The 57,221-nt window shown below is 69.5% G+C and carries 49 protein-coding genes and 1 tRNA gene (1 of these 50 running past the window's edge); 18 read left to right on the top strand and 32 right to left on the bottom strand.

Features of this window, described 5'->3' with window-relative positions:
- The 8 genes from AB4Z01_RS17445 to tpiA all read right to left on the bottom strand — a co-directional run.
- Positions 1-3,134 carry the 5' portion of a hypothetical protein gene (locus AB4Z01_RS17445; RefSeq protein WP_441695812.1) on the bottom strand. It extends 3,076 nt beyond the left edge of the window, so 3,134 of the gene's 6,210 nt are visible here — the first part of the coding sequence; it begins with the start codon at positions 3,132-3,134; the stop codon falls past the left edge of the window.
- Positions 3,135-3,166: 32 nt separating this feature from the next.
- A complete protein-coding gene (locus AB4Z01_RS17440) occupies positions 3,167-4,780 on the bottom strand; it encodes a D-alanyl-D-alanine carboxypeptidase/D-alanyl-D-alanine-endopeptidase (RefSeq protein ID WP_441695811.1) in 1,614 nt (537 codons plus the stop codon).
- Positions 4,781-4,801: 21 nt separating this feature from the next.
- Positions 4,802-6,400, bottom strand: a complete 1,599-nt coding sequence (gene dacB, locus AB4Z01_RS17435; protein ID WP_441695810.1) for a D-alanyl-D-alanine carboxypeptidase/D-alanyl-D-alanine endopeptidase — start codon at positions 6,398-6,400, stop codon at positions 4,802-4,804.
- 22 nt (positions 6,401-6,422) lie between these two features.
- Complete coding sequence (locus AB4Z01_RS17430) at positions 6,423-8,075, bottom strand: ShlB/FhaC/HecB family hemolysin secretion/activation protein (protein WP_441695809.1); 1,653 nt, start codon at positions 8,073-8,075, stop codon at positions 6,423-6,425.
- Between the two features lie 683 nt (positions 8,076-8,758).
- Entirely contained in the window at positions 8,759-9,391 is a 633-nt protein-coding gene (locus tag AB4Z01_RS17425; RefSeq protein WP_441695808.1) for a 2-dehydro-3-deoxy-6-phosphogalactonate aldolase, read from the bottom strand.
- 1 nt (position 9,392) lies between these two features.
- Positions 9,393-10,316, bottom strand: a complete 924-nt coding sequence (locus tag AB4Z01_RS17420; protein WP_441695807.1) for a 2-dehydro-3-deoxygalactonokinase — start codon at positions 10,314-10,316, stop codon at positions 9,393-9,395.
- A 21-nt stretch (positions 10,317-10,337) separates the two neighbouring features.
- Positions 10,338-10,414 (bottom strand) — tRNA-Pro (locus AB4Z01_RS17415).
- Between the two features lie 95 nt (positions 10,415-10,509).
- On the bottom strand, positions 10,510-11,265 hold the full coding sequence (tpiA, locus tag AB4Z01_RS17410) for a triose-phosphate isomerase (RefSeq protein WP_441695806.1): 756 nt from the start codon (positions 11,263-11,265) through the stop codon (positions 10,510-10,512).
- A gap of 165 nt (positions 11,266-11,430) precedes the next feature.
- Here tpiA and AB4Z01_RS17405 point away from each other — a divergent pair, with 165 nt between their 5' ends.
- The 9 genes from AB4Z01_RS17405 (at position 11,431) to AB4Z01_RS17365 (ending at position 21,348) form a co-directional block, all read left to right on the top strand.
- Positions 11,431-13,302 (top strand): peptidyl-prolyl cis-trans isomerase, encoded by a 1,872-nt coding sequence (locus AB4Z01_RS17405; protein ID WP_441695805.1) that lies wholly within the window; start codon positions 11,431-11,433, stop codon positions 13,300-13,302.
- A gap of 216 nt (positions 13,303-13,518) precedes the next feature.
- Positions 13,519-15,057 carry an anthranilate synthase component I gene (gene trpE, locus AB4Z01_RS17400; RefSeq protein ID WP_441695804.1) on the top strand — a complete coding sequence of 513 codons (1,539 nt, stop codon included), beginning with the start codon at positions 13,519-13,521 and terminating at the stop codon, positions 15,055-15,057.
- A gap of 91 nt (positions 15,058-15,148) precedes the next feature.
- Positions 15,149-15,733, top strand: coding sequence for an anthranilate synthase component II (locus AB4Z01_RS17395; RefSeq protein WP_441695803.1), 585 nt, complete (start codon positions 15,149-15,151; stop codon positions 15,731-15,733).
- Positions 15,730-16,755 (top strand): anthranilate phosphoribosyltransferase, encoded by a 1,026-nt coding sequence (trpD, locus tag AB4Z01_RS17390; RefSeq protein ID WP_441695802.1) that lies wholly within the window; start codon positions 15,730-15,732, stop codon positions 16,753-16,755. The genes AB4Z01_RS17395 and trpD overlap by 4 nt, the downstream gene beginning before the upstream one ends.
- Positions 16,752-17,564 carry an indole-3-glycerol phosphate synthase TrpC gene (trpC, locus tag AB4Z01_RS17385; RefSeq protein ID WP_441695801.1) on the top strand — a complete coding sequence of 271 codons (813 nt, stop codon included), beginning with the start codon at positions 16,752-16,754 and terminating at the stop codon, positions 17,562-17,564. The genes trpD and trpC overlap by 4 nt, the downstream gene beginning before the upstream one ends.
- Positions 17,565-17,706: 142 nt before the next feature.
- Complete coding sequence (gene moaC, locus AB4Z01_RS17380; RefSeq protein WP_441695800.1) at positions 17,707-18,189, top strand: cyclic pyranopterin monophosphate synthase MoaC; 483 nt, start codon at positions 17,707-17,709, stop codon at positions 18,187-18,189.
- Positions 18,186-19,385: a molybdopterin molybdotransferase MoeA gene (locus tag AB4Z01_RS17375; RefSeq protein ID WP_441695799.1), complete on the top strand. Its 1,200-nt coding sequence runs from the start codon at positions 18,186-18,188 to the stop codon at positions 19,383-19,385. Before moaC ends, AB4Z01_RS17375 begins: the two co-directional genes overlap by 4 nt.
- 130 nt (positions 19,386-19,515) lie before the next feature.
- Entirely contained in the window at positions 19,516-20,244 is a 729-nt protein-coding gene (lexA, locus tag AB4Z01_RS17370) for a transcriptional repressor LexA (RefSeq protein WP_441695798.1), read from the top strand.
- 36 nt (positions 20,245-20,280) lie between these two features.
- Positions 20,281-21,348: a LacI family DNA-binding transcriptional regulator gene (locus tag AB4Z01_RS17365; protein WP_441695797.1), complete on the top strand. Its 1,068-nt coding sequence runs from the start codon at positions 20,281-20,283 to the stop codon at positions 21,346-21,348.
- A gap of 64 nt (positions 21,349-21,412) precedes the next feature.
- Here the strand turns inward: AB4Z01_RS17365 and AB4Z01_RS17360 are convergent, their stop codons facing one another.
- On the bottom strand, positions 21,413-22,042 hold the full coding sequence (locus tag AB4Z01_RS17360; RefSeq protein WP_441695795.1) for a TetR/AcrR family transcriptional regulator: 630 nt from the start codon (positions 22,040-22,042) through the stop codon (positions 21,413-21,415).
- A gap of 86 nt (positions 22,043-22,128) precedes the next feature.
- On the opposite strand from AB4Z01_RS17360, the gene AB4Z01_RS17355 reads away from it, so the two are divergent.
- A complete protein-coding gene (locus tag AB4Z01_RS17355) occupies positions 22,129-22,842 on the top strand; it encodes an NIPSNAP family protein (protein ID WP_441695793.1) in 714 nt (237 codons plus the stop codon).
- A 163-nt stretch (positions 22,843-23,005) separates the two neighbouring features.
- Here the strand turns inward: AB4Z01_RS17355 and AB4Z01_RS17350 are convergent, their stop codons facing one another.
- Positions 23,006-24,133 carry a Gfo/Idh/MocA family protein gene (locus AB4Z01_RS17350; RefSeq protein ID WP_441695791.1) on the bottom strand — a complete coding sequence of 376 codons (1,128 nt, stop codon included), beginning with the start codon at positions 24,131-24,133 and terminating at the stop codon, positions 23,006-23,008.
- A gap of 114 nt (positions 24,134-24,247) precedes the next feature.
- On the opposite strand from AB4Z01_RS17350, the gene AB4Z01_RS17345 reads away from it, so the two are divergent.
- Complete coding sequence (locus AB4Z01_RS17345) at positions 24,248-25,105, top strand: phytanoyl-CoA dioxygenase family protein (RefSeq protein WP_441695789.1); 858 nt, start codon at positions 24,248-24,250, stop codon at positions 25,103-25,105.
- Positions 25,106-25,109: 4 nt separating this feature from the next.
- Here AB4Z01_RS17345 and AB4Z01_RS17340 read toward each other — a convergent pair whose 3' ends face one another.
- Positions 25,110-27,242 carry a ComEC/Rec2 family competence protein gene (locus tag AB4Z01_RS17340; protein ID WP_441695787.1) on the bottom strand — a complete coding sequence of 711 codons (2,133 nt, stop codon included), beginning with the start codon at positions 27,240-27,242 and terminating at the stop codon, positions 25,110-25,112.
- A 103-nt stretch (positions 27,243-27,345) separates the two neighbouring features.
- Between AB4Z01_RS17340 and gltX the strand changes: the two genes are divergently transcribed.
- The 3 genes from gltX (at position 27,346) to AB4Z01_RS17325 (ending at position 30,456) form a co-directional block, all read left to right on the top strand.
- Positions 27,346-28,755, top strand: a complete 1,410-nt coding sequence (gene gltX, locus AB4Z01_RS17335) for a glutamate--tRNA ligase (protein WP_441695785.1) — start codon at positions 27,346-27,348, stop codon at positions 28,753-28,755.
- Between the two features lie 185 nt (positions 28,756-28,940).
- The gene (gltA, locus tag AB4Z01_RS17330) at positions 28,941-30,257 is read left to right on the top strand and encodes a citrate synthase (RefSeq protein WP_441695783.1); all 1,317 of its coding nucleotides are present in this window, start codon (positions 28,941-28,943) and stop codon (positions 30,255-30,257) included.
- Positions 30,250-30,456 carry a hypothetical protein gene (locus AB4Z01_RS17325; RefSeq protein ID WP_441695781.1) on the top strand — a complete coding sequence of 69 codons (207 nt, stop codon included), beginning with the start codon at positions 30,250-30,252 and terminating at the stop codon, positions 30,454-30,456. Before gltA ends, AB4Z01_RS17325 begins: the two co-directional genes overlap by 8 nt.
- A gap of 190 nt (positions 30,457-30,646) precedes the next feature.
- Here the strand turns inward: AB4Z01_RS17325 and lpxB are convergent, their stop codons facing one another.
- The 15 genes from lpxB to AB4Z01_RS17250 all read right to left on the bottom strand — a co-directional run bounded on the left by lpxB (position 30,647) and on the right by AB4Z01_RS17250 (position 45,067).
- Positions 30,647-31,822: a lipid-A-disaccharide synthase gene (gene lpxB / locus AB4Z01_RS17320; protein ID WP_441695779.1), complete on the bottom strand. Its 1,176-nt coding sequence runs from the start codon at positions 31,820-31,822 to the stop codon at positions 30,647-30,649.
- Positions 31,819-32,646 carry an LpxI family protein gene (locus AB4Z01_RS17315; protein WP_441695777.1) on the bottom strand — a complete coding sequence of 276 codons (828 nt, stop codon included), beginning with the start codon at positions 32,644-32,646 and terminating at the stop codon, positions 31,819-31,821. Before AB4Z01_RS17315 ends, lpxB begins: the two co-directional genes overlap by 4 nt.
- Positions 32,636-33,445 carry an acyl-ACP--UDP-N-acetylglucosamine O-acyltransferase gene (lpxA, locus tag AB4Z01_RS17310; protein WP_441695775.1) on the bottom strand — a complete coding sequence of 270 codons (810 nt, stop codon included), beginning with the start codon at positions 33,443-33,445 and terminating at the stop codon, positions 32,636-32,638. The genes AB4Z01_RS17315 and lpxA overlap by 11 nt, the downstream gene beginning before the upstream one ends.
- The gene (gene fabZ / locus AB4Z01_RS17305; RefSeq protein WP_441695773.1) at positions 33,442-33,915 is read right to left on the bottom strand and encodes a 3-hydroxyacyl-ACP dehydratase FabZ; all 474 of its coding nucleotides are present in this window, start codon (positions 33,913-33,915) and stop codon (positions 33,442-33,444) included. Before fabZ ends, lpxA begins: the two co-directional genes overlap by 4 nt.
- A gap of 1 nt (position 33,916) precedes the next feature.
- A complete protein-coding gene (gene lpxD, locus AB4Z01_RS17300) occupies positions 33,917-34,939 on the bottom strand; it encodes a UDP-3-O-(3-hydroxymyristoyl)glucosamine N-acyltransferase (protein WP_441695771.1) in 1,023 nt (340 codons plus the stop codon).
- A gap of 126 nt (positions 34,940-35,065) precedes the next feature.
- Complete coding sequence (gene bamA / locus AB4Z01_RS17295) at positions 35,066-37,357, bottom strand: outer membrane protein assembly factor BamA (protein WP_441695769.1); 2,292 nt, start codon at positions 37,355-37,357, stop codon at positions 35,066-35,068.
- A gap of 152 nt (positions 37,358-37,509) precedes the next feature.
- Positions 37,510-38,625 (bottom strand): RIP metalloprotease RseP, encoded by a 1,116-nt coding sequence (rseP, locus tag AB4Z01_RS17290; protein WP_441695767.1) that lies wholly within the window; start codon positions 38,623-38,625, stop codon positions 37,510-37,512.
- Positions 38,626-38,673: 48 nt separating this feature from the next.
- The gene (locus tag AB4Z01_RS17285) at positions 38,674-39,834 is read right to left on the bottom strand and encodes a 1-deoxy-D-xylulose-5-phosphate reductoisomerase (protein ID WP_441695765.1); all 1,161 of its coding nucleotides are present in this window, start codon (positions 39,832-39,834) and stop codon (positions 38,674-38,676) included.
- Positions 39,831-40,658: a phosphatidate cytidylyltransferase gene (locus tag AB4Z01_RS17280; RefSeq protein ID WP_441695763.1), complete on the bottom strand. Its 828-nt coding sequence runs from the start codon at positions 40,656-40,658 to the stop codon at positions 39,831-39,833. The genes AB4Z01_RS17285 and AB4Z01_RS17280 overlap by 4 nt, the downstream gene beginning before the upstream one ends.
- On the bottom strand, positions 40,636-41,370 hold the full coding sequence (locus AB4Z01_RS17275) for an isoprenyl transferase (protein ID WP_441695761.1): 735 nt from the start codon (positions 41,368-41,370) through the stop codon (positions 40,636-40,638). Before AB4Z01_RS17275 ends, AB4Z01_RS17280 begins: the two co-directional genes overlap by 23 nt.
- An 8-nt stretch (positions 41,371-41,378) precedes the next feature.
- Positions 41,379-41,900, bottom strand: coding sequence for a ribosome recycling factor (gene frr, locus AB4Z01_RS17270; protein WP_441695820.1), 522 nt, complete (start codon positions 41,898-41,900; stop codon positions 41,379-41,381).
- Positions 41,901-41,938: 38 nt separating this feature from the next.
- Positions 41,939-42,664 carry a UMP kinase gene (pyrH, locus tag AB4Z01_RS17265; protein WP_429229114.1) on the bottom strand — a complete coding sequence of 242 codons (726 nt, stop codon included), beginning with the start codon at positions 42,662-42,664 and terminating at the stop codon, positions 41,939-41,941.
- Between the two features lie 43 nt (positions 42,665-42,707).
- Positions 42,708-43,634: a translation elongation factor Ts gene (gene tsf / locus AB4Z01_RS17260; RefSeq protein ID WP_441695759.1), complete on the bottom strand. Its 927-nt coding sequence runs from the start codon at positions 43,632-43,634 to the stop codon at positions 42,708-42,710.
- A 104-nt stretch (positions 43,635-43,738) separates the two neighbouring features.
- A complete protein-coding gene (gene rpsB, locus AB4Z01_RS17255) occupies positions 43,739-44,533 on the bottom strand; it encodes a 30S ribosomal protein S2 (protein WP_429229112.1) in 795 nt (264 codons plus the stop codon).
- Positions 44,534-44,749: 216 nt separating this feature from the next.
- Positions 44,750-45,067 carry a hypothetical protein gene (locus AB4Z01_RS17250; protein WP_441695757.1) on the bottom strand — a complete coding sequence of 106 codons (318 nt, stop codon included), beginning with the start codon at positions 45,065-45,067 and terminating at the stop codon, positions 44,750-44,752.
- Positions 45,068-45,604: 537 nt separating this feature from the next.
- Between AB4Z01_RS17250 and AB4Z01_RS17245 the strand changes: the two genes are divergently transcribed.
- Positions 45,605-46,435 (top strand): hypothetical protein, encoded by an 831-nt coding sequence (locus AB4Z01_RS17245; protein ID WP_441695755.1) that lies wholly within the window; start codon positions 45,605-45,607, stop codon positions 46,433-46,435.
- Entirely contained in the window at positions 46,432-46,680 is a 249-nt protein-coding gene (locus tag AB4Z01_RS17240) for a hypothetical protein (RefSeq protein WP_441695753.1), read from the top strand. Before AB4Z01_RS17245 ends, AB4Z01_RS17240 begins: the two co-directional genes overlap by 4 nt.
- A 1-nt stretch (position 46,681) precedes the next feature.
- On the opposite strand, the gene AB4Z01_RS17235 is transcribed toward AB4Z01_RS17240, so the two are convergent.
- The 5 genes from AB4Z01_RS17235 to hutI all read right to left on the bottom strand — a co-directional run bounded on the left by AB4Z01_RS17235 (position 46,682) and on the right by hutI (position 54,428).
- Entirely contained in the window at positions 46,682-48,202 is a 1,521-nt protein-coding gene (locus AB4Z01_RS17235) for a malonate--CoA ligase (protein ID WP_441695751.1), read from the bottom strand.
- A 13-nt stretch (positions 48,203-48,215) separates the two neighbouring features.
- Positions 48,216-49,529, bottom strand: a complete 1,314-nt coding sequence (locus AB4Z01_RS17230) for a malonyl-CoA decarboxylase domain-containing protein (RefSeq protein WP_441695749.1) — start codon at positions 49,527-49,529, stop codon at positions 48,216-48,218.
- Positions 49,530-49,671: 142 nt separating this feature from the next.
- A complete protein-coding gene (locus tag AB4Z01_RS17225) occupies positions 49,672-52,356 on the bottom strand; it encodes an SLBB domain-containing protein (protein ID WP_441695748.1) in 2,685 nt (894 codons plus the stop codon).
- A 229-nt stretch (positions 52,357-52,585) separates the two neighbouring features.
- Positions 52,586-53,131 carry a lytic transglycosylase domain-containing protein gene (locus tag AB4Z01_RS17220; RefSeq protein WP_441695746.1) on the bottom strand — a complete coding sequence of 182 codons (546 nt, stop codon included), beginning with the start codon at positions 53,129-53,131 and terminating at the stop codon, positions 52,586-52,588.
- Positions 53,132-53,216: 85 nt separating this feature from the next.
- Positions 53,217-54,428 carry an imidazolonepropionase gene (gene hutI / locus AB4Z01_RS17215; RefSeq protein ID WP_441695744.1) on the bottom strand — a complete coding sequence of 404 codons (1,212 nt, stop codon included), beginning with the start codon at positions 54,426-54,428 and terminating at the stop codon, positions 53,217-53,219.
- 68 nt (positions 54,429-54,496) lie between these two features.
- Between hutI and AB4Z01_RS17210 the strand changes: the two genes are divergently transcribed.
- On the top strand, positions 54,497-55,873 hold the full coding sequence (locus AB4Z01_RS17210) for a formimidoylglutamate deiminase (protein ID WP_441695742.1): 1,377 nt from the start codon (positions 54,497-54,499) through the stop codon (positions 55,871-55,873).
- Positions 55,874-56,021: 148 nt separating this feature from the next.
- On the opposite strand, the gene AB4Z01_RS17205 is transcribed toward AB4Z01_RS17210, so the two are convergent.
- Positions 56,022-56,876, bottom strand: coding sequence for a LysM peptidoglycan-binding domain-containing protein (locus AB4Z01_RS17205; protein ID WP_441695741.1), 855 nt, complete (start codon positions 56,874-56,876; stop codon positions 56,022-56,024).
- 114 nt (positions 56,877-56,990) lie between these two features.
- Here AB4Z01_RS17205 and AB4Z01_RS17200 point away from each other — a divergent pair.
- The coding region (locus AB4Z01_RS17200) for a hypothetical protein (protein WP_441695739.1) at positions 56,991-57,221 on the top strand (231 nt) is incomplete at its 3' end.

The following is a 57,221-nucleotide window of genomic DNA, read 5'->3' as shown; positions in this document are numbered from 1 at the left end:
AAGATGCCGTTCAACTCGTCATAGGTCGCCTGGATCTCCTGACCGATCTGCCCGATCCGCAGGATGCCGTCGCCGAGCTTGGTGACCGTCTGATTGAGGCCCAGGCCGCCGGCCAGGATGTCGAACAAGGCTTTCGCATTCGAGAAGTCGGGTGATCCGCCGGCGGTTGCACCGCCTTTGCCGCCCTTGCCGCCGCCGCCGCCGATGCTCTGCACCGACAGGCCGATCGCATCGGTACCGCGGGTCACGATGCTGCCGCCATTCGTCACCGTGGCCGTGTTGCCGTTGCCGCCCGCGCCGCCGCTCCCGCCGACCCCGACGGCAAGGCTGAGATTGCCGCCGCCGGCCGTGGCGACTCCACCCCCGCCGGCGCCACCGCCCCCGCCGACGCTTTGGGCAAACACGCCATCGGACCCGTCGCCGACCGTCGTCACCGCGCCGGTGTTTTTCAAATCGACGGTATCGGCGTGGCCGCCGGTGCCGCCGGTCCCGCCCACGCCGACCGAGGCGGCGAAGCTGCCCTTTGCCTTGCTCGCCGATGCTGAGGCATCGCCGGTGCCGCCGGCCCCGCCGCCGCCGCCGACGCTTTGGGCAAAGACGCCATAGGCATCCTGGCCCCGCGTGGCCACGACGCCGTCATTCCACACCGTCACCGCGCCGCCGGTCCCGCCGGTGCCACCGGAACCGCCGACCGCCACCGAGACCGAAACCGTGAGGCCGCCCTGGGGGCCGCCGGAATAGGACGCTGCCGTGCTGTCGCCACCCGTGCCGCCACCGCCGCCCACGCTTTGCGCCATGACCCCGATGGCGCCGTCGCCGGCCGTGGCGATCAGCCCGTTACTGTCGAGTGTGACCTGGCCGCCGGTGTTGCCCGCCCCGCCCTTTCCGCCCATCGCCACCGAGATCGAGATGGCGGGGACCTCCTTGCTCGGCGAGAGATCCACTGCGCGCGCGGCCGCCGCCCCACCCGTTCCGCCCCCGCCGCCGATGCTCTGGATGAGGATTCCGGTGGCATCCGCGCCGTAGGTCGTGACCTGGCCGGTGTTGCTGACGGCAACATCCCCCGCCGGGCCGCCGCTGCCGCCGCGGCCGCCGACCGCGACCGCCGCAGTCGGAAGGGCGTTGGCGGCAAAGGTGAACGCCGAGCCGCCCTTGCCGCCGCCGCCGCCGATGCTTTGCGCCTGGATGCCGGCCGCATGATCGCCATAGCTGGTGATCAGCGACTTGTTGGTGACGTTCACCAAGCCACCGGCGCCGCCGCCGCCGGCGTCGCCGCCGATCGTCATCGAAAAGAAGCCGACGCCCGTCGAGGCCGCGCTGCCGCCGGCGCCACCGGACCCGCCGATGCTCTGGGCCAGGAGGCCCGCACCGCCGAGCGTGCTGGTGGAGGCGAACACGCCGTTCGTCAGCTCGACATTGACCGCTCCGCCATTGCCGCCGAGGCCGCCATTGCCGCCGATGGCAATCTGGGTGCCGATCGAGACGTCGTTGGTGTCGCCGCCCACGCCGCCGCCGCCGCCGACGCTTTGCGCCACCACCGCGATGGCGCTCTTGCCGGTGGCGATCACCGAGCCGTTGGGCGCCTGGACCACGACCGGGCCGCCATCCCCGCCCGCTGCCCCGGCGCCGCCTTGGGCGAAGAAACTCGCATTGCCGCCAGTGCCGCCGGCACCGCCGACACTCTGCACCACGGCGCCATGGGCGAGCGTCCCCGACGTTCGGACGGTGCCCGTGGTCGCAGCGTTGCCCAGGAACAGGGTGACACCACCGCCGGCGCCCGCGAATCCGCCGCCGCCGGCCTCGCCGACGCCACCCGCCCCCGCACCGGCCCCGCCGGCGCCGCCGTTGGACTGAACCAGGACGCCCTGACCGCCGCTCTGGCTGGAATAGGCGACCGAGCCGAGAATGGCGGCGCCGGCAGCGCCACCAGTCCCGCCATTCCCGCCGCTGCCGCCTCCCTGCCCAAGCCCGTCGCTCGAGGGTCCGCCATCGCCGCCATCGCCGCCGATCGCCGAGACATAGAGTCCGGCGCCGGTCGAATTGAACGGGGCCAGGTTGACGGTGACCCCGCCGCCGCTGAACGACAGCATGGCTGTGCCGCCATTGCCGCCCGCACCGCCATTGCCACCCTCGACGGTGAGGCCATAATCTCCTATGCCGCCGGTGCCTCCGGTCCCGCCATCTGCGGTGGCAAGCAAACCGAATTGCCTGGTCGTGACAGTGCCGCCCAGCCAATTCAGCGACACCGAGCCCGCCTGTCCGCCATCGCCGCCATCGCCGCCGTATGAGGCCTCCAACGCGTCATAGTTGACGGAGTTGCCCCCGTTTCCGCCCGCACCGCCGCTGGACAGCGCCGAAACGCCGACATATGCCTGGACCGATCCGCTTGCCGAGAGCACGACCGATCCGCCGGAACCGCCTTGCCCGCCAGCGCCCGAGAACTTGTCCCCGGTTCCGTCTTCGCTGGAATCTCCCCCCTTGCCGCCCTCGTTGCCTACGGACGACACGTAGAGCCCGGAACCCGCCAGGCCGGTCTTCGGGTCCGGAACGAAGGTGCCGTCGAACCCGACGGTAATATTGCCGCCCGCCCCGCCGGCGCCGCCATTGCCGCCCCGGTTTTCGTCCAGGCCGGTGCGGCCGCCTTGACCGCCGGCGCCTCCAATTCCACCCGTGCTGGTGATGATTGCGCCGAACGTCTGGAGGCTGGGGCCAGGGTTGCCGCCGCCGATGATGGTCAGGGCCTTGTTGACGCCGGTGATCTGCGCACCGGACTGTCCCGGGCTGCCATCGCCGCCGTTTTCTTCGTAGTCTCCATCGGCCCCGACACAGCCGGAGAGACCCACCGAGGTCACCGCGTAAGGCTTCAGCGGTGGAGTGGGGCCGAAGCTCTGGTTCGAGAAGTTCGCCGTGACCGCAGGCGGCGGCGACGGATTGCTGCTCGAGTTGCACTGCGCCTGCGCCGCGCTGGGGACCGTGATCTGGGCGACGGCGATGCCGCCGCCGAGCGCCAGGGCGATCCATGACCCCGAGAGGCGTCCCGGACCCGGGTCGGCTTCTCCGGCACCGCTCTCGCGGTTCGCATGGCCGCCTTCCGTTGTCGTGCAGGACCCGTCTGCTTTCCACCACCCGGTCATTGTGTCCCCCCTTCTCGACACCGGCGAACCGGTCAGTTGAGGTCGTAAAGGATCGCCGATATCTCACCTTCGTCGCCGAAGACCTCGATGACGTCGGCGATGCTGCCGATCGGCGCGACGTTGTTCACGTAGACGACATAGGCGAGCAGTCGTCCTGCCCTGGATTTCAGGTATCCGGCGAAGACCTGGGCCTTGAGCGTATCGCCCGCGACCGTCGTGCCGGTCTTCGCGAAGACCCGCCCGATGGCCGGCGCAATGACCGGATTCGGCGGATCGACGCCGACCGTCGCCAGAGACCCGTCGACACCAAGAACCGGAAGGGCGTCGAAATAGACCTCCGCGCCTTTCGTCCTCCGCATCGCCGCGAGGAGATCCGTCACGGCAGCGGGCGTTGCACGGCTGTCGGGGCTGCCGCTGCCGTTGGTCGGAAAGTCGAAGCCGTCGGGGCGGAGCCCGTAGTCGGTCACGAGCGCAGTCCGTTCGGCCGCAAGCGCGGTCCCGATCGTCCTCGCCCCCTTGGTCAGGCCGAACAGGACGAGGCTCATATTGGCGCCGAGATTGTGGCTGACCTTGAGGATCAGCCTGGCGTATTCCGAGTAGGGAGGCGACGTGAACCGGGCGACCTGCGCGGTCCGCGGATACGCGTTGTCCGACGGCAGCCTCGCACTCGGATTCGGGCCGGTGGCCGCCGCCTTGACGGGTACGCCCGCCCGGCCCAGCGCTTCGATCAGTGCCGTGCGCGCAAAGGCCGACGGATCGGGGACCGGAAACGTCCGGACCAAGGTCGGCACGCCGGGCAGAGCGGGCTTGTACCCGACCGGTATCTGGCCCTTGACGATTCCCCGTTCGGGATCGCCGGGCGAGGTCTCCAGGGAGATCTCGAGCGGTTCGCCGGCGGCGACGGTCCGCACCTCCGACGTGACCGTGAAGGCCGCGGTCTTCGGGCGCCAGTCGATGGTTGCCGGGCGTCCGGCTTCGGTCGGCAGGATCGTGACGTCGATCAGGTTGTCGTTGACGATGATCGGTGTGATCAGGACATTCCCGTTCGGCACCCGAAACTGGTCGAACAGGCGATCGTCCACGATGACATCGCCGGCGACGGCCTTGATGCCGGATGCGGCGACCTGCCGGGCGAGCAGGTCGAGGCCGGCAAGCGGATCGGGCTCGGTCAGGATCGCGCTGCCGAGCGAGTTGGCCTCGGTATGGTCGAAATTGGTGAAGGCGACCTTGCCGTCGGCCGTGGTCCGGCCGCCGAGGGTCAGGTCGCCGCTGGCGACGAGGACGAGGTCGCCGTGCAGGGTTCCGTCAGGCGCCACTTCGCCGACACGATAGACCGGCGTCTCGAAACGATGGTCGATGCCGAGCGCATTCAGCGCGAGACCGACCGAGAACAGCTTCCGCACCGAGCCCGTGAAGAACAGGGCGTCCGCGCCATAGGACGTCGTCGTCGCCCCCGAGGCGAGGTCGATCGCACGCAGCCCCCAGACCGCCCCGGAATAGCGCGGCGCATCCATGATCGCACGGATCGCCGGGGGCAGATCGGCCTGGGCCGCGGCCGAGCCGGTCGCGGCGCAGCCGAGCAGCACCGCGGCGGCCGAAGCGGAGATCAAGGCGCGTCGCACTCTGTTGACACCGGGTCGGTCCACCTCATCCTCCTGGATTGCGGCCTAATAGGCCTGCTGAACCGCAGCAGCGATCGCGGCGATGTCGTGATCGGCGGCAAGGAAATCCTCGATCGAGGCAAAGGGCGCCGTGTTCAGGAAGATCGCAAAGGCGAGATCACGACCGCTCTTCGCCTCGATATAGCCGACCTGCGTCTTGGCGATGATCACGCCCTGAAAGTCTCCGGGCGCCATCGTGATCCGGGTGCCGTCCTTGATCTGGATATGCCCGGCCGCCGGGGTTCCGACCCCGTTCGCGGCCTGTGTTCCATCCACGCCCAGGATGGCCATCCCGCGCCGTATCGACCGTCCCCAGGGCTCCTTGACGATCCGCGTCAGCACCGTCGTCTGATCGGCGGGGGCGGTCTTGGCGTGGTCGTCGGAACCGGCGCCGTCGAAGACATAGGTGCTCTGCCGCGACACGCCGAGGCGGTCGAGCAGCTCCAGCTCCTTGCCGATTCCCGCCTCGCAGTCGCGGCTTCCGGCTTTCACGGCGGCAAGGCACAGCAGCAGGTGGGCGCCGCGATTGTAGCTGACCTTGAGCACGACCTTGACGTATTCGGAAAGCGGCGGTGAGACATGCTCCGCCACCTTGGTCCCGGCAGACAATGCTGCCGCATCGGGCAGCTTGTCGGCGGGGTTCTGGCCGAGCAGGTTCGCCTCGACCTTCACGCCGGCGCGCCGGAGGGCTTCGATGAAGGCGGTCCGGGCGAAGGCAGCCGGGTCGGGCACGTGCCAGATGTTCAGGGTGGCCGGAGATCCGGCGGCGATCTCGCCCGTGACGCGGACCTCTCCCGGGGCGGGCGTTTCGACCCTGATGGGCTTCGGATTGTCCGCGACCGTCATCACCTCGGCCACCACGTTGATCGCAGCGGTCTTCGGACGCCAATCGATCGTCGCCGGCTGACCCGCACTGGCCGCCGTCGTCACGATGTCGATGACATTCTCGTTGAGCCAGATCGGCGAGATGATCCCGTCGGTCGGGTCGCGGTAGGTGTCGAACAGTCGTGTGTCGACGATGACGTCGCCTCTGACTTCGGCGATGCCGGAAGCCCGGACTGCCTTCGCCAGGCCATCCAGGGCGGCCAGCGGGTCGCTCCCCTTGACCAGGGCGCCTCCGGCAAAGCCCGTATCGGCGTAGTTGTGATCGATCTCCGGGAAATTGTTGAAGCCGAGCGTGCCGTCCGGCTGTTCGCGCAGGCCAAGGCTGAAATCGCCTGACGCGACCAGGACCAGATCGCCGTTGAGCACTCCGCCCGACACCGCCCCGGCCCGGTAGACCGGGGTGTGAAACCGGTAGTCTGGTCCATACAGGTCGAGCACGGTGGCCGAGCTGTAGACCTTCATGATCGATCCGGGGGTCAGTGACCGGTCGCCCGCCTGATCGATGAGCACGGCACCCGTGGCAAGATCAGCCACGCGCATCCCCCAGCTCGTATGCGCGTAGGCTGGTTTCGACTGGATTGTCTCGATCTGGGCCGAAACGCTTACGGGCACGTCGCCCTTGACCGGAGCCAGGGTATCGGCCTGCGCCTCGCCGCAAGCCACGGCAAGGCTGACGACAGCGGCGAGCACCGCCATGGACATCGGGGGGATGGCGGACATCGGGTTGCTCCCTTCAGCACGGCTAGAACTTTGCTCCCACCGCAAAGCGGAACAGGGTGCCATCGACATCGAGCTTCGGCTCGTCCTTGTAGGCCGTCGCGACATAGGCCATGGCGTTGAAGCGTCCGCCGATCACCGTCTGGATACCGCCCCCGACCGAACCGAGCGAGGCGGCGTCGTAGTCTCGGTCGGGCGGATTCCAGACCGCGCCATAGTCGACGAATGCGAACAGGCTGAGATCGGTCAGCCATGCGATGCCGGTGTCGATCCTCTGCCGAAGCTGGAACGCCGCGGCGATGCCGTTATCCCCGGTGATGGAGGCGCTGTCGAAGGCGCGGCTGTAGGGTTCGCCTCCCAGGTCGAAGCGGACCGCCGAGGGAAGCTCGGTGAAGGCGTGTTGCCACGCGAACTGCAGTTGTGCCGAGAGGGAATCGGTGATGTCGCGCGAGAGCGTGCCTTGCCCGAACACATAGGTGAAATCGTCGTTGTCGGTGTTCGAGCCGAGGCCGCTGAAGCCCTGGCCCATGCCGGCCTCGGCGACGATGGCGACGCCGGCGATCGTCGTGTCGTAGGTGGCTGTCGCCGTCAGCCATCGGTTGCTCTCCCGCACCGCCGGATCGCCGTTGACGTCGACCGCGATATCCTTGGCATTGATCGCGATATCGGCGATCAGGCTGTGGTCGATCGCACGCACGATCGCGTATCTCAGGAAGGCCTTGCCGAACGTGGTCTCGGCGTGGATGTCGTCCTCATCCTCCGGATTCGACCAGACCTGACCGAACTCGTACCCGGTGAAGAATCCCGATGGGCCGAGCGGGAACAGCTGCCCGAACCGCAGGAAGACGAGCTCGTCCGGGTCGGCAGGATTTGTCACCGCGAGCGCTTCGGAGCCCTCGAACAATCCGAGAGCATCGTTGAGGCGCGCGATGCCGGAGAGCTGCAGCGGCCCCGTGGCCGGCGTGCCGAGATTGTCGAGACGGGCATCGAACCCGAACCGTGTGGCGTCGACCTTCAGCACCAGCCGTCCCGCGGCCGGATCGTCCTCGACTTTGGAGAAGTCGGCCTGCACCGTGACGCCGGGGATATCGGCGATGAGCAGCAGGGTGCGCTCGAGGCTGGAGATGCGGACCGGTCGCATCGCCACCATGCGGTCGATATAGGGCCTCAGCCTCTCCTTCAGATCCTGTCGATCCGACTCGATGACAACGTCGCGGATATAGGATTCATAGACGACGATGCGGATGCGGCCAGTGGTGAAATCCTGTTGTGGAACCAGGGCTGCTCCATAGTAATCGTTCTCGCGATAGATGCGTTCGATTCCGTCGATCACCGCCTTGAGGTCGGCCAGTGAGATCTCTCGTCCGATCAGGTCTTTCCAGAGCGAAGAAAAGGCGGCTGGGCCGAGCGTCCTTGCGCCTTCGAGATCGATGTTGCGGAGCGTGAAGCGGACGGTTCCGAGCTGCTCGACCGGCAAGCCGGCAACCGGGGCGCCGTGCGTCACGGCGATGCTCGGAGGGCGTTGCGGCGGCGGCTCGAACCGGTCGATGACGGTGGTCTGCTCTCTGACGATGCGATCCGCGTCCTGCGCCTCGGCACGAGCGACCAGAACCCCGAGCAGGTTGATAGCGCTCAGACCCAGCGTGATCGTGAGACGAAGCCGACCCCCCCGATTCATCCCCACCCCCCAAACGATCTACCCGAGCATTAAGTTGCTCGTGTTCCGATTGAGCACTTTTCATTAATAATTTCGAACTTATCCCAAATCAACAAAATAGAAACAGTCTTTGATCTTTATGTCTGACTAGTTTTTCTTCGATTCGACAATATCTCCGATACTCGCCTCCACATTGTGGATCGACATTGACCATCAAGGGCCGCGCGCCGATCAATGCTGCAACGCCGCAGAATAGCATCGTATCCCGAGTTTCATCGGGTTCGAAAACAATCGTCTCAGAAAACCGATTCCAGGTGAATATGATTTTACATCTTTTCCTGGAAAACGACCCTGGAAATTGGCTGGACCATCAAGGCAGGACAAGAGGCGGAAGAGAGGAGGCGTGGCGCGCGACATCGATCGGAAGCTGCGGGTAACGGCGACGCTCCTGGGCGCAGTGACGTGTAAGCGTCTCGCGGCAGCGTACCATCGCGTCAACCCGACGACTTCATTTGACGTCGAACGTGCCCACAAATGGATACAGGATCGCGCCCGTCCTCGTGAGTTTCGGCTTTACGAGGACTGGGCGCGAGTCTTGGACCTCGAGCGCTCCGGCGCCTGAGCTTTGCCTGCGTCCGGTTTGGAGCAGGCGCGTCAACGACCGGTTATGGAGATCCTGCGGATCGGGGACCAGCTCGCGCCTGTCAGCCCTGCAGCGCCCGCCAGGCCTGGGCGAAGGAGGCGGCGGTGGCGGCCACCTCGGCCGCGGTCATGCCGGGCTTGTAGAGGGCGGAGCCGAGGCCGAAGCCAGTGGTGCCGGCGTCGCGATAGGCCGCCATCCGGTCCGGCGTGATGCCGCCGACCGCGATCAGCGGCACCGCGGCCGGCACCACTGCGCGCCAGGCTTTGACCACGGCGGGCGGGACCGCCTCGGCCGGGAAGATCTTCACCGCATCGGCGCCGGCCTTCAGCGCCGCGAAGGCCTCGGTCGGGGTGGCGGCGCCGGGGGCGCAGACCAGGTTGAGACGCTTCGCCTCGGCGATCACCTCGACATCGGCATGCGGCATCACGATCAGCTGGCCGCCCGAGGCCTGCACCCGGGCGACGTCCTCGCGCTTCAGCACCGTGCCGGCGCCGATCAGCGCCGCCTGGCCGAAGCCGTCGGCCAGGCGGCGGATGCTGTCGAAGGGCTGCGGCGAGTTCAGCGGCACCTCGATGCAGCGGAACCCGGCCTCGACCAGGGCGCCGCCGATGGCCTCGACCTCCTCCGGCTTGACGCCGCGCAGGATGGCGACCAGGGGCAGCCCGGCCAGGGCGTCGTGCAGGGAAACGCTCATGTCACACCAGCTCCGCATGCTTGGCCAGGCGCCACAGCGCCTTGACCGTGGTGTCGGCCGGGGCGATGCGGCTGCGCAGCCCCGCGGCCTCGATCGCCTCGGCGTAGCGCGCCGACAGCTCGGCGCCGCCGACGATGGTGACCTCGTCCGGCGGCGCGCCGGTGGCGGCGGCCCCAATGGCGGCTGCGACGGTGGCGCGGGCGTCGGCCACCTCGGCCCCGATCAGCAGGCCGGAGAGATAGGATCCCGCCGCCTTCGGCTCGAGCTCGCCGAACAGGCCGAGGGTGCGGGCGCTGAACAGCCGGCGCAGCAGGCCGCCGCCGGCCGCGGCGCCGACCGCGAGGCCGCGGCGGAAGGCCGGCTGGTCGTAGGCGCGGCCGTCCATCAGCCGGCCCAGGATGCTGTGCTCGGCCAGGACGGCGAAGGCCTCGCCGGTCATCGAGGTGGCGAACCAGGCGATCCGGCCGTCCTCGGCCAGGGCCCATTTGCTGTGCGTGCCGGGCAGGACGTAGAGGCGGCGGCCGGTCACGGGCGCATCGCCGAGGATCTGCACCTCCTCGCCGCGCATCACGTCGGGGATGCCGTCGGCGTCGATCCGGCTGACGCCGGGGACGATTCGCAGGGAGATGCCCAGCGAGGTCGGGATCTCGATCAGTTTCGCGACCAGCGCCGCGGCGTCGGCCGGGCAGTCCGCATAGGGCGCCTCGGCCCAGCCCTGGCGGCTGCCGATCATGCCGCAGGCGATGGCGGCGGTGGCGCCGGCGGCGATCCACTTCCCCGCCACCTGCTTGAACACGGCATCGAAATCGCCGCCGGGGACCTTGAGGATGCCGAGCGGGGCCGAAGCCTCGTCCCGCACGGCGCCGTCGGCATCGAGCAGCCAGGCGCGGAGCGAGGAGGTTCCCCAATCGAGGGCGACGAGCATGATCTGAGTCCGGAAGAGAATTGGTCGGAGCGGCGAGATTCGAACTCGCGACCCCTTGCACCCCATGCAAGTGCGCTACCAGGCTGCGCTACGCTCCGACCGAGAGCCGCCGCCGGGCAAGTGCCGGGGGCGAGCGGGCGGGACTATAGCCAGGGCCCCGCCCCTATGCAACGACGATGCTGGTCGAAATCGATCAGCCGACGCTGGCCACGGCGATGGCCCAGAAATCATCGGCCTTCAGGCTGGCGCCGCCGACCAGGGCGCCGTCGACATTCGGCACCGCCAGCAGCTCGGCCGCATTGCCGGGCTTGACCGAGCCGCCATAGAGGATGCGRATGCCCGCGGCCTCGGACGGCACATGGGCGCCCAGCGCCGCCCGGATGTGGGCATGCACCTCGGCCACGTCGGCCGCGGTCGGGGTGCGGCCAGTGCCGATGGCCCAGACCGGCTCATAGGCGATCACCGTGTTTTCCGCCGTCGCCCCGCGCGGCAGCGACCCGGCGATCTGCCGGCTGCAGACCTGCAGCGCCCGGCCGGCGTTGCGCTCGGCCTCGGTCTCGCCGACGCAGATGATCGCGACCAGCCCCTCGGCCTGTGCCGCCGCCGCCTTCTCGGCCACCACCAGGTCGATCTCGCCATGGTCCTGGCGCCGCTCGGAATGGCCGACGATGACATGGCTGCAGCCGAGATCAGCCAGCATCCGGGCCGAGATGTCGCCGGTATGGGCGCCGTCCTGCGCGGTGTGGCAGTCCTGGCCGCCGACCTCCAACCCGCTGCCCTGCACCGCATCGGCGATCGGGGCGATGAGGGTGGCCGGCGGGCAGATCAGCAGGTCGAAGGCCGGGTCGACGGTGCGGGCCAGCCGCAAAGCGAGGTCGCGGGCCAGCGCCGTCCCCTCGCTGCGCCGCAGGTTCATCTTCCAGTTGCCGGCGATCAGCTTGCGCGCCATCGGCCTCTCTCCCGCTGGTCCTCGAATGTCGCCTCCATGTACCAATCCCGACGCCATGACGCCACAGCACTCCTTGTGCATTGCTGCCCGGGAAGGCCGCACCTATGATGCGCGCCCTAACCGCCCGGGGGACCGGCGCGGCCTCGCCCTTTGTTTACGGTCGTCATGCTGCAGATCCTCCGCCACAAGGCCGGCTCCATCGTCGTCAAGGTGCTGTTCGTCCTCCTGATCCTGAGCTTCGCGGTCTGGGGCATCGGCGACATCTTCCGCAACCGGGGCCAGTCCGACACCGTGGCCACGGTCGGCGACGTGACGATCAGCCTGCAGCAGCTCGACAGCCAGTTCCGCTCCGCGGCGCAGAGCCAGCAGATCCCGCTCTCCGTCGCCCAGCAGCTCGGCTTCCCGCAGCGTGTGCTGGACAACATGATCTCCGGCTTCCTGTATGACCAGCTGGCCGTCGATCTCGGCTACGACCTGTCGAACGACGCGGTCGCCGACACGGTGCGCAACGACCCGCGGTTCCGCGACCCGGCCACCAACCAGTTCAGCCGCGACCGCTTCCTGCAGGCGCTGCAGGCCGGCGGCACCAACGAGGCCGGGTTCATCGCCTATATGCGCGGCCAGGCGCAGCAGCAGGGGGTGATGCGGGCGCTGTTCAGCGGCGCCGAGCCGCCGCAGGCGCTGGTCGACCCGATCTACAAATATCGCCGCGAGGCCCGGGTGGCCGACACCATCACGCTGCGCAACGCCGATCAGGCCGGCGTGCCGCAGCCGACCCAGGCCGATCTCGAGGCCTATCACAAGGAGCATGGCGACAAGTTTCAGTCGCCGGAGTACCGGACGCTGAGCGTCGTGCTGCTGAACACCGACGAGTTCGCCAAGACCGTCACGGTGTCGGAGGACGAGGCCCGCACCCAGTACGACAAGAGCCAGGCGAATTATCAGAAGCCGGAGATGCGGCGCTTCGGCCAGGTGATCGCTCCGACCAAGGAGCTGGCCGACCAGATCGCCGCGGCGGTGCGCGGCGGCAAGGCGGTGCAGCAGGCGGTGGACGAATCCGGCAACGCCGCGGTCAAGCTGATCCCGGTCGACTTCACCGCCAAGGCCGCCATGCCGATCCCGGCCCTGGCCGATCCCGGCTTCGCCCTGGCCCAGGGCCAGGCGACCGACCCGGTGCAGTCGCCCTTCGGCTGGCATGTGCTGGTGCTGACCGGTATCCAGCCGGCCCGGACCGTGCCGTTCGAGGAGGCGCGGACCGAGATCGAGGCTCAGCTGAAGCAGAGCAAGGCGGCCGACGCCCTGTACGACGCCGCCAACAAGTTCGAGGACGCGCTGGCCGACAACGTGCCCATCGACAAGGCGGCGCAGGAGTTCGGCTTCACCGTCGCCACGGTCCCCGCCGTGGCCCAGGACGGCACCACCCAGAGCGGCCAGCCGCTGCCACCGCTGCCCGGCCAAGGGCAGATCCTGCAGGCCGCCTTCCAGACGCAGCAGGGCGAAGTCAGCCAGATGGGCACGGTCGACGACAAGACCTCCTTCATCGTCCGGGTCGACAGCATCGTGCCGCCGGCGACCGAGCCGCTGGCCAAGGTGCGCGACGAGGTCGCCGCCGCCTGGACCGAGCAGAAGCAGGCCGACGCCGCCGCGGCCCTGGCCGCCGATGTCGCCAAGCGCCTGTCCGCCGGCGAGGCCGCGGCCGATGTCGCCAAGGCGGTCGGCGGCCAATATGCCGAAACCCCGGCGCTGCTGCGCGACGGCAGCAATGCCGGCGCCGTGCCGGTGGCGCTAGTGCGCGACCTGTTCGCCGCCAAGGTCGGCGGCACGGCGACGGCGGAGACCCCGGGCGGCCGCGTCGTCGCCCGCCTGACCAAGGTCGAGCCGGCCAAGCCGGACGCCACGGCCGAAGCCGCGGTGAAGCAGGACCTGCAGCGCGGCCTCAGGGTCGATGTCGGCGGCGGCCTGGACCAGGCGCTGCGCGCCCGCTATGGAGTCACGGTCGACCAGGCGGTCCTCGCCCGGCTGAACTACCAGGAATGATGTCGATGATTCCCCTCGCGGCGTCGCAGCGCCCCATCACCGGACCTGGTCCGGCGGCCCCGGCCTCTCCGCGCGAAGAGGCGATGGGCTGGCGCTGGCCGGCGAATGCGAGGGCTGCGGCCGGAGGACACCGGACGGGCGGCGGGGAGCGATGGCGTGGCGGCGACGACCGTCCCGCCCATCCCACTCCCCTCCCCGCTATCGCAGGTCACCGCCATGCCGGATTCCACGGCTTTTGACGCCTTCGCCGACACCTATCGCGCCGGCAAACCGCAGGTCGTCTGGACCCGCCTCGTCTCCGATCTAGACACTCCGGTCTCGGCCATGCTCAAGCTGGCCGGGGACGAGCCCTATTCCTTCCTGCTCGAATCGGTCGAGGGCGGCGCCATCCGTGGCCGCTACAGCGCCATCGGGCTGCGCCCCGACCTGATCTGGCGCTGCCGCGGCGACGCGGTCGAGATCAACCGCCGCGCGCTCGCCGATCTCGACACCTTCGAACCGGTGGCGCAGGCGCCGCTGGACAGTCTGCGCGGCCTGATCGCGGAATCGCGGATCGATCTGCCGCGCGGCTTCCCGCCGCTGGCCGCCGGGCTGTTCGGCTATCTCGGCTACGACATGGTCCGGCAGATGGAGGCGCTGCCCGACACCAATCCGGACACGCTGGGCGTGCCGGATTCGATCATGATGCGGCCGACCATCGTCTGCGTCTTCGACACCATCGCCGACGTGGTTACCATCGTCACGCCGGTATTTCCCGATCCGGCGGTGACGGCGGAAAAGGCGCATGAGGCGGCGTGCGAGCGGCTGTCGGACGTGGTCGCCCGCTTCGAATCCAGCCTGCCGCACCGCGAGGCGGCGGCCGAGGGCACCCTGCCCGCCTTGCCCGAGCCGAGCTCGAACATGACGCGGGAGGAGTATCACGCGGCGGTCGAGCGGGCGAAGGAGTACATCCGCGCCGGCGACATCTTCCAGGTGGTGCTGTCGCAGCGCTTCTCGCTGCCCTTCACCCTGCCGCCTTTCGCGCTGTACCGGGCGCTGCGGCGGCTGAACCCGTCGCCCTTCCTGGTGTTCCAGAACTTCGGCGACTTCGCCATCGTCGGGTCGAGCCCGGAGATCCTGGTCCGGCTGCGCGACGGCGAGGTCACCATCCGGCCGATCGCCGGCACCCGCCCGCGCGGCGYCACGCCGGAGGAGGATGTGGCGCTGGAGCAGGACCTGCTGGCCGACCCGAAGGAGCGGGCCGAGCATCTGATGCTGCTGGACCTCGGCCGCAACGATGTCGGCCGGGTGTCGCAGATCGGCTCGGTCAAGGTGACCGACCGCTTCATCGTCGAGCGCTATTCCCACGTCATGCACATCGTCTCCAACGTCGTCGGCCGGATCACGCCGGACAAGGATGCGGTGGCGGCGCTGGCCGCCGGCTTCCCGGCCGGCACCACCAGCGGCGCACCGAAGGTGCGGGCGATGGAGATCATCGAGGAACTGGAGGTGGCGCGCCGCGGCATCTATGCCGGGGCGATGGGCTATTTCGGCGCCAATGGCGACATGGACACCTGCATCGCCCTGCGCACCGCGGTGGTGAAGGACGACACGCTCTACATCCAGGCCGGCGGCGGCGTCGTCGCCGACAGCAGCCCGGAGGGCGAGTACCAGGAGACCCGCAATAAGGCGCGGGCGCTGGTGCGCGCCGCCGAAGATGCGGTACGCTTCGCCAACCGGCCGCGCAACGGCAACCGGCCCATGGGTCATGTCTAGAATCCGTATCCCTTCGCAGCAGCATCGATGGTGAGGCCGGCCGGATCCCCGCCGTTCCTCCCCATTCCCTTGCCTCGAAAGGGCGACCTCCATGCTTCTGCTGATCGATAACTACGACAGCTTCACTTACAACCTGGTGCACTACCTCGGCGAGCTCGGGGCCGACACCGAGGTCCGCCGCAACGATGCGCTGACGGTCGACGAGGCGCTGGCGCTGCGGCCCGACGGCATCGTCCTCTCGCCCGGGCCCTGCGACCCGGACAAGGCCGGCATCTGCATGGACCTGATCCAGGCCGCCGCCGGAAAGGTGCCGGTGTTCGGCGTCTGCCTGGGCCACCAGGCAATCGGCCAGGTCTTCGGCGGCAGGATCGTCCGCGCGCCGGAGCCGATGCACGGCAAGATCAGCCCGGTGCATCACCATGGCGGCGGCGTGCTGGCCGGCCTGCCGGACAATTTCGAGGCCACGCGCTACCATTCGCTGACCATCGCGCCCGAAACCATGCCCGACAGCCTGGAGGCCACGGCCTGGACGGCGGACGGGGTGATCATGGCGCTGCGGCACCGGACCCTGCCGATCCACGGCGTGCAGTTCCATCCGGAGAGCATCGCCTCGCAGTTCGGTCACAAGATCCTGCAGAACTTCCTGGCCATCGCCGAGCGGCGGAACGCGGCATGACGACCGAGATGCGACCCTTCATCGCCAAGGCCGCGCTGGGCCAGCCGCTGGACGCCGCCACCGCCCGCGCCGCCTTCGAGATCATTATGTCCGGCGAGGCGACGCCGGCGCAGATCGGCGGCTTCCTGATGGCGCTGCGCGTCCGCGGCGAAACGCCGGAGGAGATCGCCGCCGCCGCCCGGGTGATGCGGGACAAGGCGGTGACCATCGACGCACCGGAGGGCGCCATCGACTGCTGCGGCACCGGCGGCGACAATTCCGGCTCCTTCAACGTCTCGACTGCGGTCTCCTTCGTCCTGGCCGGTGCCGGCGTGCCGGTGGCCAAGCATGGCAACCGCGCCGCCTCCAGCCTGACCGGCGCGGCCAATGTGCTAACCGAGCTCGGCGTCAATGTCGAGGCGCCGCCCGAGGTCATGCGCGAGGCGCTGTGGGAGGCCCAGATCGGCTTCCTGTTCGCGCCGCTGTATCACAGCGCCATGCGCCATGTCGGCCCGGCGCGGCAGGAGCTGGGCACCCGCACCATCTTCAACCTGCTCGGGCCCCTGGCCAACCCGGCCGGGGTCAAGCGCCAGTTGCTCGGCGTCTTCGCCGAGGCCTGGATCGAGCCGGTGGCCCACGCGCTGAAGCAGCTGGGCAGCGAGACCGCTTGGGTGGTGCATGGCAGCGACGGTCTCGACGAGATGACCACCACCGGCCCGACCGCGGTCGCCGAGCTGCGCGACGGCCAGATCCGGCGCCTGACCGTGACGCCGGAGGATGCCGGGCTGCGCCGCGCGGTGCCCGCAGACCTCAAGGGCGGCGATCCCGCGACCAACGCCGCCGCCCTGCGCGCCGTGCTGGGCGGGGCCCACGGCGCCTATCGCGACATCGTGCTGCTTAACGCCGCAGCCTGTTTCATCATCGCCGATCGCGTGGCCACATTGCCGGACGGTGCCGCCCTCGCGGCCCGCACCATCGACGACGGGTTGGCCGCCCGCGTGCTCGAGCGGCTGGCCCGAATCACCAGCCAGGGAACGGCATGAGYGACACCCTCACCCGCATCGTCGCCGACAAGCGCCGGCACATCGAGACTCGCAAGGCGGCGGTGCCGACGGCCGAGATCCAGCGGCTTGCGAACCAGGCCTCTCCGCCGCGCGGCTTCGTCGCGGCGCTGCGCCGGGCGCAGGCGGAAGGCCGCTACGGCCTGATCGCCGAGATCAAGAAGGCCTCGCCGTCGAAGGGGCTGATCCGGCCGGATTTCGACCCGCCGGCCCTGGCCCGCGCCTATCGCGACGGCGGCGCCAGCTGCCTGTCGGTGCTGACCGACGTGCCGTATTTCCAGGGCGCCGACGAGTACCTGACCGCCGCCCGCAACGCCGTCGAGCTGCCGGTGCTGCGCAAGGACTTCATGGTCGACCCCTACCAGATCCTCGAGGCCCGGGCGCTGGGCGCCGACTGCATCCTGCTGATCATGGCGGCACTGGACGATGCCACCGCGCGAGAACTGGAACAGGCCGCGATCGACAACGGCATGGACGTGCTGGTCGAGGTGCATGATGCGGCCGAGCTGGACCGGGCCTTGAAGCTGCGGTCGCCGCTGCTCGGCATCAACAACCGCAACCTCAAGACCCTGCAAGTCGACCTCGCCACCACCGAGGCGCTGGCGGCGCAGGTGCCGGGCGACCGGCTGCTGGTCTCGGAGAGCGGCCTGTCCGCCCCGGCCGACCTGGCCCGGATGGCCCGGACCGGGGCCACCACCTTCCTGATCGGCGAGAGCCTGATGCGGCACGACGACGTCGCCGCCGCCACCCGGGCGCTGCTGACCCGAGAGGAGAGGTCGAGCGCTGCATGATCGGATCGACACCCTCTCCTACAGATCGCAGCAGCACAAAAGAGTCCCCCCTCCCCCTACCCCCCTCCCGCAAGGGGAGGGGGGACAAGGGTAAGTTGCCGCTCGGCTGGGCTTTGGCCGAACTTTTCCAGAGGGAAGCAGCATGACCGGCGAGCTGACCCATTTCGATGCCGCCGGCCAGGCGCGCATGGTCGACGTCTCCGACAAGGAGGCGACGGTGCGGGTGGCGCGGGCCGGCTGCCGGGTCGAGATGAAGCCGGAGACGCTGGCGCTGATCGCCGCCGGCGGCCACGCCAAGGGCGACGTGCTGGGCATCGCCCGCATCGCCGGCATCATGGCGGCCAAGCGCACATCCGACCTGATCCCGCTGTGCCATCCGCTGCCGCTGTCCAGCGTCGAGCTGGCGCTGCGCTGCGACGCCGAGCACAGCCGGGTCGAGATCGAGGCCACGGTCAAAGTCACGCATCGCACGGGAGTGGAGATGGAAGCGCTGACCGCCGCCTCGGTCGCCGCCCTGACCGTCTACGACATGTGCAAGGCGGTCGACCGCGGGATGGTCGTGACCGACCTCCGGCTGCTGCACAAATCCGGCGGGCGATCAGGCACTTACGAGGCCGCACCATGATCCCGGTCGCCGAGGCTCGCGCCCGCATCCTCTCGGCCTTCGCGGCCCTGCCGGCCGAGACCGTGCCCCTGCCCGCCGGGCTGGGCCGGATCCTGGCCGAGCCGGTGGCGGCGCGGCTGACCCAGCCGCCGCTCGACGTCTCCGCCATGGACGGCTGGGCGGTGCGGGCGGCCGATGTCGCGACCGTCCCGGCGACGCTGCGCCGGATCGGCGAGGTTCCGGCCGGCGGCCGCTTCGAAGGCACGGTCGGCCCGGGACAATGCGTCCGCATCTTCACCGGCGCGCCGCTGCCGGACGGCGCCGACGCCGTGGTGCTGCAGGAGGACACCGACGCCGATAGCGACCGGGTCACTGTGCGCGAGGGCGTCGCCGCCGGCCGCCATGTGCGCAAGGCCGGGCTGGATTTCCGCGCCAGCGACGTGCTGCTGCAGCCCGGCCGGCGCCTGACCGCGCGCGACATCGGCATTGCCGCCTCGGCCAACCATCCCTGGCTGCGCGTGCGGCGCCGGCCGCGCGTGGCGGTGCTGGCGACCGGCGACGAGATCGTGCTGCCGGGCGAGGCGCTGGGCCCGAGCCAGATTGTCAGCTCCAACAGCCATGCGCTGGCCGCCCTGATCCGCAGCTGCGGTGGCGAGCCGGTCGATCTCGGCATCGCCCGCGACAACGCCGAATCCCTGGCGACGCTGGCCGCCGGCGCCCATGGCGCCGACCTGGTCGTCACCACCGGCGGCGCCTCGGTCGGCGAGCACGACCTGATCCGCTCGGTGCTGGGCGAACGCGGCCTGGCGCTGGATTTCTGGAAGATCGCGATGCGGCCGGGCAAGCCGCTGATCTTCGGCCGGCTCGGCGACACGCCGCTGCTCGGCCTGCCCGGCAACCCGGTCTCGACCATGGTCTGCGGCTGGCTGTTCCTGCGCCCGGCGGTCTGGGCCCTGCAGGGGGCCGAGACGTCCGAAAATCGCGTTACTGCAGTGCTGGGCCGCGACCTGCCGGCCAATGACCGGCGCGAGGATTACCTGCGAGCCCGGATCGAGCGGACGGATTCCGGTTATGTCGCCACTCCGTTCCCGGCCCAGGACAGCTCGATGCTGTCCCTGCTGGCTGCGGCCGACGGGCTGGTGATCCGATCGCCCCATGCGCCGGCCGCGGCGCGCGGCGAGTCGGTCGAGGCCGTGCTGTTCGGCGACGGGATCTGACCCGGCGATCGTTACAAGGAAGTAAAGAACCAGGGGTGCCACAGTTAGGCGCTTGTGTTTTTGTTTTGTTCCTCCTAATGTTCTCTCCAGGGATTCGGCCGCGCCGCGGCCCCTGCCAACGGAGGATGCCTTGCTGACGCGAAAGCAACAGGAGTTGTTGTTGTTCGTTCACCGCCGTCTGGAGGCGGACGGCGTCAGTCCATCCTTCGACGAGATGAAGGATGCGCTGGCCCTGAAGTCGAAATCGGGCATCCATCGACTGATCACCGGGCTTGAGGAGCGTGGTTTTATTCGGCGGCTGCCGCATCGGGCCCGGGCGCTGGAGGTGCTTAAGCTGCCGGATTGCCTGAAGTCGGACGCGCCGGCCGGGTCGCCAGCCGAGGATGACAACGTTGTCCCCTTCCGGCCTGTGCGCTCCGACACCGCCCTGACCGGCCGCAAGCTGGAGCGGGCCGATCTCAGCAACCCGGAACTCGGCGTCCGTCTGCCGCTCTACGGCCGGATCGCCGCCGGCATGCCGATCGAGGCGCTGCGCGACCATTCCAACTACGCCGAAGTCCCGGCCTCGCTGCTCGGCCCTGGCGAGCACTACGCCCTGGAGGTCGCCGGCGACAGCATGGTCGAGGCCGGAATCCTGGACGGCGACACCGTGATCATCAAGCGCTGCGACGCGGCCGATCCCGGCGTCATTGTCGTCGCCCTGGTCGACGACAACGAGGTGACGCTGAAGCGGCTGCGCAAGAAGGGCGCGTCGATCGGGCTGGAGGCCGCCAATCCGGCCTATGAGACCCGCTACCTGCCCACCGACCGCGTCCGCATCCAGGGCCGCCTGATCGGGCTGCTGCGGACCTATTCTTAAGGCTCCAGCGCCCCTTCTCGGGCGGATCGTGACCGCGTGAGGCGCTCCAGCAGCAGCCGGCATCGGGCCGGCGGCGCCGAGCGGGTGACGGCGCAGCAGGTCGCGGAGGCGGCCGGCGTATCGATCTCGGCCGTCTCCCGCACCTTCACCAAGGATGCCAGCGTCTCGCCCCGGATGCGGGCCCGCGTCCTGGCGGCGGCGGAGGCGCTGGGCTACCGCCCCAACCAACTGGCGCGCAGCCTGATGACCGGTAGGACCGAGCTGGTCGGGCTGGTCTCGAGCCATTTCGCCAACCCCGCCTTCATGGATGTGTTCGACCTGTTCACGCGGGAGTTGCAGCGCCGCGGGCTGCGGCCGCTGATCGCCAACCTGTCGGAGGATGGCGGCGCCGATGCCGCCCTCGACATGATGCTGCAATACAGCGTCGACGCGGTGCTGATCGCCACCTCCGCGCCACCCGAGGGCTTCGCCGAATCCTGCGCCCGCGCCGGGCTACCGGTGGTGCATGTGTTCGGCCGGGCGGGGTCGCAGGTGGTGCCGGTGGTGACGGTCGACAATGTCGCCGGCGGCCGCCTGGTTGCCGAAGCCATGCTGGCGCGCGGCCTGCGGCAGCTGGCCTTCCTGGGCGGGGCCGGGATCGATTCGTCGTCGATCGACCGTGCCGCGGGTTTTTCGAGCGGGCTGGAAGCGGCGGGGCTGCAGCCGATGGCCGTGGAGTTCACCGGCAACTATTCGCATGAGCATGGCCGCCGCGGCATGCACGATTTGCTCGACCGGCACCGGCCGCAGGCGGTGTTCTGCGGCGACGACATCCTTGCGCTCGGCGCCCTCGACGCCTGCCGCGAGCGCGGCCTCGCCGTGCCGCAGGAGATCGGCATCGTCGGCTTCGACGACATGCCCCTCGCCGCCTGGTCCGGCTACCGCCTGACCACGGTCCGCCAGCCCATGGCCGAGATGGTGCGCCACGCCATCGACCAGATCGCCGCCCGCCTGGCCGATCCCCACCACCCGATCGAGGGCCGGCTGTTCGACATCGCGCTGGTGGAACGGGATACGCTCCCTCCGCCCCATCCCGTCATCCCCGCGGAAGCGGGGATCTCGTAGCGCCCTACCGGAAAGAGATTCCCGCTTTCGCGGGAATGACGATGAAAGGGGGGAAGTGGCCGCCTCAGGCTGTGTTGCGCCTCAATCCTTCCAAGCAGCGCTTCAACTGGCGGGCGCAGGCCTCCAGGGGCCCGGCGTCCTGCTGTGCCTTGGCCTGGGCCATCGCCCCGGAATAGGCGGCGACGATGAAGGCGGCGAGGTCGTCGGCATCGGCCTCGGCCAGCCGGCCGGCTGCCTGGTCGGCGCGCAGCCGTGCCGCGAGCGCCGCCCGCCAGGCCTCGAACACCGCCTGCATCGCCGTGCGGAACTCCGGATCGGCCAGGGACAGTTCCAGCACCAGGTTGTTCAGCGGGCAGCCGGAGACGGCGCCGCGCCGCCGCAGCCCGGCGGCAATCCGCTCGAACACGCCGGCGATGCCGTCGATGCCGTCCGGCGCCGTGCGGACCGGCTCGATCCAGGTCTCCTCCACCTCCCCTGCCACCCGGTCGTGGATGACGGCGAGGCCGAGCGCCTTCTTGGTCGGGAAATGATGGTACAGCGCCCCGCCGGTCACCCCGGCCTCGCGCATCAGCTCATGCATGCCGGTGGCCTGGTAGCCGCGGGATTGGAACGCCTCCGCCGCAACGTCCAGCAGGCGCCGGCGCATGCCTTCGGGGTCGTAGCTGCGCTTTCGCCTGATCTCGCTCTCGGTCATGCCCAACCGTAGCATATTGACTCAACCGGACAATCAGTCTGTTTTAGAACCGGACAGCCGGTCTGTTTCGGTAAAGGGAGGCGATCATGCAAAGCGGGACCTTCAGCCCGGTCGTGGAGTTGCGGCGCTACACGCTGCATCCGGGGCAGCGCGACGTGCTGATCACGCTGTTCGACCGCGAGTTCGTGGAGACGCAGGAGACGGTCGGGATCGACGTGATCGGCCAGTGCCGCGACCTCGATGCGCCAGACCATTTCGTCTGGCTGCGCGGCTTCCCGGGCCTCCGGTCGCGGACCGAGTCGCTGCGGGCCTTCTACGGCGGGCCGGCGTGGCAGGCGCACCGCAGCGCCGCCAATGCGACCATGATCGATTCGGACGACGTGCTGCTGCTGCGGCCAGCGCATCCGGACTCGGGCTTCCGGCTCGGCCCAGGCCGTCCTGCCGGGGGCAGCGATGGGATCATCACGGCCACAACCTGGCATCTTCAGCCGGAGGCCGAGGCCGGGTTCCCGGAGGTGTTCAAGACCGTCCTGGCCCCGATGCTCGGCGATGCCGGCACCCCGATCCTGGCGAGCTTCGTGAGCGAGCACGGCGAGAACGGCTTCCCAGCCCTGCCGGTGCGCGAGGACGCGCGGGTCTTCGTCTGGTTCTCCCGCTTCCCGGACCGGGCCGCCTATGAGCGCCATGCCGTCGTCCTCGCCAGCATGCCCGGCTTCGCCGAAGCCCTGCGACCGCATCTGGCCAGGCCGCCGGAAGTCGCGCTGCTATCGCCGACAACGCGCTCGCGGCTACGCGGCTGAAAATCGCACCAAGCTTACTAAGAGCGATTCACCGCAGTTTTAAATCGTCATCGCGAGGAGCGCAGCGACATGGCGATCCAGCGGCTGGATCTCTGGATGGCCACGCCCCTTTGGGGCTCGCCATGACGGTAGGGGCATACAGGTCTTTGTCAGCACAGCCTGGTCAGATATCCGCAATCCGCACCCAGGCACGCTCGCGGGCGGAGCGCAAGGCGGCGGCGGTGACGCGGTCGACCTCCCAGCCGTCGCGAAAGGTCGGCCAGACCGGCCGGCCGGTCGCCACCGCCTCCAGGAAGTCGCGCGCCTCGATCGCGATCTGCTCGTTGTAGCCGGTGCCGTGGCCGACGCCCTGGTTGAAGGCCAGGTAGTCGGGATGCGCCGGCCCGGTCAGCAGGCGCTGAAAGCCCTGGCGCGCCGCCGGCCGCGCGGCGTCGTAGAGCCAAAGCTCGTTCTGGTTCTCCTGGTCGAAGGCCAGGGCGCCCTTGGTGCCGGTGATTCGGTAGGTGTAGCCCATCTTCCGCCCGGCGGCGACGCGGCTGAAGCTGAGCGAGCCGCTGGCGCCATTGCCGAAGCGCAGCAGCATCTGGCCCTGGTCGTCATTCTCCACCCGCTCTTCGCCCTCGGGACCGGGTCGCGTCGCCCGCACGATGTTCAGATCCGCCACCAGCGATTCGATCGGCCCGACCAGTCGCAGGCAGGCGTTGACGATGTGGGGCGCGACGTCGCCCAGCGCCCCAGCCTCGGTGCCGGTGGCGATCCGGGTGCGCCAGGACGTCGGCGCCCGCGGGTCGTGCAGGTAGTCCTCGACATGCTCGGCGGTGACCTGGATCACCTCGCCGATCTCGCCGGCATCGATGATCTGCTTCGCCAGCTGGCTGGCCGGGGTGCGGATGTAGTTGAAGCCGACCATGGTGGCGACGCCCGCTTCCTCCGCCGCCTCGACCATCGCCTTCGATTCGGCCGGGTCGCAGCCCAGCGGCTTCTCGCAGAGCACCGGCTTGCCCAGGCGCAGCGTCTCGGTCGCCATCGCCAGATGGCTGCGCGGCGGGGTGGCGATGATCACGGCGTCGACCGCCGGGTCACCCACCAGCGCTCGCCAGTCCGCGGTCGACCGGTTCCAGCCCCAGGCCGTGGCATGGGCGGCGGCGCCCTCCTCCGTGGTGCTGCAGATCATCTCGCAAACCGGGATCAATGGCGGCTGGAACGCCGTGCGCACCAGCTGCAGGCCGATGCTGTGGGCCTTGCCCATATAGCCGGCCCCGATCAGCCCGATCCGAAGTGTCTCCGCCATCGTTTTCGCTCCCTGGTCCGCAGCATCGTACCCCGCCGGAGTTCTGCCGTCGATCCGATTTGCAAGCGCTTGCAAAACGTACTACGCTGGCGGCAACCTGCAGGGAGGGATGGCATGAAGAGCTACACACCGGACACGATCGACCCGGCCGCGATCGTGGCGGAGCTGCTGGACGGCGCAGGCGCGGTGCTGCTGCGCGGCCTGTTCACACCGGCCGAGATCGCCGAGGCGCGGGCGGTGGTGATGCGCGAATCCGAAGGCAGCACGCCCAAGGTCACGCATTTCCAGGGTGCCGCCGAGCAGGAGGGCAAGATCGCCCTGCAGCGCCGGGTGTGGAACCTGCTGGCCAAGGGCGAGGTGTTCTCGCGCATGGCGGCGCATCCGGCGCTGATGGCGGTGATGCGCGCCTTCCTGGGCAGCGAGTTCATCATGGGGTCGATCGCGGCCAACCGCATCCTGCCCGGCGGCCCCGGCCAGGAGCCGCATATCGACTACCCCTACTGGGACCTGCATAAGCCGGAATCGCATCCGGTGCGGATCAACGCGTCCTTCCCGCTGAACGCCCAGGCGACCATCCTGCTCGACCCTTTCACCGAGGAGACCGGTGCCACCGCCTATGTGCCGGGGACGCAGAAGGAGCTGCGCTACCCGGCCGAAAGCGACCGCTTCCACGAGCGCTGCGCCCGCATGCTGGGCGAGTCTGGCGACACGGTGGTGTTCTTCGGCGCGGTCTGGCACTGCGCCATGCCGAACCGGTCGCGGCAGGACCGGTCGGCGATCCTGATCCAGTACCTGCCGAAATTCGTGAAGCCGATGGAGGACATGCCGGCCGCCCTGCCCCGGGCCTTCGTCGAGCAGGCCAGCCCCGACCTGCGCCAGCTGCTGGGGCTGAACTACCCCTATCCCGAGGTGCTGGACGCCGCCAAGGCCGGCAACGCCGAGGGGCGCACGATGATGGCCACGGCCCGCTGACCCATCAGTCGGGCGCCGCCGCTGCCCGGAACGGGGCCGGCGCCCAGGGGCGGTCGCCGACCGCCGCCGCCACCGTCGCGACCTGCGGTTGCGGGCTGGAGAGGTCGACCGTGATGCCGCCAGCGCGGCGCAGGTCGAAGCGGTCCCAGATGCCGAAGCGCGGCCGGCACCAGCGCGGCGCCACTAGGTCGGTGATCACCAGATCGGCCGCGGCGCAGTCGTCGTCGAAGCCCTCGCCGCTGCGGGTGAAGGCGACCGTCCGGTCGCCGAAGCGGTAGAGGCAGCCGCGCGGGTCGCAGGCCAACCGGTCGCCGGCGGCGGGTCCCTGCTGCGGCCAGGGCGCGTCCTCGGCCGCGGCCTCGGCCCGCAACCAGATCTCGCGGATGAAGCGCTCGCTGCGGCGGGTGGAGAAGGCCAGACCGCCTTCGGGCACCCGCACCGCGGCAAGCCGGCCGGTGCCGTCGACCAGGATCTGCGGCGACGGCGCGGTCAGCGCCGCGACCAGCACCAGCGGCAAGGCCAGCAGCCCCAGCAGGCGCAGCCGTCCTCCGGCCAGGCACAGCCACAGCCCGCCAATGGCGCCGGCGACCAGCCCCCAGGCCGGGATCGCCGGCACCGCGAAGGCGGCCAGCGGCCAGGATGAGACGGTGTTCGCCACCCACAGCATCGCCTCGTTGCCCCAGCCCAGCAGCGGCAGCACCCAGCCGTCGAGGCCGAGCAGCATGGCCGGATAGGCCAGCAGCACCGCCGGCATGATCAGGATCGAGGTCAGCGGGATCGCCATCAGGTTGGCGGCCACGGCCAGCGGGGCGAAGCGCTGAAAGTGGTAGATGGCGAAGGGTGTGGTGGCGACGGTGGCGACCAGCGTGGTCAGCACGATGCCGCCGAGATAGAACAGGATCCGGCGCACCGGCCCGGCGTCGGCGCGCCACCCGGCCAGATGCGGCCGCAGCGCCTCATAGGCCGCGATCAGCGCGATCACCGCGGCGAAGGACATCTGGAAACTCGGGCCGGGCAGCGCCTCCGGCACCACCAGCAGCACCACGGTGGCGGCCAGGGCGACCAGCCGCATCGAGATCGCCACCCGGTCGGCCATCACCGCCAGCAGCACAACGCCGGTCATGACGCAGGACCGCACCGTCGGCACCGAGGCGCCGACCAGGATGGTGTAGCCGACAATGCCGAGCAGCGCGATGCCGGCCGCCCATTTCTTGATCGGCCGGCGCAGCGCCACCGGCTCGATCAGGGCCAGACCCAGCCGGACGGCGCCGAGCAGCAGGATCGCCACCAGGCTGATATGGATACCGGAGATCGACAGCAGATGGGCCAGGCCGGAATCGCGCATCGCCTGGTTGGCCTGGTCGCTGATGCCGGCGCGCTCGCCGGTCAGGAACGCGACGGCGATGGCCCCGGCGTCGCCGCTCACCTGCGCCCGCACCCGGGCGGCGATCGCATCCTGCAGCCGGGCCAGGCTGGACGGCGCCGGATCGGCCTCGTCCCGCCGCTCCACCCGGCCCATGGCGAAGCCGGTGCCGCCGATGCCCTGGAAGAACAACTGCCGCCGGAAGTCGAAGCCGCCCGGATAGGCCGGCCCGTCCACCGGCGCCAATGTCGCCCGCACCCGGATCCGGTCGCCGGCTGCGGGCACCGTCTCCGCCCCGAGCAGCCGCAGCCGCACCGCCGCCGGCGTCGCCTCCGGCGCCAGCCCCTCCAGGATCAGGTCGCCAAGCACGACGCGCACGCCATGCGGCAGCAGATCGACCGTCTCGACCGTGCCGGTCACCAGACCACGCCGCTCGCGGTCGAGCAGCGGCGCCGCCACCGCCCGTGTGCGCAGCTCCGCCGCCAGGAAGCCCACCGCCACGGCCAGCAGCAGCGCGGCGAAGCACAGCGCCCGCGGCCGCCGGCGCAGCAGCAGCGTCAGCAAGCCGGACAGGAGCAGCGCGCCGAGACCTGCCGCGAGTGGCGGCTCCGACGGCAGGGCGAAGTAGACGCCGATGCCGGTGCCGAGGCCGCACGGCACCAGCAACACCAGGCGGCGCCGCGCGCCGCCGGCCAAGGCGTCGGCCAGCTCCGCCCAATCCGGCCGGGCGATCCCGCGTCCGGCCGCGCCAAGCCGCCGCAGCGACGCCCGCACGGATCCCGGAACTCCGACCGATGCCCCCGCATTAGCCATGGGCCGAAGGCCTATGCTATGGACCTCTCGCCTTCATCGTAGCAGCCCCTGTGGAATTTGGCCCATGACGGTCGTGACCCGCTTCGCCCCCTCCCCGACCGGCTACCTGCATATCGGCGGGGCCCGGACGGCCCTGTACAACTGGCTCTATGCCCGCCATCACGGCGGCGTCTTCCGCCTGCGCATCGAGGACACCGACCGCGCCCGCTCCAGCGAGGATGCGGTGCGGAAGATCATCGACGGGCTGGCCTGGTTCGGGCTGGACTGGGACGAGGAGATCGTGTCGCAGTTCGAGCGGCGCGAGCGGCATGCCGAGGTCGCGCGCAAGCTGCTGGCCGAGGGCAAGGCCTATCACTGCTGGCTGCAGCCGGCCGAGCTGGAAGCGCTGCGCGAGAAGGCCAAGGCCGAAGGCAAGCCCTGGGCCTATTACACCAGCTATTGGCGCGACCGTGATCCGGCCGAGGCGCCGAAGGGTCTCGACCCGGTGATCCGCCTGCGCGCGCCCCGGACCGGCGAGACCACGGTCGAGGACAAGGTCCAGGGCCCGGTGACGGTGCAGAACGACCAGCTCGACGACATGGTGCTGCTGCGCGCCGACGGCACGCCGGTCTACATGCTGTCGGTGGTGGTCGACGACATCGACATGGGCATCACCCAGATCATCCGCGGCGACGATCACCTGACCAACACGTTCCGCCAGGTGCAGCTGTACAACGCCATCGGCACGGCCCCGCCGGACTTCGCCCATATCCCGCTGATCCACGGGCCGGACGGAGCCAAGCTGTCGAAGCGGCACGGCGCGCTGGGCATCGAGGCCTATCGCGACATGGGCTACCTGCCGGCGGCGCTGCGCAACTACCTGCTGCGGCTCGGCTGGGGCCATGGCGACGAGGAGGTGATCCCGACCGAGAAGGCAGTCGAGTGGTTCGACCTCGACGGCGTCGGCCGGTCGCCCTCGCGGCTCGACTTCGCCAAGCTGGAGAACCTGAACGGCATCTATATGCGCGAGACGCCGGATGCCGAGCTGCTGGAGCGGATCACGCCCAACCTGGAGACGGCGCTGGAGCGGTCGCTGGTCGACGCCGACCGCGCCATCCTGCTGCTGGCCATGACCGGGCTGAAGCAGCGGGCCAAGACGCTGGTCGAGCTGGCCGACAGCGCGCTGTTCTACCTCCGCTCCGGCCCGCTGCCGTTCAACGAGGCAGCGCAGAAGATCCTGACCGGCGACGCCCGCGCCCTGCTCGGCCGGCTGCTGGCGGCGCTGTCCGGTCTGAATGATTGGACCGAGGCGGTGCTCGAGGCCGAGGTCAACCGCCTGGCCGAGGCCGAAGGGCTGAAGCTCGGCAAGGTGGCGCAACCGCTGCGCGCGGCATTGACCGGATCGAACGTGTCACCAGGTATCTTCGAGGTGGCCGCGATCCTCGGCCGGGACGAGACGCTGCGGCGGATCCGCGAAGCTGCCGGCGCTCCTTAAAGGACGCCAACAACTGATTGATCCGGTTGGTTAATTCGAAAGAAGCCTAAAAAACAGGCGATCGAAATCCGTTGTCGGGAGGGCCCAAGTCGCGTTGATCTTGCCCCGTCGCGCGACTATCCTCGCGGCCGACGGAGCGGATGACCTGCGTTTCCAGTACGAAGCCCCCGCTCAAGGACATCGTCATGCCCGATACGAAGACCCCCGTGGCGCAGAAGACCGTCACGCTGACCGACAACTCGACCGGCAAGTCGGTCGAGTTGCCCGTGATCGACGGGACCATGGGCCCGAGCGTCATCGACATCCGCAAGCTGTACGCCGAAACCGGGATGTTCACCTACGACCCGGGCTTCACGTCGACCGGCTCCTGCGACAGCCAGATCACCTTCATTGACGGCGACGAAGGCATCCTGCTGCACCGCGGCTACGCCATCGACGACCTCGCGGAGAAGAGCAACTTCCTCGAGGTCTGCTACCTGCTGTTGCATGGCGAGCTGCCGAACCCGGCCCAGGCGGCGGAGTTCGAGCACACCATCACCCGCCACACGATGGTGCACGAGCAGATCCACCACTTCTTCCGCGGCTTCCGCCGCGACGCCCACCCGATGGCGGTGCTGTGCGGCGTCACCGGCGCGCTGTCGGCCTTCTATCACGACTCGACCGACATCCATGACCCGCGCCAGCGCGAGATCGCGTCGCACCGGCTGATCGCCAAGCTGCCGACGCTGGCGGCCATGGCCTACAAGTATTCGGTCGGCCAGCCCTTCATGTATCCGCGGAACGACCTCAACTTCGCGGAGAATTTCCTGTACATGACCTTCGCCGTTCCGGCGGAGCCGTACAAGGTGAACCCGGTGCTGGCCCGCGCCATGGACCGCATCCTGATCTTGCACGCCGACCACGAGCAGAACGCCTCGACCTCGACCGTGCGCCTCGCCGGCTCCAGCGGCGCCAACCCCTTCGCCTGTATCGCCGCCGGCATCGCCTCGCTGTGGGGCCCGGCCCATGGCGGCGCGAATGAAGCGGTGCTGAAGATGCTGGGCGAGATCGGCACCAAGGACCGCGTCGGCGAATACGTCAAGAAGGCCAAGGACAAGGACGATCCGTTCCGGCTGATGGGCTTCGGCCACCGCGTCTACAAGAATTACGATCCGCGCGCCAAGGTGATGCGCGCCACCTGCTACGAGGTGCTCGAGGAGCTCGGGGTCAAGGACCCGCTGCTCGACTTGGCCATGGAGCTGGAGAAGATCGCACTCGAGGACGAGTATTTCGTCGAGCGGAAGCTGTACCCGAATGTCGACTTCTATTCGGGCATCATCCTGAAGGCGATGGGCTTCCCGACCAGCATGTTCACCGTGCTGTTCGCCGTGGCCCGCACCGTCGGCTGGATCGCGCAGTGGACCGAGATGATCGGCGACCCGCACCAGAAAATCGGGCGGCCGCGCCAGCTGTTCACCGGCCACACGCCGCGCGGCTTCGTTCCGCTGAGCGAGCGTGGCTAAGCGAGGCACCCAGATCGACCGCACCGGTCCGCGCGCCCCAGGGCGCCCGGGCCGGCCGGTCGGCATTTCGACCATGCCGAGGCAGGTGCCCCGGGCCGCGAACACGAACCGGGCCCCGCTGCGCGCCAAGCTCCGCACCGCCGCCGCCACCCTTGCGGTCCTCGCCGGCGCGGCGCTGCTGACCTATCTGTTTTCCTGATTTTAGAGGCGCCGTCGCGCGCACTATCCCGCGGAAACGCACAAGGGATATCTTTTTTTTACTGTCATGCCCGGGCTTGACCCGGGCATCCAGAGCCTGTCGACATCCTCTGGATTGCCGGGTCAAGCCCGGCAATGACAACCGGATACGGAGAGGACGACTACTTCCGCAGGAATGACGATGATGGGGATCAGCCTGCCTTCGGCCGCCGCCCCTGCCGGATCACGTCCAGCACCACCTGCGCCGCCCGGTCGCCCGGCACGGCACCGTCCGGCAGCAGCATCATGCGCGCCACCTCGTCATAGGCCGCACGCTGCGCCGCGACCGCCGCCGGATCGGTCAGGAGCGTGTCGATCGCGGCCGCAAGATTCTCCGGCGTGCAGTTCTCCTGCAGCAGCTCCGGCACCGCCGGGCGGTCCAGCATGATGTTGACCAGATTGGCATATTTCGTCGTGAGCATGCGCCGCACGACAAAGGCCGAGACCGGGTTGACGCGATAGGCGATCACGCTCGGCACCCGGGCCAGGCCCAGCTCGAGCGCCACCGTGCCGGAGGCGGCGAGCGCCGCGTCACTGGCGGCGAAGGCGTCGTATTTCTCGCCGTCGCCCTCGATCACGATCGGATCGCCGGGCCAGGACGCAACCGCTTCGCGCACCGGCGCCGCCACCGTGTCGACCGTTGGTACGGCCACGCGCAGCCCCGGATGCCGGGACGCCAGCGCCCGCACCGTCTCGCCGAACACCGGCAGCAGCCGTTGGATCTCGCCGCGCCGGCTGCCGGGCAGCACGGTCAGCAGCCTGGCCTCCGGCGCGATGCCATGCGCCTGGCGGAAGCGGGCGCCATCGCCCTGTCCCGCCGCGGTCTCGATGATCGGATGGCCGACATAGGTGGTCGCCAGGCCGTGGCGCTCGAACCAGGGCGGCTCGAAGGGCAGTTGCACCATCAGATGGTCGACCAACTTGGCCAGCTTGCGCGCCCGGCCCGGCCGCCAGGCCCAGACCTTGGGGGCGACGAAATGCACGATCGGGAAGTTGCGGCCGGCCAGCCGCGCCGCCACCCGGGCGTTGAAGGCCAGGCCGTCGATCGAGACCAGCGCGTCCGGCTTCGCCGCCAGCGCCGCCTCGGCGGTGCGGCGGATCCGGTCGAACAGGCGCGGCAACTGCGGCACCAGCTCGACCGCGCCCATCACCGCGATGTCGGCCAGCGGGAACAGGCTGGCCAAGCCCTCCGCCGCCATCCGGGCGCCGCCGACGCCGCTGAAGCGCACGCCGTCGCCGCAGCGCCGCTTCAGCGCCGCCATCAGGCTGGCGCCCATCAGGTCGCCGGACGGCTCGGTCGCCACCAGGAAGATGTGCAGTGCCGTCACTCGCCCTCCGCCAGGCAGAGCACGAACAGCCCGTGCCGGTCGGCCGCCTGCCGCACCGCCTCGGCGTCGATGATCATGGCGCCGCCGGCCTCGACCACGATGCCGCGCAGCCCGGCAGCAGCGGCGAGCTCGACCGTGGTGACGCCGATCGTCGGCGGGTCCAACCGGATGTCCTGCTGCGGCTTCTTGGCCTTGACCAGCACGCCGCCGGGGCCCGGCCGGGCCAGCGGGCCGCAGCGACGCAGCATCGCGTCGGTGCCCTCCGCCGCCTCGACCGCCAGGACATAGCCATGCTGCACCACCGCGCCCTGGCCGATGTCGAGCCGGCCGATCTCGCGCGCGATCTCCCGTGCCTTGGCGATGTCGGCCTGGGCCAGTTCGTCCGGTGTCGTTCGGGTCAGCAGGCCAGGCTTGGCCAGGAAGTCGTCGATCACCTCGTGCAGGGCGACGAGGCGGAAGCCCTCCTCCTGCAGCACCCGTCGCAGCGCGGTCAGCAGCGCATCGTCGCCGAGCGAGGAGAAGCCGATGCGGGTCAGGATCCGCACCGCCTTGAAGTCGGGCATCAGCTCGAACAGGCTCGGCCGGCGGATGTTGCCGGCCGGGCACAGCGTGTGGGCGCCCTGGCGCTTCAGCTCGTCGATCCAGCGGCCGGCGGCGCCCAGCCGGGTCCAGAAATGCGGCACCTGCCCGCCTTCGACCAGGGCCGGATCGGTCATGCCGCGGAAGGCGACGACGACGAAGTCCCGCCCGCCCTGGCGGCATGCCTCGACCAGCCGCCCGGGCAGCGGGCCGGCGGCGGCGAGGATGCCGAGCTTATCCGGCATGCCGTCGGCGGGCCGGCTGCATCACGTTGCGGCCGGAATCGGCGTCGATGAAGGCGAGGATGCGCTGCACCACCTCGTTGTCGCCGAATTTCTGCCGCGTCGTCTCGATGCGTTCGGAGAACTGCGCCTCGCCGTCGAACAGCGTGCGATAGGCGGCCAGCAGCGACTGAATCTGCGGCTTGTTGAAACCGCGGCGCTTCAGCCCGACCAGATTCAGCCCGTTCAGCGTCGCGGTCTCGCCGATCGCCAGGCCGAAGGGGATGATGTCGTTGCGCACCGGCGTCATGCCGCCGACGAAGCTGTGGGCGCCCAGCCGGAGGTGCTGGTGGATGGCGCTGTTGCCGCCGATGATGACATGGTCCTCGATCGTCACATGCCCGGCCAGTACGGCGTTGTTGGCCATGATGATGTGGCTGCCGAGGATGCAGTCATGGGCGACATGCGTGTTCACCATGAACATGCAGTTGTCGCCGACCACGGTCTTCATCTTGTCGCCGCGCGTGCCCGGATTCATGGTCACGTGCTCGCGGATCACGTTGTTGGCGCCGATGACCAGCTGCGATTTCTCGCCGGAGAACTTCAGGTCCTGGGGCGGCAGGCCGAGCGAGACGAAGGGAAACACCTTCGTCTTCGGCCCGATGCTGGTGCGGCCGGCGACCACGACATGCGAGATCAGCTCGACCTCGTCGCCCAGCTCGACGTCGGGGCCGATGGTGCAGAACGGACCGATCTTGACGCCGGCCCCGAGCTTCGCCGCGGGGTCGACCAGGGCCATCGGATGAATGGTGGAAGAACTCATAGATCGTCCATGATCATGGCCGCGAACTCGGCCTCCGCCACCAGCACGTCGTCGACCTTCACCTCGCTGGAGAACTTCCAGACGTTGCGGCGATGCTGCAGCTTGCGGACATGGACCCGCAGGCTGTCGCCCGGCGTCACCGGCCGGCGGAAGCGGGCGTGGTCGACGGTCATGAAGTAGACCAGCTTGCCCTTGGCGTCCTCGCCCAGGGTCGCGACGACCAGCACGGCCGCGGTCTGTGCCATGGATTCGACGATCATCACGCCCGGCATCACCGGGTAGCGCGGGAAGTGGCCCTGGAAGAAGCCCTCGTTGATGGTGACGTTCTTGATCCCGGTGCAACTCACGTCCGGGACCACATCGATCACGCGATCCACCAAGATCATCGGATAACGATGCGGGATCATCTCCATGATCTTGAGGATGTCCAGCTGCGACATGTTCTTCTTGTCGCCGGCGGCTCCGTCCATCTCAGTCGCCCTTCCCTTCGGCTAGACGCGCTAGCATGACCTGCTGCCGGAAAAACTGCCGCTTCGGGATCGCGGGCGCGCCCACTACCTCGGCACCGGGGTCGACGTCGCGCATCACCCCCGCATTCGCGGCGATCTTCGCCCCCGCACCGATGCTGAGATGGCCCGCGACACCAGCCTTGGCAGCCAGAACGGCGAAATCGCCCAACTTGGTGCTCCCCGCCACGCCAGCCTGCGCGACGATGACGGCGCCTCGTCCGACCTGCACGTTGTGCCCGATCTGCACCAGATTATCAATCATCGCCCCCCGGCCGATCACCGTGTCGGGGCCGGCCCCACGGTCGATGGTGGAGTTGGCGCCGACCTCGACATCGTCCTCAATGACGACGCGACCCAGCTGCGGCAGCCGGACATGGCCCTCGGCGTCCATGGCGAAGCCGAAGCCGTCCTGGCCGATGCGGGCGCCGGGATAGATCGTGACCCGCGCCCCGACCAGGCAATGGCTCAGCGAAGCGCCCGGCCCGACGACGCTGCGCTCGCCCAGCACCACGCCGGCGCCGACCACGGCGTTCGGGCCGATCCGGCAGCCCGCGCCGATCTCGGCGGCGGCCTCGACCACGGCGCCCGGACCGATCTCCACCCCCTCGCCGATCACCGCCGTCGGGTCGACCGAGGCGGACGCGGCGATGCCAGGCCGCGCCACCGGCGCCGGGAAGAAGGCCTGGGCGATCAGCGCGTAGCCCTTGTACGGCTTCGGCGTCAGCAGCAGCGCCATGCCGGCCGGCGCCCGGTCGGCCAGTGCCGGCGCGATCACGCAGGCACCGGCGTTGCTGGCGGCAAAGGCGTCTACATATTTGCGGTTGTCCAGGAAGCTGATGTCGTCCGGGCCGGCGGCGTCCAGCGGCGCGACGCTGGCGATCGGCCGGTCCGGGTCAGCCCCCGGCGCCAGGGTCGCACCGGCAATCGCGGCGAGGCGACCGAGCGGGAACGGACCGGCGCTGCGAAAGAATCGCGGATCGGGCATGGGCGCACTCTCAGTTCACGGCTGGCGGGCAGCAGCGATCCCGCGCCGATCAACGAAAGCGGCGCCGGCCTTCGCCGGCGCCGCGGATAGTCGCGCGACCGCGGAAGCGGGCCGGCGCCGCACCAATCAGAATCTCGAGCCGAAGCTGATGTGCAGCTGCTCCTGCTTGTCGTAGTCGCGCTTGGCAAAGGGATAGGCGTAGTCGAGCCGGATCGGGCCGAAGGGCGAGGCCCAGGACACGCCCATGCCGGCCGAGGCGCGCAGTGCCGCGTCGTCGACGACGCCGGAGCCGCTCTCATCCGACCCCCAGAGCGTGCCGACATCGGTGAAGGCGTGGCCCTGCAAGGCGAATTCGCTGGGCAGGCCGAGCGGGAAGCTGAGCTCGACCGAACCGAGGGCGAAGTTGTTGCCGCCCAGCGCGTCCTTGTCGTTGGAGCTCAGATCGCGCGGGCCGAGACCGCCGGTCCGGAAGCCGCGGAACGAGTTGCCGCCCAGGAAGAAGCGGTCGTTGATCCGGACGTCCTCGCCCAGGCCGATGATGTTGCCGAGCTGGCCGCCCACGTTCAGCACCATGGAGTCGGTGACCGGGTAGTACCAGTCGGCGCTGAGCTGGGTCTTGAGGTAGTGCACGTCGCCGCCGAGGCCGGCGATTTCATTCGACAGCGTGATCCGGTAGCCGTCGGTCGGGTTGATGCGGCTGTCCAGCCGATCATAGCTGAGGGTCTGCTGCACCGCAGAGGACAGGGTGTTGCCCTCCTGCTCCTTGATGAAGCGCGAGGCGTCGTCCTCGACGTCCGAGATCTGGCGGTAGTTCAGGCGGTAGCGCAGGGTCTGCCGCAGGTTCTCCGACAGCGGATAGCCCAGGCGCAGCGCGAAACCGGTGTTGGTCTCATCGTAGGAGCTGAAGCTCTGATTGTCGCGCGTGGTGCGGAACAGGTCGAAGCCCGCCGCCAGGTTGCGGCCGAGGAAATACGGCTCGGTGAAGCTTAGGTCGATCTGCGAGGACACGCCGCTGAGCGAGGTCGACAGCCGCAGGTCCTGGCCGCGGCCCAGCAGGTTGCGCTCGCGGACGGTGACGTCGCCGAGCGGACCGTCGCTGGTCGAGTAGCCGATGCCGAGCTGCACTTCGCCGGTCGACTGTTCGGTCACTGCGGCCTGGACCACCGTCTGGTCCGGCGCCGAGCCCTGGATCGGCTTGATGTCGACCTTGCTGAAGAAGCCGAGGTTGCGGATGTTGGTCTCGGACTTCTTCAACCGGGAGGCGTTGAACGGATCGCCCTCGGCCAGCTCGAACTCGCGGCGGATCACCTCGTCGGCGGTACGGACGTTGCCGCTGATGTCGATCCGCTCGACGAAGACGCGCGGGCCTTCTGAGATCTCGTAGGTGATCGCGATCAGATGCTCGTCGCGGTTGCGCTGCACCGACGGCTGAATGTCGACGAACGCATACTGACGGTCGCCGAGATAGGTGGTCAGGGCCTGGATCGTGTCCTCGACCGACTTGCTCGAGTACCAGTCGCCCTCATTGCTGACGATGACGGTCTGCAGCTCCTCCGGCGTCACGCCCGGCAGGGCGCTGTTGACGTCGATCTTGCCGAACTTGTAGCGCTCGCCTTCATCGACCGTGAAGGTGATGAAGAAGCCTTCGCCGTCCGGCGCTAGCTCCGACACCGCCGAGACCACGCGGAAATCGGCATAGCCGCGGTTCAGGTAATAGCGGCGCAGCATCTCCTGGTCGACGGCCAGGCGGTCGGGGTCATAGGTGTCGTTGGAGGCGAGGATGTTCCACCACTCGGTCTCCTTGGTCAGGATCTCGTCGCGCAACTCGCCGTTGGAGAAGGCCCGGTTGCCGACGAAGTTGATCCGCTCGATCTTGGCGAGGTCGCCCTCGCGGATCTCGAACACCAGGTTCACGCGGTTCTGGTCGAGCTTGATGATCTTCGGCTCGACCGCGACGGCGAAGCGGCCGCTGCGGCGGTACAGTTGCTGGATGCGGTCGGCGTCGCTCTGCGCCTTCGTTCGGGTATAGACCTGCCGCGGGCGCTCCTCGATCTCGGCCGTCAGCTTGGTGTCGTCGAAGCGGTCGTTCCCCTCGAACGCGATCTCGTTGAGGATCGGGTTCTCTTCGACTGTCACCACCAGGCTCGATCCCTCGCGCCGGATCTGGACATTGGCGAACAGGCCGGTGGCGAACAGGCTCTTGACGGATTCGTCCACGCCGCGGTCGCTGTAGTCGTCGCCCGGCTTGAGCGCCATATAGGAGATCACGGTCGCGGGCTCGATGCGCTGCGACCCCTCGACCTTGACGTCGGCGATGGTTCCGGCACCGCGGGTCTGCGCCGGCGCCGTCATCGGCGCCGTACTAAGAGCGACAGCCGCCACGGCCGCGAGCCAGAGTCGGGAGGTCACGGTCGACATCGGTTTCTACTTTCCCCTCAAACTCATACCCATCCTCTCACCCCGATCGATCGACCGGGCGCGAGAGGCTTGACGAACGACCGCCGCCCCCACTTCAGCGGCTACGGATCGCGGCGAGTCACAACCGCCGTGATCCGGTAACACGTCCCGGCTCAGGACACCAAGCCTTTGAAAAAGGCCACTACCTTGAGTTGGACCAAGTCGTTCCAGGTCGCGAAGAGCATCAGGGTTAATACCAAAGCGAGCCCAAGGCGGAAACCGTATTCTTGGGCACGCGCGCCGAGCGGCCGGCCGCGGAGCGCCTCGATCGCGCAGAACAGCAGGTGGCCGCCGTCCAACATCGGGATCGGCACCAGGTTGATCAGGCCGAGATTGATCGACAGGATCGCCATGAACCAGAGCAGCGCCACGATGCCGACCTGGTAGACCTCGCCGGACATCTGGGCGATCCGGAGCGGGCCGCCGAGATCCTCGGTGCCGCGCTGGCCCGACACCATCTCGCCGAGCGCCGAGGCGGTCATCGACACGATCGCCCAGCTCTCGCTGACCGACATCCGGGCGGCCTCGACCACGCCGTAGGGGCCGGTGTCGGCGGCGATGCCGAGCCGCCAGATGGTGGCGCTGCCGCCATCGTTCGTCTCCACCGTCTCCTGCCGCGGCGTCAGGTCGAAGCTCAGCGCCTCGCCATTGCGGTCGATGCCGAGCGCGACCGCCTTGCCGCCGCCGGCCCGGACCGCGACGCCGAGCTCGGCGAAGCGATCGACCGCGGTGCCGTCGATGCTGGTGATCCGGTCCCCCGACCGGATCCCGGCCTCGGCCGCGGCGCCGCCCGCCGAGACGTCGCCCACCACCGCCGGCGGGAAGGGATGGCCGCCGACCAGGAACAGGAAGAACAGGGCGACGATCGAGAACAGGAAATTCGCGATCGGCCCCGCGGCGGCGATCGCGGCGCGCTGGCCGACCCGCTTGTGATGGAACGACACCGAGCGCTGGTCTTCGGTCATGCCGTCCAGCGCCGCGGTCGCCGGAGACGACGCCGCATCGGCGTCGCCGAACATCTTCACATAGCCGCCGAGCGGCACGATGCTGAACTTCCAGCGGGTGCCGTGCCGGTCGTTGAAGCCGAACAGCTCCGGCCCGAAGCCGATCGAGAAGGTCTCGACCCGTACCCCGTTGCGGCGGGCGACCCAGTAGTGGCCGAACTCGTGCACGAAGACGAGAACGGTCAGCACGACCAGGAACGGGATCAGATAGGTGAACAGCGTCATGCGTACCTCTCGGCCAGAGGGCCTATGTGGGCCCGCTCGCCCGCGATTTCAAAGCGCAGCGGCGTGCCGTCGCGCCGCGGCGTCGATGGCGAACATCTCGTCCAGAGTCGCCACAGCTTGTGCCGGAATCATGGCAAGGGTGCCCTCGACGATCCGCTCGATGTCGAGGAAGCCGATCCGCCCCTCCAGGAACGCCGCCACCGCCACCTCGTTGGCGGCATTCAGCACAGTCGCGGCCGAGCCACCTTGCCGCAGGCATTCCCGGGTCAGCCGCAGTGCCGGGAACCGCTCCGGGTCCGGTTCCTGGAAATCGAGCCGGGCGATCTTGGCCAGGTCCAGCGCGGCACAGGGCGTCTCCATCCGCTCCGGCCAGGCCAGGGTGTAGGCGATCGGCACCCGCATGTCGGGCACGCCGAGCTGGGCCAGCACCGAGCCATCGGCATAGTCGACCAGGCTGTGGATCACCGATTGCGGATGGACCACGATCTCGATCCGGTCCTCCGGCATGGCGAAGAGATGCGAAGCCTCGATCAGCTCCAGCCCCTTGTTCATCAGGGTGGCGCTGTCGACCGAGATCTTGGCCCCCATGCTCCAGTTCGGATGGGCGACGGCCTGGGCCGGCGTCGCCGCCGCCATCTGGTCGCGTGTCCATTCCCGGAACGGCCCACCGGAGGCGGTCAGGATCAGCCGCCGCACCTTCGCGCCGGGCTGCAACACCTGGAAGATTGCGTTGTGCTCGCTGTCGACCGGCAGCAGCGTGGCGCCGTGCCGCCGCACCTCGGCCATCATCAGCTCGCCGGCACAGACCAGGCACTCCTTGTTGGCGAAGGCGACCATGGCGCCGCGCCGGATCGCGGTCAGGATCGGCTGCAGCCCGGCGGCGCCGACGATGGCACCCATCACCCAGTCGGCCGGCCGGGCCGCCGCCGCCACCACCGCCTCGGCACCGCCCGCCGCCTCGATACCGCTGCCGGACAGGGCCGCCTTCAGCGCCGGATAGGCCGCCTCATCCGCCACCGCGGCATAGCGGGCGCCGAGTTGCCGGGCGATCGCCGCCAGCCGCTCCGCATCCGTGTTGGCGGTCACCGCCTCGACCATGAAGCGCTCCGGCGACCGGCCGATCAGGTCGACGGTGCTGGCGCCGACCGAGCCGGTGGCGCCGAGGATGGTGACGGAGCGCGGGGCATCCGCGGACGGGGCCGAGATCATCTGAACGATGCATCCAAAAGGGCTGTGAACAAGGCGAAGACCGGCGCCGCGGCCAGCAGGCCGTCGATCCGGTCGAGCACGCCGCCATGGCCGGGGATCAGGTTGCCGCTGTCCTTGACCCCATAATGGCGCTTGACCGCGGATTCGGCGAGATCGCCGGCCTGGGCCAGCAGAGCGAGCGCGGCGGCGGCGGGTACGGCCAGGACCGCCGCGCCGGCGCGATGCAGCACCGCGATCGCGGCAGCGCCGGCCACGGCCGCCAGGCCGGCCCCGCCGATCAGCCCGGCCCAGGTCTTCTTCGGGCTCAGCCGCGGCGCCAGCTTCGGCCCGCCGATCCAGCGGCCGAAGATGTAGCCGCCGATATCCGTGGCCCAGACCACCAGCAGCAGCCACAGCACCGGCTGCCAGCCGTCCTGGCGCAGATGCAGCAGCGCGACCACGGTCAGGCCGAGATAGGGCAGGCCCAGCGCGGGCATCCGGCCGGGCGTGCCGAGGCGCAGATTCACCGCGATGTCGAAGGCCACCGTCGCCGCGGCCAGCACGACCAGGCCAGCGACAGCGCCGGCGCAGCCCGTGGCGATGGTCACGGCGATGATGGCGATGGCGGCCCCGGCCCTGACCCAGCCGGGCGGCGGCCGCCGCAGCACCAGCCGCAGCCATTCGTCGACCCCGAGCATGCCGAGGAGCGCGATGATGACCGCGAATTCCCATTGGCCGACATAGACGGCGGCGAGGATCAGCGGTCCGAGAACGAGGCTGGAGACGATCCGCAGCGTCAGGTTGCTGCGCTTGACCTGCGGGCTATTGGCCACCGACAGCGCCATAGCGACGTTCCCGCCGCCGGAACTCGGCGAGGGCGGCCTCGAGGTCGGCATGGCCGAAATCCGGCCACAGCGTATCGATGAAGATCAGCTCGGCATAGGCCGCCTGCCACAGCAGGAAGTTGCTGATCCGCTGCTCGCCGCTGGTGCGGATGATCAGGTCGGGGTCGGGCAGGTCGGCGGTGAACAGGCGGCCGGCGAACAGCCGCTCGTCGATCGCCTCCGGCGACAGGGCGCCAGAGGCGACCTCGCGCGCCACCCGGCGCGCCGCCTCGGTGATCTCCTGCCGGGCGCCGTAGCTGAGCGCGACGGTGAGGTTGAGCCGGGTGTTGCCCTGGGTCAGCGTCTCGCTCTCGACCAGCAGGTCGACGATATCCGGCGCCAGCCGGTCGCGGTCGCCGATGAAGCGCAGCCGCACGCCCTTCTTGTGCAGGGCCCTCAGCTCGCCGCGCWGGAAGAAGCGCAGCAGCTTCATCAGCTCACCGACCTCGAGGATCGGCCGGCGCCAATTCTCGGTCGAGAAGCCGAACAAAGTCAGATAGCCGACGCCGAGCTCGATCGACRCGTCGATCGTCCGCTGCACGGCGTCGATGCCCTTGCGATGGCCCAGCGTGCGCGGCAGGCCTCGGCCGGTCGCCCAGCGACCGTTGCCGTCCATGATGATCGCGACATGGAGCGCGGGCTGATCCTCGGCCTTGGGGGCGAAACGGTGCATCCCGGTGCTCAGACCTGAAGGATCTCTTTTTCCTTCTGCGCCGCCACGTCGTCGATCTCGCGAATGCGGCTGTCGGTCAGGCCCTGAATCTTGTCGGCCAGGCGCTTGTGCTCGTCCTCGGAGATCTCGTGGTCCTTTTCGGCGCGCTTCAGCGCGTCCATGCCGTCACGGCGGACGTTGCGCACCGCGACACGGGCGGCCTCGGCATATTTGCCGGCAACCTTGGTCAGCTCGCGGCGGCGTTCCTCACTCAGCTCCGGCAGCGGCACGCGCACGGTCTGGCCCTCGGTCTGCGGGTTCAGGCCGAGGCCCGAATCGCGGATCGCCTTCTCCACCGACTTGACCGCGCTGCGGTCCCAGACCGTGACGGTCAGCATGCGCGGCTCGGGCACGCCGATGGTGCCGACCTGGTTCAGCGGCATCTGGGCGCCATAGACGTCGACCGTGATCGGCTCGAGCAGGCTGATGCTGGCGCGGCCGGTGCGGAGACCGGCCAGATCCTTGCGCAGGGACTCCAGAGCACCCGCCATGCGGCGGGAGATGTCGTCGAGATCGGCTTTGGCCACGCTCAGCCCTCCTCGGTCACGATAGTGTAGCGCCCCTGCCCCGCGACCACCTCCGCAAACGCGCCATGCTCGTTGATGGAGAAGACCAGGATCGGGATCTTGTTTTCACGGGCCAGCGAGATCGCCGCATGATCCATGACGCGGAGATCTTTCGCCAGCACATCCATGTAGGTCAAGCGATCGAAGCGCTTGGCCCCTTCGACCTTGAGCGGGTCGGCGTCGTAGACACCGTCGACCTGCTTGCCCATGAGCAAGGCGTCGCAGCCCATCTCCGACGCCCGCAGCGCGGCGCCGGTGTCGGTGGTGAAGAACGGGTTGCCGGTGCCGCCGACGAAGATGACGACGCGACCCTTCTCCATGTGCCGGATCGCCCGGCGCCGGATATAGGGTTCGCACACCGTCTGCATCGGGATGGCCGAGACCACGCGGGTGTGCAGGCCCTTGTGCTCGCAGGCGCTCTGCAGCGCCAGGCCGTTCATCACCGTGGCCAGCATGCCCATGTAGTCGGCGGTCGCCCGCTCGATGCCGGAGGCGGCGCCGCTGATGCCGCGGAAGATGTTGCCGCCGCCGACCACCATGCAGATCTCGACGCCGAGGGAATGGACCTGGGCGACATCATCGGCGATGCGCTCCACCATCTTCGGGTCGATGCCGTAATCCCGGTCGCCCATCAGGGCTTCCCCGGAAATCTTCAACAGCACCCGTCGATACTGGGCCGCTTTCGCCATGTCGCTCCACTCCCTCAGCGCCGCCAATCTGTTCCCATTCGGCTCAGCGGCCGAGCGTGGCCGCCACTTCCGCCGCGAAGTCGCCCTGCTCCTTCTCGATGCCCTCGCCGAGCACGAAGCGGACGAAGCCGGTCACGCTGACCGGGGCGCCGGCATCCTTGGCGGCATCCTCGATCGCCTTGCGGACCTTGGTCTCGCCGTCCAGCACCCAGACCTGCTCGTGCAGCACCACTTCCTCGTAGTACTTGCGGATCCGGCCTTCGACCATCTTCTCGATGATCGCTTCGGGCTTGCCGCTGGCACGGGCCTGCTCGACCAGCACGGCGCGCTCGCGCTCGAGGTTGCTGGCATCGACGTCGGCGATGTGCAGCGCGTCCGGCCGAGCCGCCGCGACATGCATCGCGATCTGCTTGCCGAAGGCCTCGAGCTTGGCCTTGTCGCCGGTCGATTCCAGCGCCACCAGAACGCCGATCTTGCCGAGGCCGGCGGCCACCGGGCTGTGGACATAGGCGGCGACGACGCCGTCCGAAACCGACAGGGCGGCGCTGCGGCGCAGGCTGATGTTCTCGCCGATGGTGGCGATCAGATGGGTCACCTCCTCGGCGGCGGTGCGGCCGGTGCCGGGATAGGCGCTGGCGGCCAGCGCCTCGACATCGCCATTCGCCTTGAGGGCGAGGCCGGCCAGGGTCGAGACGAGGCCCTGGAACTTGTCGTTGCGCGACACGAAATCGGTCTCGGAATTGACCTCGACCAGCGCGCCCCGGGTGCCCTCGACGGCGGCGCCGATCAGGCCTTCGGCCGCAACGCGCCCGGCCTTCTTCGCGGCGGCCGCAAGGCCCTTCTTGCGCAGCCAGTCGACCGCGGTCTCCAGGTCGCCGCCGCTCTCGCCCAATGCCTTCTTGCAATCCATCATGCCGGCGCCGGTCTTCTCACGAAGCTCCTTCACCAGCGCCGCGGTGATCTCGGCCATATCGTCCTCGCATCCGTTCGTTCGGCGCCGCGCCCCACCGGTCGCAGGCGCCCTCATCGACAGAAAGGGGCGGCTTTCTGGGCCGCCCCTGGTTCGCTCTCGGCTCAGGCGGCCGGCTGCTCCGCCTCGCCGGTCTCGGCCGCCGGCGGCGGCAGCGCCTCCTCGGCCGGGGCCTCCTCCATCTCGCCGACATCGGCGCCGCTCGCGCTCATCTCGGCCTGGATGCCAGCGATGACCGAGCCGGAGAACAGCTCGCAATACAGCTCGATCGCGCGCAGCGCGTCGTCATTGCCCGGCACCGGGAAGGTGATGCCGTCGGGGCTGGAGTTGCTGTCCAGCACGGCCACGACCGGGATGCCGAGCTTGGCGGCTTCCAGGACCGCGATCGACTCCTTGTTGGTGTCGATGATGACCAGGATGTCGGGCAGGCCGCCCATGTCGCGGATGCCGCCCAGCGCCTTCTCGAGCTTGTCGCGCTCGCGGGTCAGGGTCAGCTGCTCCTTCTTGGTCAGGCCGACCGCGCCCTGGTTGAGCTGCTCGTCCATCTCCTTCAGGCGCTTGATCGACTGCGACACCGTCTTCCAGTTGGTCAGCATGCCGCCGAGCCAGCGGTGGTTGACGTAGTACTGGCCGCAGCGCTTGGCCGCGTCGGCGATCTTGTCCGCCGCCTGGCGCTTGGTGCCGACGAACAGAACGCGGCCGCCGTTGGCGACGACGTCACGGACCGCGTCGAGCGCCCGGTGCAGCATCGGCACGGTCTGCTCGAGGTCGATGATGTGCACGCCGTTGCGCACGCCGAAGATGAACGGCGCCATCTTCGGGTTCCAACGGCGGGTGTGGTGGCCGAAATGGGCGCCGGCTTCGAGGAGCTGGCGCATGGTGAAGGTCGGCGTAGCCATGGTCGGAAGATCCTTTTTCCGGTTGTTCCGCCGCGGGCCTTGCCTCCCGCCGCACCGCGGATTGCGGATATGGCGAAAAGCACCGGAGCGACCGAGCCACTGCTGTGGCAGGCCGCGATGCCCGCGTGTGGGATTGACGACGGCGCGGTTGATACGCCCTGCGCCGGGGAAAAGCAAGCCCGGGCAGCCGCCCGGATCGGCGTCGGCCGCCGCGGCTCAGGCGCTGCGGCGGTCGGTCCAGACGAAACGCGAACGGTAGCGCTGCGCCCGGCGGGCGCGGTGCTCGGCCAAGTCATCGACCGGCGTGGCCGGGGCCACGGCGGCCGGCTCGTCCCAGCGGGCGGCGATCTTGCCGGTCTCGGGGTCGCGGATCCAGCGCAGCAGCACCTTGTCCTCGTCCCGGACCGGGTCGTGGCGCAGGTCGCGGTTGCGGAACCGCGGCAGGGCGGCCAGCGCCTCGGCCCGCGGGGAGATCACGGCGCCCAGCGCCAGGCGCAGGCGGCGATCGAAGCAGGAGAGAAATGCGAGGTTCATCGTTCGCTCCGTTCCCGCACGCGGCGGAAGCGGGGCGAACGGCGCTCCGACCCTAGGTCCGGCTCACGCCATCCACCCGGCCGAGGCCGAGTGCGATCCAGTGATGTTCGGGCGACGTCACCGCGGCCGGATCGGCCTTGGCGACGCCACGACTAGGGTGGTCGTCCATCTGTCTCTCGTTGTGCGATTGGCGCCGGGCAGGCCTGGGCTCGTCCGGCGTCACCGGCCATGTATGCCTACGCCCCTGGAGAGTCAAGATCAAAGCGAACGCCACGGAATGCCTGGGCTGGAGCGGTCTTCGCAACCGGCTGGAACAGCGGCTTCAGGCTCCGGCCGGAGCCGGAGTCGCCGCCACCGACCGCCCTGGCAGAGCGGAGCGGACTCCGTCCCTTGGTTCAATGGTCCAGGGTCCGGTGGAACGAAGATGCAGGTAAGTTCCATTGTTCGTTCTGCACGGTCCGCTGCAGACGGACGCAACGGGCCGACCGACCAGGCGTGACGCCCAGTCGTCCGCAACCCTGGCAGGAGGTCGCGCCGATGCGCATCCTCTTCCCGTTTGCGGCCGCGCTTGCCATCGCCACCGGCAGTGCGGCCGCCCATGGACCGGCGGCGCGGATCCAAAACGGCCAATACCGGAACCTGACCGGCATGCATGAGCATTGCTGCGGACCGAACGACTGCGCCGCCTACCCTTCCCGCGACGTCCAGGTTCGGCCCGACGGCTATATGGTCCGGCCAGCCGGAGTGCTGGTGCCGACCGACCAGGCCCAGTCAGCGAAGACGACAAATACTGGCTCTGCCGCAAGCCGGACGATTCGATACGCTGCTTCTTCATCCCGAATGTCGGCGCCTGACGCAGGGGCCGCGACGAGGAGGCGTGACGTGGCCCCATCTCCTTCCAGCCACCGCATTGCGGCCGCCGGCGCTGCAGCGCTGCTGCTTCTCGGCGCCGCGGCCGAGGCCCGAGCGGCGCTGCCGCCCTATTGGCAGCGGCTGCGGGAGCTCCAGGCGATCCTGGACAGCAACGATCTGGCTCAGAAGCTGCGCGACGCTCCGATCGACCGGATCGAGCGGCCGGGCGAGGATCTCTACCGGATCCAGGCCGGCCCCTGCACGCTCGACATCCGCATCGTCGACACCCCGCCGACAGCGCCCAGCCGGCGATGCCGGGCCCGCGCCGCTTCCACATCGAGGCCGGCGAGCCCGCCTGCCGCTGATCCGGAACCGCTACCGCGGCGGCGGCGTTGGCCGGGTGTCGACCAAGGAGGCACCAGCCCATGCGCGCCTATTCTGTCCGGATCAACCCCGCCCGCCGGCAAGACCCGCGGTGGCGTGCCGTCGACCCGGAGAACGGCGCCGATTTCGTGAAGGACATGGTCGTCTTCGCGGAGAGCCCCGAGGATGCGCGCCGCTATCTCGATGCGACCTTCCTGGCCACAGGCTTCTCGCCCGGCAAGCCGCCCTTGCGGGACACCGGATCGCCCTGGCACGAGCCCGACCTGGTCCGCATCGAGCCCGCGCCGGACCACGACGCGATCGCGCAGTCCGCCGGCCACAACCACGTGGCGCAGCGCGAGGGCCTGCTCAGCAACCCGAAGCGCGACCCGCTTTAGGTCACGCTGGCTCGAAGGTCGCCTTATACTGCTCGCGCAGGGCCGCCTTCTGCACCTTGCCCATGGCGTTGCGCGGGATCTCGGCCACCACGAACACCGCCTTGGGCTGCTTGAACCGGGCCAGATGGTCCTGCAGCGCCGCCTGGACCGCGGCAGGATCGAGCGGCACGGCACCTGCCCGCATCTTCACCACCGCCGCCACCGCCTCGCCGAAATCCGGATGCGGCAGGCCGATCACCGCCGATTCCTCGACGCCGGGGATGGCGTCGATCAGGCTTTCGACCTCCTTGGGATAGACATTGAAGCCGCCCGTGATGATCAGGTCCTTGGCCCGGCCGACGATCGAGACATAGCCGCGGTCGTCCACCACTCCGACATCGCCGGTGATGAAGAAGCCGTCGGCCCGGAACTCGGCCGCGGTCTTGTCCGGCATCCGCCAATAACCCTTGAACACGTTCGGGCCCTTGACCTCGATCACGCCGATCTCGCCCTGCGGCAGCGGCTTCGCATCGTCGTCCACGACCCGCAGCGACACGCCGGGCAACGGGAAGCCGACAGTCCCTGCCCGCCGCTCGCCGTCGAGCGGGTTCGAGGTGTTCATGTTGGTCTCGGTCATGCCGTAGCGTTCGAGGATGGTGTGGCCGGTGCGCTGCCGGAAGTGGTCGAAGGTGTCGGCCAGCAGCGGCGCCGAGCCGGAGATGAACAGCCGCATGTGAGCGCACGTCTCGGGCGTGAGGCCGGGCTGCTCCAGGAGCCGCGTATAGAAGGTCGGCACGCCCATCATCACGCTGGCCCTGGGCAGCAGGCGCAGCACCTCGGCGCCGTCGAATTTCGGCAGGAACAGCATGGTCGCCCCGGCCAGCAGGGCGCAGTTGGTGGCGACGAACAAGCCGTGGGTGTGGAAGATCGGCAGGGCGTGCAGCAGCACGTCCTCCGGCCGGAAGCCCCAGTAATCATGCAGCGTCAGGGCGTTCGACAACAGGTTGTCGTGGCTGAGCATCGCCCCCTTCGACCGGCCGGTGGTGCCGGAGGTGTAGAGGATCGCGGCCAGGTCGTCCGGCCCGCGCGGCAGCGTCTCGAAGCTGTCCGCCTCTGCCGCCGCGGCCTCGGCCAGGGTCCCCTCCCCGGCTGGCCCTAGCGTCAGCACCGCGTTGGCGCCGGCCGGCTTGGCCACCGCCTCGATCTCGGCCAGCCGCGCCGGCTGGCACACCGCCATCGCCGGCTCGGCGTCGCCGGCGAAATAAGCGACTTCGCCCTTGGTGTAGGCGGTGTTGAGCGGCAGGTAGACGGCACCGGCGCGCAGGCAGCCGAGATAGAGCGACACCACTTCCGGCGACTTGTCGATCTGCACAATCACCCGGTCGCCCGGCGCCACGCCCAGCCGCCGCAGCAGGTTGGCGTAACGGGCGCTGGCCGCCTCCAGCCCGGCATAAGAGATCCGGCGTCCGTCGGCGAGCTCGAGCGCCGGCTTGGACCGGTCGGCGGGGAAACGGGCGGACAGGGCGTGGTAGAGATTGGTCATTCGGCTCGGCGGGTCAGAGATAGGGCTTCAGCTGGCGCGCCACCGCGCGGCTCGTCGCCACCTTGCCGGCATTGACGAAGGCCTCGTGGTTCCGCTCCAGCTCGGCCGGATCATAGAGGTAATTGACCAGAAGTCCCCAGCCCTGCTCCAGCCCCTTCGGCGAAGTGTCGCCGGCCCAGTTCAGCCGCTCCAGCCGGGCGCCGTTGCCGAGATGGAACCGCGCCACCGGATCGACCGGCCGCCCGTTCGGCCGCAGCTCGGCGGCGAGATAGCGGGCGCAGAGGCCGAGCAGCGCCGCCTTCGGGATCTTTTCCGCGCCGGCCGCTTCGATCCCGCCCGCCTCCAGCACCTGCACCAGATCCTCGGCCGCCGCCTGCACCGCCGGATGCTCGTGCTCCGGCGCCGTTGTCTCCAGCCAGCGCCGGAAACCGGGAATCGGCGACAGGGTCGAGAAGGTGGCGAGGTTTGGAAGGGTCTGCTGCAGGTCGGCCACCACCTGCTTCAGCAGGAAGCTGCCGAAGGAGATGCCGCGCAGCCCCTTCAGCGTGTTGGTGATCGAATAGAAGATCGCGGTGTCGGCCGCAGCGGGATCGCCGACCGGCGCCCCGGGGTCGAGTAGCGGCGCAATCTCGCCGGACAGCCCGCGCACCAGCGCCACCTGGACGAAAATCACCGGCTCGTTCGGCAAAGCCGGATGGAAGAAGGCGTAGCAGCGCCGATCCTCGGCCAGGCGCCGGCGCAGGAACTCCCAGCCCGGGATGGCGTGCACTGCCTCATACTGGATCAGCTTCTCCAGGATGATCGCCGGCGTCTCCCAGGTGATCCGGCGCAGTTCCAGGAAGCCGCCGGAGAACCAGTCGGTCAGCACATGCTTGAGGTCGGCGTCCACGATCTGCAGCTCCGGCTTCTCATCCGCGAGGTCGAGCGCGTCGGCCCGCAGCCCGATCACGAACTCGGTGCCCTCGGGCAGCATGTTGATGCGGCGCAGCAGCTCCCGCCGCGGCGGCTCAGCCGCCTCGGCCAGCGCCAGCGCCCCGGCCGCGCTGGGCTCGGCGACGAAGGCCCGGGCGGCGGCGGCGACCGCCGCGTGGTCGGGGCCAAACTCGCGCGCCAGCAGGGTGAAGAACGCCTCGCGCCCGGCCGCGTCCAGGCCGCGATAGAGGGCTACCAGCTCGCGCGCCAGGGCGATGCCGGAGGCTTCTCCTCGTTCAGACAACAGCGCATGGCAGATGCCGCCCAGATCCTGCGGCAAAGCCCGGCCGCGGCCGAAGGCGAAGAGCTCGAGGCCACGATCGGCGATCGAGTTGATGAGGTCGGTGATTTGCATGCGACGCCCGTTCCGCTTCCGCCTGACCCGGTCAGGTTAGCGCGTCACGCCCACGGCACAATCTCGCCCCGCGCATGCCGGCAATCCGGCTACAAAAAAGGGCGGTGCCGGCGGCACCGCCCCCTTTGTGACCCAGCCAGCGTCAGTTCTTGTTGTTGCCGATGATCACCAGCGAGGCGGCGGAGATCGCCAGGCTCTGCACGATCGATCCGACATCCCGCACCAGCCGGTACAGGTCGAACGGCGTCAGGTCGCGCGGCACGATGATGACCGACCCCGGCGGCACCCGGACCGAGCTGTAGCTCCAGGACGACAGATCGAGCGGCTGCGCCTGGCCGTTCGGCATGATGACGAAGGCGCGGCCGGTATCCGCCACCTCGGTCATGCCGCCGGCGAACTCGACATAATCATCGGCGGTCAGCTTGCCGTCATACTGGACCGTGCCCGGGTTGAGCACCTCGCCCGAGACGGTGACGAACAGCGGCCGCTTCGGCACGAACAGCTGGTCACCCGCATCCAGGGTGAAGTCGAGCTCCGGCTTTGCCGCCAGCACCGTCGGATCGGCCTCGATCACCACGCGGCCCGCGGCCGGGATGCTCTTCAGCTCGGCGATCAGGCTCTGGATTGCCGGCAGGGCCGCGGCGGGGCTCTTGTTGGCACTGTCGCCCTGGGCCTCCTGGACGAGCTGCGGCAACCCGGCCTGGATCTCACGGGCGGTGCGCTCATAGCCCTGCTGCTGCTGCTGCCGCACGGCCTCGCGGGTGAACACCGCGCCATAGGTGAAGGCCTGGTTGGTGTAGCCGCCGGACCGCTGGATCAGCTGCAGCAGGGTCTCGCCGCGGCGGATCACGTAGCGACCGGGATGGGTGAACTCGCCGGCCAGGGTGACCGACCCGTCCTCGCGCAGCTGCGGGCTCTGCGGGATACGGACGCTGTCGCCGGGGTTCAGCTTGATCGACGCGGTGGTGGCGCCGAGGCTCTGCACCGAGCGCCAGGAGCCGCTGACGTTGGCTGGCGACAGGGTGGAGAAGTAGCCGACCTCGATGGCGCGGCGGTCGGCCTCGATCGTCGTGCCGCCGGCGATGTCGAGCACGGTGGCGAGCGTGGTGCCCGGGATGATCGGGTAGCTGCCCGGCACCCGCACCTGGCCTTCGAGCGCGACGACATGCTCGATCACGAAGGGCAGCAGGTCCGGATAGTCGTCAAAAATTTGCGGGCAGGCACGGTTGACCTGCAGGGAACCGGCCCCCTCAACATTCTGGAAGGTCTGCCGCGCGTTGCGGAAACGGCCGGTCGAATCGTTGCGCACCGCCTCCGCCAGCGACCGCAGGCCGAGGCAGCTGCCGCTGACCGCAACCGCCGCGGGCAGCGCGGAGGTCAGCGTCTGGTTCTGGGCCTGGACGTTCTGGGACGCGTCCGCCGCCGCCGATCGAGCCTGGCCCGGCTGGCGTCCGGCCAGCATCATCTGGACGTCGTCCCCGCCGAGATAGCGGATGTCCTCGCGTGACAGCACGATCAGCTTGTCGCGGTCGCGCAGGCGGATGTTGCCGCCGCCGCGCAGCGCCACGCTCAGATTGACCGGCACGAATTTGCGGATCCGCGTGGCCGGATCGGTGGTCTGAATCACGCCGAAGGGCAGGTAGACGTCATCCGCCAGGATCGGCGGATCGGACAGCAAGGCGCGGAGCGTCGGCGCGCTGCTAAGCGGCCGGACGCCGGCAACGGTGACGTTGCCGGTGACCGAAACGCTGCCGACGCGCAAATCCTGCGACAGGGTGATCTGGATGATGTCGCCGGTCTGCACCGGCACCGCCGTCTGCCCCGACAGGTTCTGGACCTGGTCCTGGCCGTTGCGGTCGAGCCGCAGCAGGTTGAACCGGTTGCCGGAGGGGCGGATCGGCCCGCCGGCATAGTCCAGCATCTCGGCGACACTGAGCGGTCCGACGGCGTCGGGCGGCATCTCGAAGATGCCCGGCCGGACCACGTCGCCGCCGACCCCGACGGTGCGTCCGATCGTCGGCACCGAGATCCGGTCGCCGTCCTGCAGCAGGAGGTCGGCCTCGTTGCTGTAGCCCATCAGGAAGCCGTAGAGGTCGATGACCTTGGTCTGGCCCTGCCGGATCAGCGCGACCGTGCGCAGCGAGCCGGTCTTCTTGATCCCGCCGCCGGCGGTCAGGGCGTCGACCAGCGTCGAGAAGCTGGTCAGGGTCTGAGTGCCGGGCTTGACCACCTCGCCGGTAAGGGTCACCGAGATCGCCCGCACATCGCCGAGCGACACATAGGCCTCGGTGCTGACGTAGTTTTCCCGGACCCTGGTCTCGATCTCGCGGCGCAGATCGCCGAAGGAGCGGCCGGCCGCCGGGACCGGCGGCAGATCCTGCAGGATCAGCCGGCCCTCGCGGTCGACCGTCGCGCTGATGCCCTGATTCACCTGGCCGCGCAGGGTGACCACGATCTGGTCGCCGATGCCGACGACGTAGTTCTCGCTGACGGCGCCGCTGACCACCTGGCTGGCGACGGCGCCGCCGCCGAAGACGTCATAGCCGAACTGGCTGATGTCGCCGGCCAGCCGCCGCTGGTAGTCGGCCTCGATGCGCGAGACGGGCGCGGCGGAAATGGTCGATGACGGCAGGCCCGGCGAGAGCACCGACGGCTCGGTGACCTGCGCCGGGGTCGTCGTCGGGACGCGCGGCCCGCTGGGGATGGTGATGCCGTCCGGCTGGATGCCCTGCTGCTGCAACTGCGACGGGCTGATGCCGAGCTGCTGCAGCTGGTCGACCAGCGCGTTCATCTGGGCCTGGCCGGCGATCGGGGTGAGGATCAGCACGCCGCAGGCCAGGAGGGCCGGACMGATGCCGTAGCGAAGGGTCCATCCGAGTCGACGCGCCTCGCCCTCTCGGTCCCGGCGACGGTCACTGTGCACAGGCTTCATGGTCCCCCGCTTCTGACATCTTCTCAAATGGCCGATCGCAGCGCTGATCGAGCCAACGCCCCCAATGTTCCATCTTCTGAACGATCTGGCCGGGAAAGAAAACCCGAATCAATTCGTTGGCCCCTCAACCTGACACGCAGGCTTCAATCGGACCGCCCCCCTGGCCGCGGATTTTCTTCAGCCGTTCCAGCACCCGGCAGGCATAGGCGAACTGCCGATCCGGATCGCTCGAATGATAATGCGCAATCGCCTGCAGCCAATTGCCGTAACGGTTGAACAATCGCCGCAGGAAATACGCGCCATAGATCACATTGTATTCTGGCTCGAAGATCAGAGTGTAGTCCGGCAAGGTCTGCTTGTGGTAACGAAGCGAGATCTGCATACAGCCGACGTCGATATTAGGGCTTTCGCCGCCGCCGTTGTCCTCGATCGCCGCCTTCATGGCGGCCAGGCTGTTCGGGAACAGCGAGGTGCCGCCGACATTCAAAGCCCAGGGGTAAGGATCGCCCTTGCCGCCCGATTCGGTCTGCGCGATCGCCAGCAACATGCCGCGGGGAATGCCGAAGGCCCCCTCCATCGCCAGGATGTAAGGCGTGCAGCTGTCCTGCGCCCGCGCCGGCCCGGCCGGCAAGCCGAGCAGCAGCGTCGCGATTGCCGCGATCCGACCCAATCCCCTCACCAACGCAACCGGCTTCCCCCGCCAATCGATGCAATGCTTCTAGCACACCGCGCCGATTCGGCGGAATACCGGCGTATCAGACCGGCATTCCGGCGCGAATCACGGCGCGGCACGGATTGTAGGCGATGCGGTAGGACAGCTCGGCCGGGTCGGCCACGTCCCAGAACACCAGGTCGGCCGCGAGCCCGGGGACCAGCCGGCCGCATTCCTCGGCCAGGCCCAGCGCCCGCGCGGCGTTGCGGGTGACGCCGGCCAGCGCCTCCTCCGGCGTCAGGCGGAACAGGGTGCAGCCCATGTTCAGCATCATGAGCAGCGAGGTCGCCGGCGAGGTGCCGGGGTTGTTGTCGGTGGCCAGCGCCATCGGCACGCCGTGCCGCCGGAACGCCCCCACCGGCGGCAGCTGGGTCTCGCGCAGGAAGTAGAAGGCGCCGGGCAGCAGCACCGCGACGGTGCCGGCGCGGCCCATCTCCTTCGCCCCCGATTCGCTGGTGTATTCGAGATGGTCGGCCGACAGCGCCCCGAACCGTGCGGCCAGCGCGGCGCCGTCCTGGTCGGACAGCTGGTCGGCATGCAGCTTGACCGGCAGGCCCCGGTTCCGCGCGGCGCGGAACACGCGCTCGACCTGAGCCGGCGAGAAGGCGATCTTTTCGCCGAAAGCGTCCACCGCGTCGGCAAGGCCGTCGCGGGCGATCGCCGGCAGCATCTCGTCGACCACGCGGTCGAGATAGCGGTCGGGCTGGCCGCGATCCTCCGGCGGCACCGCATGGGCGCCGAGGAAGCTGCGCCGCACCCGCAGGCCGCTCTCCTGCCCCAGCCGGCCGGCGACGCGCAGCATCTTGGCCTCGGTCGCCAGGTCGAGGCCGTAGCCGGACTTGATCTCGACGGTGGTGACGCCCTCGGCGGCCAGCGCGTCGAGCCGCTTCCGGGCCGAGGCCAGCAGGTCCTCCTCGGCGGCGGCGCGGGTGGCGGCGACGGTCGAGACGATGCCGCCGCCGGCGCGGGCGATCTCCTCATAGCTGGCGCCGTGCAGCCGCATCGCGAATTCACGGGCGCGGTCGCCGCCATGGACGAGATGGGTGTGGCAGTCGATCAGCCCCGGCGTGACCCAGGCGCCGGCCGCGTCCTCCACGACCGCGGCCAGGCGATCGGGCGCGCCCGGCAGGTCGGCCTGCCGCCCGACCCAGGCGATGCGGTCGCCCGCGGTCGCGATCGCACCGTCGGGAATGGCGCCGTAGCCCTCGCCATTCATGGTCGCCAGCCGCGCATTGATCCACAGCCGATCCCACATGCCTCTTTCCCTTCGCCGAACCGGGCCTATGCTGCCGCACCGCGTTTCATCTCACGGGATGCCGCCACTTGACCACGCGCTATTTCGCCGAGACCGCCCTTCTGGCCGATGGCTGGGCCGATGACGTTCTGATCGAGCTCGACGCCCGCGGCGACATCCTCCGCACCGCGGCCGGGGCCGAGCGCGGTGGGGCCGAGCCGATCGCCGGCATCGTCCTGCCCGGCATGGCCAATCTGCACAGCCACGCCTTCCAGCGCGCCATGGCCGGGCTGGCCGAGACCACTGCCGGCCCGGGCGATGATTTCTGGAGCTGGCGCGAGCAGATGTACCGCTTCGTCCGCGTGCTGAACCCGGACCAAGTCGAGGCGATCGCGGCGCAGCTGTATGTCGAGATGCTGAAGGCCGGCTACACCTGCGTCGCTGAGTTCCACTACCTGCACCACCAGCCGGATGGTACCCCCTACGCCGACCGGGCGGAGCTGTCGCACCGGGTGATCGCGGCAGCCAAGGCGACCGGCCTCGGCATCGCCCATCTGCCGGTGCTGTACAACACCGGCGGCTTCGGCGGGCAGCAGGCCGGCGACGGGCAGCGCCGCTTCCTGAACGATGTCGACGGCATCCTCGACATCATCGGCCGGCTGCGCGCCGACCATGCCGGCGACCCGGATGTGCGGATCGGCGTCGCCCCGCATTCGCTGCGCGCGGTGCCGCCGGAGATGCTGGCGGCGACCGTGACGGGGATGCACTCAGCCGATCCGGCGGCGCCGATCCACATCCACATCGCCGAGCAGGTCAAGGAGGTCGAGCAATGCCTGGCCTGGAGTGGTGCCCGGCCGGTCGAATGGTTGCTCGGCCATGCCGCGGTCGATGACCGCTGGTGCCTGATCCACGCCACCCATCTGACCGAGGCCGAGACCGCCGGGCTGGCGGCCAGCGGCGCGGTCGCCGGGCTGTGCCCGACCACCGAGGCCAATCTCGGCGACGGCCTGTTCCCCCTCGCCCCCTACCTCGCCGCCGGCGGCGCGCTCGGCATCGGCTCGGACAGCCATATCTCGGTCGGAGTGATCGAGGAACTGCGCTGGCTGGAATACGGCCAGCGCCTGTCGCACCGGAAGCGCGGTGTCGCCGGCGGGCCGGACCGGCCCTCGGTCGGCGCCACCCTGTTCCAGGCGGCGATCGACGGCGGTGCCCGCGCGGTCGGCCGCGCCACCGGCCGGATCGAGGCTGGCGCCCGGGCTGATCTGGTGGTGCTGGACCGCGACCACCCGGCGCTGATCGGCCGCAAGGGCGACACGCTGCTGGACAGCTTCGTCTTCGCCGGCAACCACTCTCCGATCCGCCATGTCATGGCCGGCGGCCGCTGGCGGGTGCGCGACGGCTGCCACGCCGACGAGGACGTGGTAGCGACGCGCTACCGCGAGGTGATGGCGGCGCTGCTGGCCTGACGGACAAAGAAAAGCGGGCCCTGGAAACCGGGGCCCGCGAGGTAAACAGGGAGGCTGCTCGAGCGGGAGACGCTATCGAGCTGTCGCCAGCTTAGCCCGCCCTCCATCCCTCTGCTGTGACGGCCGTCACGCCGGGCAGATTTTGTCGTCAGCTGGGATTGTCTGCCGCCGGAACCGCAAAAATCTGCCCGGGATAGATCAGGTCGGGATTGCGGATCTGCTGCTGGTTGGCCTGGTAGATCACGGTGTAGCGCGGCCCCTCACCATAGAGCCGGCGGGCGATCCGCCACAGGCTGTTGCCGGGCTGGACCACGACCCGTCCCTCGGCCACTGCGACCTCCGCCGGCGCCGCCCGCTGGAACGGAGTCTCGGCCCGAGCCGTCACCTTGCCGGCGGCATCGAGCTGATCGGCTCGCAGCTTGTAGACACCGGGTTCGATCGTGCCTTCGGCCCGGATCCGGAACCGCCCGCCCGGATCGGCCCCGCCTTCGCCGATCGGCCGGTTGTCGAGATAGAGCCTGATCGTCGCGCCGGCCCGGCCCCGGCCGCTGACGAAGACGGTGCCGCCCTCGCCATAGTCGATGACGTTGATCGATAGCGCCCCCCCGGTCCCGCCTGGCGCCGCCGGGGTTGGGCCGGACGAGGTCGCCTGCGGTGCCTGCAACACGGTGGAAGCGCCCTGCTGCGGCGTCAGCAGCACCAGCGGGCCGCTGCCGCTGCCGGCCGCCGGCCGGCCGGCGATATCATGGCCACGCTCCGGCACCACCACGGTGGCGACCTCGCCGGAAGTGGCACCGCCATCGGCCAGGCGCAGCGACAGCTGATGGTCGCCGGCAGCGATCGGTGCGTCGGACATGAAGACCCAGCCGCCGGAGCTGTCGGCCTGGGCCGAACCGATCTGCCGGTCGCCGTCCATCAGCAGGATGCGGGCCCCGGCCGGGCCGCGCCCGGCGATGGTGACGCCGCCGTCCGAGTTCACCCGGATCGCGTCGAAGCTCAGCACGGCCGGATCGGCCGGTGCCGCCGCTTGGGGAGATGGCTGGGTTGGGGCTGGCGGCGGCTGGGCCGAAGCCTGTGGCTGCGTCGGAGCCGGCGGCGGCTGGACCGAGGCTTGAGGTTGGGCCGGAGCCGGTGGCGGCTCGACCGATGCCTGCGGCTGGGCCGGCGCCGGCGGCGGCTGGACCGATACCTGCGGCTGAGCTGGCGCCGGCGGCGGCTGGATCGAGACCTGTGGCTGCGCTGGCGCCGGCGGCGGCTGGACCGAGACCTGTGGCTGAGCTGGCGCCGGCGGCGGCTGGACCGAGACCTGTGGCTGAGCTGGCGCCGGCGGCGGCTGGACCGAGACCTG

The organism is Inquilinus sp. YAF38, from assembly GCF_052113205.1.
Classification (GTDB): domain Bacteria; phylum Pseudomonadota; class Alphaproteobacteria; order DSM-16000; family Inquilinaceae; genus Inquilinus.
The sequence above is the reverse complement of the archived record's forward strand: the minus strand, read 5'-3'. Positions and strand labels throughout refer to the sequence as shown.

Excerpts from the sequence above, each read along its gene's own strand:
- dacB (WP_441695810.1), bottom strand. The coding sequence starts at position 6,400 with ATGTCCGCCATCCCCCCGATGTCCATGGCGGTGCTCGCCGCTGTCGTC.
- AB4Z01_RS17430 (WP_441695809.1), bottom strand. The coding sequence starts at position 8,075 with ATGAATCGGGGGGGTCGGCTTCGTCTCACGATCACGCTGGGTCTGAGC.
- AB4Z01_RS17425 (WP_441695808.1), bottom strand. The coding sequence starts at position 9,391 with ATGAGCGTTTCCCTGCACGACGCCCTGGCCGGGCTGCCCCTGGTCGCC.
- AB4Z01_RS17420 (WP_441695807.1), bottom strand. The coding sequence starts at position 10,316 with ATGCTCGTCGCCCTCGATTGGGGAACCTCCTCGCTCCGCGCCTGGCTG.
- AB4Z01_RS17405 (WP_441695805.1), top strand. The coding sequence starts at position 11,431 with ATGCTGCAGATCCTCCGCCACAAGGCCGGCTCCATCGTCGTCAAGGTG.
- AB4Z01_RS17395 (WP_441695803.1), top strand. The coding sequence starts at position 15,149 with ATGCTTCTGCTGATCGATAACTACGACAGCTTCACTTACAACCTGGTG.
- trpD (WP_441695802.1), top strand. The coding sequence starts at position 15,730 with ATGACGACCGAGATGCGACCCTTCATCGCCAAGGCCGCGCTGGGCCAG.
- moaC (WP_441695800.1), top strand. The coding sequence starts at position 17,707 with ATGACCGGCGAGCTGACCCATTTCGATGCCGCCGGCCAGGCGCGCATG.
- AB4Z01_RS17375 (WP_441695799.1), top strand. The coding sequence starts at position 18,186 with ATGATCCCGGTCGCCGAGGCTCGCGCCCGCATCCTCTCGGCCTTCGCG.
- AB4Z01_RS17360 (WP_441695795.1), bottom strand. The coding sequence starts at position 22,042 with ATGACCGAGAGCGAGATCAGGCGAAAGCGCAGCTACGACCCCGAAGGC.
- AB4Z01_RS17355 (WP_441695793.1), top strand. The coding sequence starts at position 22,129 with ATGCAAAGCGGGACCTTCAGCCCGGTCGTGGAGTTGCGGCGCTACACG.
- AB4Z01_RS17350 (WP_441695791.1), bottom strand. The coding sequence starts at position 24,133 with ATGGCGGAGACACTTCGGATCGGGCTGATCGGGGCCGGCTATATGGGC.
- AB4Z01_RS17345 (WP_441695789.1), top strand. The coding sequence starts at position 24,248 with ATGAAGAGCTACACACCGGACACGATCGACCCGGCCGCGATCGTGGCG.
- gltX (WP_441695785.1), top strand. The coding sequence starts at position 27,346 with ATGACGGTCGTGACCCGCTTCGCCCCCTCCCCGACCGGCTACCTGCAT.
- gltA (WP_441695783.1), top strand. The coding sequence starts at position 28,941 with ATGCCCGATACGAAGACCCCCGTGGCGCAGAAGACCGTCACGCTGACC.
- AB4Z01_RS17315 (WP_441695777.1), bottom strand. The coding sequence starts at position 32,646 with ATGCCGGATAAGCTCGGCATCCTCGCCGCCGCCGGCCCGCTGCCCGGG.
- lpxA (WP_441695775.1), bottom strand. The coding sequence starts at position 33,445 with ATGAGTTCTTCCACCATTCATCCGATGGCCCTGGTCGACCCCGCGGCG.
- fabZ (WP_441695773.1), bottom strand. The coding sequence starts at position 33,915 with ATGGACGGAGCCGCCGGCGACAAGAAGAACATGTCGCAGCTGGACATC.
- lpxD (WP_441695771.1), bottom strand. The coding sequence starts at position 34,939 with ATGCCCGATCCGCGATTCTTTCGCAGCGCCGGTCCGTTCCCGCTCGGT.
- bamA (WP_441695769.1), bottom strand. The coding sequence starts at position 37,357 with ATGTCGACCGTGACCTCCCGACTCTGGCTCGCGGCCGTGGCGGCTGTC.
- rseP (WP_441695767.1), bottom strand. The coding sequence starts at position 38,625 with ATGACGCTGTTCACCTATCTGATCCCGTTCCTGGTCGTGCTGACCGTT.
- AB4Z01_RS17285 (WP_441695765.1), bottom strand. The coding sequence starts at position 39,834 with ATGATCTCGGCCCCGTCCGCGGATGCCCCGCGCTCCGTCACCATCCTC.
- AB4Z01_RS17280 (WP_441695763.1), bottom strand. The coding sequence starts at position 40,658 with ATGGCGCTGTCGGTGGCCAATAGCCCGCAGGTCAAGCGCAGCAACCTG.
- frr (WP_441695820.1), bottom strand. The coding sequence starts at position 41,900 with ATGGCGGGTGCTCTGGAGTCCCTGCGCAAGGATCTGGCCGGTCTCCGC.
- pyrH (WP_429229114.1), bottom strand. The coding sequence starts at position 42,664 with ATGGCGAAAGCGGCCCAGTATCGACGGGTGCTGTTGAAGATTTCCGGG.
- tsf (WP_441695759.1), bottom strand. The coding sequence starts at position 43,634 with ATGGCCGAGATCACCGCGGCGCTGGTGAAGGAGCTTCGTGAGAAGACC.
- rpsB (WP_429229112.1), bottom strand. The coding sequence starts at position 44,533 with ATGGCTACGCCGACCTTCACCATGCGCCAGCTCCTCGAAGCCGGCGCC.
- AB4Z01_RS17250 (WP_441695757.1), bottom strand. The coding sequence starts at position 45,067 with ATGAACCTCGCATTTCTCTCCTGCTTCGATCGCCGCCTGCGCCTGGCG.
- AB4Z01_RS17245 (WP_441695755.1), top strand. The coding sequence starts at position 45,605 with ATGCGCATCCTCTTCCCGTTTGCGGCCGCGCTTGCCATCGCCACCGGC.
- AB4Z01_RS17235 (WP_441695751.1), bottom strand. The coding sequence starts at position 48,202 with ATGACCAATCTCTACCACGCCCTGTCCGCCCGTTTCCCCGCCGACCGG.
- AB4Z01_RS17230 (WP_441695749.1), bottom strand. The coding sequence starts at position 49,529 with ATGCAAATCACCGACCTCATCAACTCGATCGCCGATCGTGGCCTCGAG.
- hutI (WP_441695744.1), bottom strand. The coding sequence starts at position 54,428 with ATGTGGGATCGGCTGTGGATCAATGCGCGGCTGGCGACCATGAATGGC.